52 protein-coding genes (1 of these 52 running past the window's edge) are annotated in these 57,671 nt (G+C 53.2%); 26 read left to right on the top strand and 26 right to left on the bottom strand.

The window, feature by feature from the left end; translation table 11 throughout:
• Window positions 1-280 carry the 5' portion of a ribonuclease PH gene (rph, locus tag GV764_RS07115; protein ID WP_125295010.1) on the bottom strand. 437 nt of this gene lie to the left of the window's left edge, so only the first 280 of its 717 coding nucleotides appear in the window; the start codon lies at window positions 278-280; the stop codon falls past the left edge of the window.
• A 123-nt stretch (window positions 281-403) separates the two neighbouring features.
• Between rph and GV764_RS07110 the strand changes: the two genes are divergently transcribed.
• Entirely contained in the window at window positions 404-1,267 is an 864-nt protein-coding gene (locus GV764_RS07110; protein ID WP_144133018.1) for a YicC/YloC family endoribonuclease, read from the top strand.
• A gap of 43 nt (window positions 1,268-1,310) precedes the next feature.
• Here GV764_RS07110 and GV764_RS07105 read toward each other — a convergent pair whose 3' ends face one another.
• The gene (locus GV764_RS07105; protein ID WP_161659542.1) at window positions 1,311-2,753 is read right to left on the bottom strand and encodes a UDP-N-acetylmuramoyl-tripeptide--D-alanyl-D-alanine ligase; all 1,443 of its coding nucleotides are present in this window, start codon (window positions 2,751-2,753) and stop codon (window positions 1,311-1,313) included.
• Window positions 2,754-3,071: 318 nt separating this feature from the next.
• Between GV764_RS07105 and GV764_RS07100 the strand changes: the two genes are divergently transcribed.
• Together GV764_RS07100 and GV764_RS07095 are read left to right on the top strand one after the other, a co-directional pair.
• Window positions 3,072-3,689: a trimeric intracellular cation channel family protein gene (locus GV764_RS07100; RefSeq protein WP_161659541.1), complete on the top strand. Its 618-nt coding sequence runs from the start codon at window positions 3,072-3,074 to the stop codon at window positions 3,687-3,689.
• Between the two features lie 308 nt (window positions 3,690-3,997).
• On the top strand, window positions 3,998-5,926 hold the full coding sequence (locus GV764_RS07095) for an acyltransferase family protein (RefSeq protein ID WP_161659540.1): 1,929 nt from the start codon (window positions 3,998-4,000) through the stop codon (window positions 5,924-5,926).
• Here the strand turns inward: GV764_RS07095 and ligB are convergent, their stop codons facing one another.
• Entirely contained in the window at window positions 5,927-7,612 is a 1,686-nt protein-coding gene (gene ligB / locus GV764_RS07090) for an NAD-dependent DNA ligase LigB (protein ID WP_161659539.1), read from the bottom strand.
• 252 nt (window positions 7,613-7,864) lie between these two features.
• Here ligB and gmk point away from each other — a divergent pair, with 252 nt between their 5' ends.
• The 7 genes from gmk to GV764_RS07055 all read left to right on the top strand — a co-directional run bounded on the left by gmk (window position 7,865) and on the right by GV764_RS07055 (window position 17,181).
• Complete coding sequence (gene gmk, locus GV764_RS07085; protein ID WP_125295016.1) at window positions 7,865-8,488, top strand: guanylate kinase; 624 nt, start codon at window positions 7,865-7,867, stop codon at window positions 8,486-8,488.
• 54 nt (window positions 8,489-8,542) lie between these two features.
• Window positions 8,543-8,818 (top strand): DNA-directed RNA polymerase subunit omega, encoded by a 276-nt coding sequence (gene rpoZ / locus GV764_RS07080; protein ID WP_002436668.1) that lies wholly within the window; start codon window positions 8,543-8,545, stop codon window positions 8,816-8,818.
• Window positions 8,819-8,837: 19 nt separating this feature from the next.
• Complete coding sequence (gene spoT / locus GV764_RS07075) at window positions 8,838-10,952, top strand: bifunctional GTP diphosphokinase/guanosine-3',5'-bis pyrophosphate 3'-pyrophosphohydrolase (protein ID WP_161659538.1); 2,115 nt, start codon at window positions 8,838-8,840, stop codon at window positions 10,950-10,952.
• A gap of 4 nt (window positions 10,953-10,956) precedes the next feature.
• Entirely contained in the window at window positions 10,957-11,679 is a 723-nt protein-coding gene (gene trmH, locus GV764_RS07070; RefSeq protein ID WP_161659537.1) for a tRNA (guanosine(18)-2'-O)-methyltransferase TrmH, read from the top strand.
• Entirely contained in the window at window positions 11,680-13,761 is a 2,082-nt protein-coding gene (gene recG / locus GV764_RS07065; protein ID WP_161659536.1) for an ATP-dependent DNA helicase RecG, read from the top strand.
• A 160-nt stretch (window positions 13,762-13,921) separates the two neighbouring features.
• Window positions 13,922-15,313 (top strand): nucleobase:cation symporter-2 family protein, encoded by a 1,392-nt coding sequence (locus GV764_RS07060; protein ID WP_161659535.1) that lies wholly within the window; start codon window positions 13,922-13,924, stop codon window positions 15,311-15,313.
• Window positions 15,314-15,432: 119 nt separating this feature from the next.
• A complete protein-coding gene (locus GV764_RS07055; RefSeq protein ID WP_161659534.1) occupies window positions 15,433-17,181 on the top strand; it encodes an AsmA family protein in 1,749 nt (582 codons plus the stop codon).
• 35 nt (window positions 17,182-17,216) lie between these two features.
• Here the strand turns inward: GV764_RS07055 and fabY are convergent, their stop codons facing one another.
• The 12 genes from fabY to GV764_RS06995 form a co-directional block, all read right to left on the bottom strand.
• Window positions 17,217-18,158: a fatty acid biosynthesis protein FabY gene (gene fabY / locus GV764_RS07050; RefSeq protein WP_161659533.1), complete on the bottom strand. Its 942-nt coding sequence runs from the start codon at window positions 18,156-18,158 to the stop codon at window positions 17,217-17,219.
• A gap of 44 nt (window positions 18,159-18,202) precedes the next feature.
• Window positions 18,203-18,640: a D-aminoacyl-tRNA deacylase gene (gene dtd / locus GV764_RS07045; protein ID WP_161659532.1), complete on the bottom strand. Its 438-nt coding sequence runs from the start codon at window positions 18,638-18,640 to the stop codon at window positions 18,203-18,205.
• Window positions 18,637-19,509, bottom strand: a complete 873-nt coding sequence (locus GV764_RS07040) for a virulence factor BrkB family protein (protein ID WP_161659531.1) — start codon at window positions 19,507-19,509, stop codon at window positions 18,637-18,639. Before GV764_RS07040 ends, dtd begins: the two co-directional genes overlap by 4 nt.
• Entirely contained in the window at window positions 19,503-20,102 is a 600-nt protein-coding gene (yihX, locus tag GV764_RS07035; protein WP_161659530.1) for a glucose-1-phosphatase, read from the bottom strand. The genes GV764_RS07040 and yihX overlap by 7 nt, the downstream gene beginning before the upstream one ends.
• Before the next feature lie 130 nt (window positions 20,103-20,232).
• On the bottom strand, window positions 20,233-21,030 hold the full coding sequence (locus tag GV764_RS22270; protein ID WP_161659529.1) for an IclR family transcriptional regulator: 798 nt from the start codon (window positions 21,028-21,030) through the stop codon (window positions 20,233-20,235).
• Between the two features lie 124 nt (window positions 21,031-21,154).
• The gene (locus GV764_RS07025; protein ID WP_161659528.1) at window positions 21,155-21,802 is read right to left on the bottom strand and encodes a bifunctional 4-hydroxy-2-oxoglutarate aldolase/2-dehydro-3-deoxy-phosphogluconate aldolase; all 648 of its coding nucleotides are present in this window, start codon (window positions 21,800-21,802) and stop codon (window positions 21,155-21,157) included.
• Window positions 21,803-21,848: 46 nt separating this feature from the next.
• Window positions 21,849-23,156 carry an MFS transporter gene (locus GV764_RS07020; RefSeq protein WP_161659527.1) on the bottom strand — a complete coding sequence of 436 codons (1,308 nt, stop codon included), beginning with the start codon at window positions 23,154-23,156 and terminating at the stop codon, window positions 21,849-21,851.
• Window positions 23,157-23,193: 37 nt separating this feature from the next.
• The gene (locus GV764_RS07015) at window positions 23,194-24,183 is read right to left on the bottom strand and encodes a 2-dehydro-3-deoxygalactonokinase (RefSeq protein ID WP_161659526.1); all 990 of its coding nucleotides are present in this window, start codon (window positions 24,181-24,183) and stop codon (window positions 23,194-23,196) included.
• Between the two features lie 19 nt (window positions 24,184-24,202).
• Window positions 24,203-25,219 (bottom strand): 2-dehydro-3-deoxygalactonokinase, encoded by a 1,017-nt coding sequence (locus GV764_RS07010; RefSeq protein WP_161659525.1) that lies wholly within the window; start codon window positions 25,217-25,219, stop codon window positions 24,203-24,205.
• A gap of 43 nt (window positions 25,220-25,262) precedes the next feature.
• Complete coding sequence (locus tag GV764_RS07005; protein WP_161659524.1) at window positions 25,263-26,417, bottom strand: iron-containing alcohol dehydrogenase; 1,155 nt, start codon at window positions 26,415-26,417, stop codon at window positions 25,263-25,265.
• 228 nt (window positions 26,418-26,645) lie between these two features.
• A complete protein-coding gene (locus tag GV764_RS07000; RefSeq protein WP_161659523.1) occupies window positions 26,646-27,452 on the bottom strand; it encodes a DeoR/GlpR family DNA-binding transcription regulator in 807 nt (268 codons plus the stop codon).
• A 34-nt stretch (window positions 27,453-27,486) separates the two neighbouring features.
• A complete protein-coding gene (locus GV764_RS06995; protein ID WP_161659522.1) occupies window positions 27,487-28,383 on the bottom strand; it encodes a sugar kinase in 897 nt (298 codons plus the stop codon).
• A 153-nt stretch (window positions 28,384-28,536) separates the two neighbouring features.
• Between GV764_RS06995 and yihU the strand changes: the two genes are divergently transcribed.
• The 8 genes from yihU to ompL all read left to right on the top strand — a co-directional run bounded on the left by yihU (window position 28,537) and on the right by ompL (window position 38,153).
• Window positions 28,537-29,421, top strand: a complete 885-nt coding sequence (gene yihU, locus GV764_RS06990) for a sulfolactaldehyde 3-reductase (RefSeq protein ID WP_161659521.1) — start codon at window positions 28,537-28,539, stop codon at window positions 29,419-29,421.
• Between the two features lie 26 nt (window positions 29,422-29,447).
• Complete coding sequence (yihT, locus tag GV764_RS06985; RefSeq protein ID WP_161659520.1) at window positions 29,448-30,323, top strand: sulfofructosephosphate aldolase; 876 nt, start codon at window positions 29,448-29,450, stop codon at window positions 30,321-30,323.
• Window positions 30,324-30,338: 15 nt separating this feature from the next.
• Window positions 30,339-31,580, top strand: a complete 1,242-nt coding sequence (gene yihS / locus GV764_RS06980; RefSeq protein WP_161659519.1) for a sulfoquinovose isomerase — start codon at window positions 30,339-30,341, stop codon at window positions 31,578-31,580.
• A 28-nt stretch (window positions 31,581-31,608) separates the two neighbouring features.
• Window positions 31,609-32,445 (top strand): aldose-1-epimerase, encoded by an 837-nt coding sequence (locus tag GV764_RS06975; protein ID WP_161659518.1) that lies wholly within the window; start codon window positions 31,609-31,611, stop codon window positions 32,443-32,445.
• Window positions 32,446-32,472: 27 nt separating this feature from the next.
• Window positions 32,473-34,509: an alpha-glucosidase gene (locus GV764_RS06970; RefSeq protein ID WP_161659517.1), complete on the top strand. Its 2,037-nt coding sequence runs from the start codon at window positions 32,473-32,475 to the stop codon at window positions 34,507-34,509.
• 47 nt (window positions 34,510-34,556) lie between these two features.
• Window positions 34,557-35,939: an MFS transporter gene (locus GV764_RS06965; RefSeq protein WP_161659516.1), complete on the top strand. Its 1,383-nt coding sequence runs from the start codon at window positions 34,557-34,559 to the stop codon at window positions 35,937-35,939.
• A gap of 23 nt (window positions 35,940-35,962) precedes the next feature.
• A complete protein-coding gene (locus GV764_RS06960) occupies window positions 35,963-37,387 on the top strand; it encodes an MFS transporter (protein WP_161659515.1) in 1,425 nt (474 codons plus the stop codon).
• A gap of 79 nt (window positions 37,388-37,466) precedes the next feature.
• Window positions 37,467-38,153 carry a porin OmpL gene (ompL, locus tag GV764_RS06955; RefSeq protein ID WP_161659514.1) on the top strand — a complete coding sequence of 229 codons (687 nt, stop codon included), beginning with the start codon at window positions 37,467-37,469 and terminating at the stop codon, window positions 38,151-38,153.
• Between the two features lie 211 nt (window positions 38,154-38,364).
• On the opposite strand, the gene GV764_RS06950 is transcribed toward ompL, so the two are convergent.
• The 4 genes from GV764_RS06950 to typA form a co-directional block, all read right to left on the bottom strand.
• On the bottom strand, window positions 38,365-38,751 hold the full coding sequence (locus GV764_RS06950; RefSeq protein ID WP_161659513.1) for a hypothetical protein: 387 nt from the start codon (window positions 38,749-38,751) through the stop codon (window positions 38,365-38,367).
• Window positions 38,752-38,773: 22 nt separating this feature from the next.
• Window positions 38,774-39,181 (bottom strand): hypothetical protein, encoded by a 408-nt coding sequence (locus GV764_RS06945; protein ID WP_161659512.1) that lies wholly within the window; start codon window positions 39,179-39,181, stop codon window positions 38,774-38,776.
• 15 nt (window positions 39,182-39,196) lie between these two features.
• Window positions 39,197-39,964: a hypothetical protein gene (locus GV764_RS06940; RefSeq protein WP_161659511.1), complete on the bottom strand. Its 768-nt coding sequence runs from the start codon at window positions 39,962-39,964 to the stop codon at window positions 39,197-39,199.
• Between the two features lie 191 nt (window positions 39,965-40,155).
• Window positions 40,156-41,979, bottom strand: a complete 1,824-nt coding sequence (typA, locus tag GV764_RS06935) for a ribosome-dependent GTPase TypA (protein WP_161659510.1) — start codon at window positions 41,977-41,979, stop codon at window positions 40,156-40,158.
• A 368-nt stretch (window positions 41,980-42,347) separates the two neighbouring features.
• Here typA and glnA point away from each other — a divergent pair, with 368 nt between their 5' ends.
• The 4 genes from glnA (at window position 42,348) to GV764_RS06915 (ending at window position 46,651) form a co-directional block, all read left to right on the top strand.
• Window positions 42,348-43,757, top strand: coding sequence for a glutamate--ammonia ligase (glnA, locus tag GV764_RS06930; protein WP_144133062.1), 1,410 nt, complete (start codon window positions 42,348-42,350; stop codon window positions 43,755-43,757).
• 143 nt (window positions 43,758-43,900) lie between these two features.
• Window positions 43,901-44,950 carry a nitrogen regulation protein NR(II) gene (gene glnL / locus GV764_RS06925; RefSeq protein WP_125295045.1) on the top strand — a complete coding sequence of 350 codons (1,050 nt, stop codon included), beginning with the start codon at window positions 43,901-43,903 and terminating at the stop codon, window positions 44,948-44,950.
• 57 nt (window positions 44,951-45,007) lie between these two features.
• Window positions 45,008-46,417: a nitrogen regulation protein NR(I) gene (gene glnG, locus GV764_RS06920; protein ID WP_161659610.1), complete on the top strand. Its 1,410-nt coding sequence runs from the start codon at window positions 45,008-45,010 to the stop codon at window positions 46,415-46,417.
• A gap of 111 nt (window positions 46,418-46,528) precedes the next feature.
• On the top strand, window positions 46,529-46,651 hold the full coding sequence (locus GV764_RS06915; protein ID WP_161659509.1) for a YshB family small membrane protein: 123 nt from the start codon (window positions 46,529-46,531) through the stop codon (window positions 46,649-46,651).
• A gap of 36 nt (window positions 46,652-46,687) precedes the next feature.
• Here the strand turns inward: GV764_RS06915 and hemN are convergent, their stop codons facing one another.
• Window positions 46,688-48,061 carry an oxygen-independent coproporphyrinogen III oxidase gene (gene hemN, locus GV764_RS06910; protein ID WP_161659508.1) on the bottom strand — a complete coding sequence of 458 codons (1,374 nt, stop codon included), beginning with the start codon at window positions 48,059-48,061 and terminating at the stop codon, window positions 46,688-46,690.
• 186 nt (window positions 48,062-48,247) lie between these two features.
• Window positions 48,248-48,754: a Der GTPase-activating protein YihI gene (gene yihI, locus GV764_RS06905; protein ID WP_161659507.1), complete on the bottom strand. Its 507-nt coding sequence runs from the start codon at window positions 48,752-48,754 to the stop codon at window positions 48,248-48,250.
• A gap of 622 nt (window positions 48,755-49,376) precedes the next feature.
• Between yihI and yihA the strand changes: the two genes are divergently transcribed.
• Window positions 49,377-50,012: a ribosome biogenesis GTP-binding protein YihA/YsxC gene (yihA, locus tag GV764_RS06900; protein WP_161659506.1), complete on the top strand. Its 636-nt coding sequence runs from the start codon at window positions 49,377-49,379 to the stop codon at window positions 50,010-50,012.
• Window positions 50,013-50,102: 90 nt separating this feature from the next.
• On the opposite strand, the gene spfP is transcribed toward yihA, so the two are convergent.
• Together spfP and polA are read right to left on the bottom strand one after the other, a co-directional pair.
• The gene (spfP, locus tag GV764_RS22390) at window positions 50,103-50,150 is read right to left on the bottom strand and encodes a small protein SpfP (protein ID WP_071892919.1); all 48 of its coding nucleotides are present in this window, start codon (window positions 50,148-50,150) and stop codon (window positions 50,103-50,105) included.
• A gap of 164 nt (window positions 50,151-50,314) precedes the next feature.
• Entirely contained in the window at window positions 50,315-53,101 is a 2,787-nt protein-coding gene (gene polA, locus GV764_RS06895; protein ID WP_161659505.1) for a DNA polymerase I, read from the bottom strand.
• Window positions 53,102-53,540: 439 nt separating this feature from the next.
• On the opposite strand from polA, the gene GV764_RS06890 reads away from it, so the two are divergent.
• On the top strand, window positions 53,541-54,449 hold the full coding sequence (locus tag GV764_RS06890; RefSeq protein WP_161659504.1) for an acyltransferase: 909 nt from the start codon (window positions 53,541-53,543) through the stop codon (window positions 54,447-54,449).
• Window positions 54,450-54,469: 20 nt separating this feature from the next.
• Here GV764_RS06890 and dsbA read toward each other — a convergent pair whose 3' ends face one another.
• From dsbA to GV764_RS06875, 3 genes are all read right to left on the bottom strand, one after another.
• Complete coding sequence (gene dsbA / locus GV764_RS06885; RefSeq protein WP_161659503.1) at window positions 54,470-55,093, bottom strand: thiol:disulfide interchange protein DsbA; 624 nt, start codon at window positions 55,091-55,093, stop codon at window positions 54,470-54,472.
• 26 nt (window positions 55,094-55,119) lie between these two features.
• The gene (locus GV764_RS06880; RefSeq protein WP_161659502.1) at window positions 55,120-56,106 is read right to left on the bottom strand and encodes a serine/threonine protein kinase; all 987 of its coding nucleotides are present in this window, start codon (window positions 56,104-56,106) and stop codon (window positions 55,120-55,122) included.
• 75 nt (window positions 56,107-56,181) lie between these two features.
• Window positions 56,182-56,451, bottom strand: a complete 270-nt coding sequence (locus GV764_RS06875; RefSeq protein ID WP_125295054.1) for a YihD family protein — start codon at window positions 56,449-56,451, stop codon at window positions 56,182-56,184.
• A gap of 62 nt (window positions 56,452-56,513) precedes the next feature.
• On the opposite strand from GV764_RS06875, the gene mobA reads away from it, so the two are divergent.
• Window positions 56,514-57,092: a molybdenum cofactor guanylyltransferase MobA gene (gene mobA, locus GV764_RS06870; RefSeq protein ID WP_328515159.1), complete on the top strand. Its 579-nt coding sequence runs from the start codon at window positions 56,514-56,516 to the stop codon at window positions 57,090-57,092.
• The gene (mobB, locus tag GV764_RS06865) at window positions 57,089-57,598 is read left to right on the top strand and encodes a molybdopterin-guanine dinucleotide biosynthesis protein MobB (protein WP_161659500.1); all 510 of its coding nucleotides are present in this window, start codon (window positions 57,089-57,091) and stop codon (window positions 57,596-57,598) included. Before mobA ends, mobB begins: the two co-directional genes overlap by 4 nt.
• Window positions 57,599-57,671 lie beyond the last annotated feature (73 nt).

The raw sequence follows: 57,671 nt of genomic DNA, 5'->3' as shown, positions 1-57,671 counted from the left end.
TCAGCCGCTGGATTTCCAGCGTTCTTCCGCCCTGCTTGCCTTTAGCCGCTTCGCGCGCGTTACGGGTATGGGTAGAGCGAGGCAACATGCCGTATTCCGCCGTGATCCATCCCTGACCCTGGCCTTTCAGAAAGCGCGGCACGCCTTCGTCAATGGAAGCGGTGCACAGGACTTTGGTATCGCCAAACTCGACCAGCACGGAACCTTCAGCGTGTTTAGTATAATGACGTGTCAGAGTGACAGGGCGCACCTGATTGGCGCTACGACCAGCTGGACGCATGGGTTTTCTCCGGCTTAGAACGAATGTGGCTGCGCATTATACGGACTTCGGGCGCTTATTCCTATCCTGCCAGGCCATCGGTGGCTATAATCCCCTCATCATTCTCATCAAACGGGAACATCTATGATCCGCAGTATGACCGCCTACGCCCGGCGTGAAACCAAGGGTGAATGGGGCAGCGCCGCCTGGGAATTGCGCTCCGTGAATCAGCGCTACCTGGAAACCTATATTCGTCTGCCGGAGCAATTTCGTAGCCTTGAGCCCGTCGTTCGCGAGCGTATTCGCAACCGTCTGACCCGCGGTAAAATCGAATGCAATCTGCGTTATGAGCCTGACTCCAGCGCCCAGGGCGAGTTGATCCTCAACGAAAAGCTGGCAAAACAGCTGGTCGCTGCGGCGAACTGGGTGAAAATGCAAAGCGATGAAGGCGAAATCAACCCGGTTGATATCCTGCGCTGGCCTGGCGTGATGGCGGCTCAGGAGCAGGATCTGGATGCGATTGCGGCGGAAATCCTCGCCACGCTGGATGCCACGCTGGATGACTTTATCGTCGCCCGCGAAACGGAAGGCCAGGCGCTGAAAGCCCTGATTGAACAGCGGCTTGAAGGCGTAAGCACTGAAGTGAAAAACGTTCGTGCCCATATGCCGGAAATCATGCAGTGGCAGCGCGACAAACTGGTCGCCAAACTCGAAGACGCCCAGGTGCAGCTGGAAAATAATCGCCTCGAGCAGGAACTGGTATTGCTGGCGCAGCGCGTTGATGTGGCGGAAGAGCTCGATCGCCTGGAAGCGCATGTCAAAGAGACCTACAACATCCTCAAGAAAAAAGAGGCTGTAGGCCGCCGTCTTGATTTTATGATGCAGGAGTTCAACCGCGAATCGAACACGCTGGCATCAAAATCAATTAATGCCGATGTCACGAACTCTGCGATTGAATTAAAAGTGCTGATCGAGCAAATGCGCGAACAGATCCAGAATATCGAGTAATTTCAAAACAATAAGAGGCCTACTCTCTGCTGGCCTCTTATCTTCACTGCGCTGATTGCGCTTCCAGCCAGCGGACCAGTTCGTGAATACGCGTACTGTGCGACCCTTTAAACAATATTACGTCCCCCTCCTGAAGCGCCTCCAGCAGCAGCGGTTTCAGCGCCAGATGCGTTGTAACATGCCCTCCTTGACGGCCCTGCTCCAGTAACTGCCAGCAGGCGTTATAGGTCTCTCCTGACAAATATACTTGTTCGATTTTCGAATGGTTAATCAGCGCGGCAAGGTCCGTATGATAGCGTTCCGCATTGCTGCCCAACTCAGCCATCTCGCCAAGCACGGCAATACGGCGTCCTGACGTTTGCGTTTCGCTAAGTTTTTCCAGCGCTGCCGCCATTGAGCCGGGATTAGCGTTGTAGGCATCGTCGATCATCATTATTTTCCGCCCCTGAAGATGAAGCGATTTTTCAGCACCTCTCCCCGCCAGCGCCTGGAATTTAGCGAGTTGTTTAATCGCTGGCGCAAGGGGAAGATGTAACGCCGAGACTGTCGCCAGCACAGCCAGACTGTTGATAGCCATATGTTTACCGCCGGCACCGAGCTGATAAGTCAGTTTTTGCCCCTGCGCATTCACCGTTACGCGATGGCCTGCCGCTTCATAGCTAAGGAGGCGAAAATCACAGTCGCTGTGGGTACCATAGGTCAGGATAGTGAGTTGACGCTTTTCGGCAGCTTCGCGCACCGTTTCCCATTCCAGCATATCCCGGTTAAGAATGGCGATACTCCCCGGCGACATCCCTAAAAAAATGGCGCTTTTGGTAATCGCAATATCGCGAAGCGTGTCTTTTTCACCTAAATGCGCAGGCTGAACATTGGTAAAAACGGCGATATGCGGGCGCGCCATACGGGAGCTAACAGCCATACGTCCAATAGCCATTTCCAGCACGGTATAAGGCGTATTCCACGGTACAGAAGCCAGATTCCATGCCACGCCGCGAGGAAGATTCGCATTAAACGCACTTTTGCAAACCGGCCCCCAGGGCGAAAGCGCGTCAGCCAGCATCGCGACACAGGTGGTTTTGCCTGCGCTACCGGTTACGCCGATAACCTTCCCCATCATCTGATTACGCGCGTAACGTCCTAACGCCAGTACGGCTTCGGTAGCATCGGTGATTTTTAATAGCGGAAGCTGTGGATCAGTCAGTTCTTCCGGAGCGGTTGTGATAAGACACGCCGGCGGCGGTGACATGGCGTGAATCGCCGTTTCTGGCATACCACATTTATCTACTTCCGTGCGAATAACCGCCATATTGCCTGGCTGCATGGCCGGAGCATAAATAGATAACCCCGTCGCGGTCCATTCTTGATGAGGCTGGCGGAGCCATTCGCCGCCAGTCGCCAGGGTAACATGGTGCGCTGTCCAGAAACCGTTCTCACCAGCATCGTCGGCGCAGGCCAGACTCGTTACGTTGTGATGAATTTCTTCCATAGAGTTGTATCAGCCTGTGCCTGGATGGGGTGGAAAGAACTGCGAGGGCCTTATCGTATTAATAAACCCATCGCGCGCCAAGGAGAAGCGTTAAAAACGATCGGCGCGCAACGTAGCGCTGGAGATTTCGCCCTCGCCGTTACAGATTAGATTTTTTATAACACAAAAATGTATTTAACTCGCATATACCTTAATTAAAACGATAAAAAAATAATATATAAATTATTTTTTCTAATTCGAATGGTTATTGTTAGAAAATCTCAATCGTGACATAACGCACAAAACGCTACCCTTTCGTGCTTATCCTGGAGGGTCACAATGCTGCTTCATATTCTTTATCTGGTTGGTATCACCGCAGAAGCGATGACAGGCGCGCTGGCGGCAGGCCGCCGTCGCATGGATACGTTTGGCGTTATCATCATTGCAACGGCCACGGCGCTTGGCGGCGGATCGGTACGCGATATTCTGCTCGGACATTATCCACTGGGCTGGGTAAAACACCCTGAATACGTCATTATTGTGGCTACCGCCGCCGTGTTAACAACGCTCGTTGCGCCGGTGATGCCCTATCTGCGCCGTCTTTTCCTTGTGCTTGACGCACTGGGTTTGATTGTCTTTTCAATTATCGGCGCGCAGGTGGCGCTGGAAATGGGAGAGGGGCCGGTAATTGCCTCCATCGCCGCCGTCGTCACTGGCGTATTTGGTGGCGTACTGCGCGATATGTTCTGCAAGCGCATTCCACTGGTGTTTCAGAAAGAGTTATATGCGGGAATTTCTTTTGCTGCGGCAATACTTTATCTGGCTCTGCAACATTACGTGTCTAATCAGGACATGGTAATTATCAGCACGCTATTGTTTGGTTTTACCGCTCGTTTGCTGGCGTTGAGATATAAGCTTGGCCTGCCCGTTTTTGCCTATTCGCATGGTGGGCATTGAATGGTTTCTATTAAACGCTGGCTTTACGAAGGGCGTATCGCAATTGTTAAATAGCCATAACTATTTACCCCCCTATAAACACCTTAAACAATGTGGTTATGCGCCTGTTAAGCCATAACCGCTCGCCAGACCGCATACTATGCGTGACAACTATATTACATAGCCATGCTATAAGGCACTTTTATTAATTAAAGTAATCTTATTACTTTTCCTTAAAAAATCATACAATAATATTTGCAATACAACACATAAACATTCATGCGGTTTATGATAAAATCCGCCGGGTAACCTTCCCTGCAGGAAATTTCATGGCGCACATTAGCTTACCTCTGGATAATGCCGAACGTTTAACCCTTACCGAGGGTTTTCGGCATGATATCAATCTTCTCCGTGGAATAGCGATTGCTGCTGTTGTTGCCTACCACTTTGCGCCGTCGTGGGTTCCAGGCGGATTTGCAGGGGTTGATATTTTCTTTGTTGTCTCAGGTTTTTTGATGACAAAAATTATATGCGGCGGGCAAGAAGCCGGGAATTTTAATTTATTCACTTTTTATATTGCTCGCTGTAAAAGAATCATACCAGCATTATATTTTATGTGCGCTGTGCTGTTCTTATTCTCCTGGTTATGGTTCCCCTCACTGGAGTTTAAGGCCGTCGGCCAATATATCAGTTATGTCGTTTTATTTATTTCTAATATCAAGCTTAATAAAGACACGGCGGGGTATTTTACTGCAGACAGCCACGAAAACTGGTTTTTGCATACCTGGTCATTATCTGTTGAATGGCAGTTTTACCTGGTTTTGCCGCTTGTTCTTATTGCTGCCTATCGCTTTCGGGATAAAATCCATCCCAGCGTAACGATGGTCTTACTGACGCTTGCATCTTTTACTGCCCTCTTCTGTGTTAATGACAAATACACTGCGTCTACCTTTTATCTTATGCCGTTTCGCGCATGGGAAATGCTCTGCGGCGGACTGGTATGGCACCTTGCCAAAAATAAATGGCCTTCGCAGATAAAGTTTGCCCTTACTGCGTTCGGCTATCTTGTCATTTTTGGGAGTATCGCTTTTATAAAACCCGCCATGCAATGGCCATCTTTTTATACATGGCTACCGGTACTCGGCACAATGTTCGTTATTTTGGGTAACGAGCAATATTACTCTACACGGGTTGGCCGGAGCGTTCAGTGGCTGGGATTAAGTTCTTATTCAATCTATTTATGGCACTGGCCTGTAGTTGTAATGTTGAGCTATGCAGACAGGCAGCATAACGTTAAATGGATTGTAGCGGGTATCTGCGCTTCCGTGGTCGCGGGTTACCTTTCATGGTTATTAATTGAAAATCCGGCAAAAAAATCGTTAAGCCGGTTTTCAAAACCCCAATTCTGGGCTCTCATTTTTAGCGCTGTTTTGACGATTTATGGCGTCAGCACACTGGCGAAAAAAGAAATTATTACTAACCATCCCAATCAACTGATGGATAGCATCGCAAGGGAAGCGGTTAATAAAAACTATGCAGCGGATACTACCTCTGGAGTAAGTTATTATGGTCAGGGACCGCTAAAAGCTATCATGGTCGGGGACAGCCACGCCGAAGCTACCGTAACCGCTTTGGCTCAGGCGGCAACCCCTTACGGTTCAGTAATGGGATTAACTTATTCAGGTTGCCCGACGCTGTTTAACGCGCATCGCGTAAAACATAAAGGCTGCGATAAATTCAATCAGTCTTTATTGAATAAACTCAGCGAATACCCGGAAAATGTCCCGGTGATTATTGTTAACCGCATTACGCATTACGTGGGAAATAAGCTGGTTACATTCGATAACCCAGTTAATGATATTTACTCTCAACAATTCGCACAAAGCCTGATTAATACAGCATGCGAATTAAGCCAGCAGCGTCAGGTTTATCTGGTCAAGCCAATACCAGAAATGCCTCATAATGTCCCCAGGGTTTTATCGCACGCGCTTATGTTTGGGAAAAAACCCGAAGACGTGACCGCAGAGCTGTCTGTTTATAATCAGCGCAATAAAACGATTATTGATGCTCAGGATCAGGCGGCAAAACAGTGTGGGGTAAAAATTCTCGATCCCACTCGTCAGTTATGTCGCTCCGGAGTTTGCTATGGCAGTCAGTCATTACGACCTCTTTATTTTGATGATAACCACCTCAGCGAATCCGGTAATAAAAGCTTAGTTCCGATGTTTGCCGAAATATTCGCCACGTCTTCGCCTTGATTAGCGGGAACCAAACCCCTCAACGCCCTGACTCGCTAACCAGGATGCGAGCGAAGCAATGTGCGGATACCGCGTAAACTGCACCAGCTTTCGTGCCCGCTCCGCTCCGATGCCCGGTAGCTTTTGCCAACTGGGTTCGTCGCGATGAGCGAGAGTGGGCCAGTCGCTATCCGCAAGCGTATTCATTGCCGATGCCGGTATAGGCATACCCAGCGATTTCAGCCACAGCCGGAAAGGCTGCTGGCGAACCAGGTTAAACCGATGCCGCATCTCAAGGGCACGCTTGGCTGAAAAGCCGGGCACGCCCTGTAATTGCTGTTGGGTCAACGCCAACCACGAGTAAATGTGCTCAAAGTGAAAAGTATCAACCAACTGTTGCCAACCCGCCCGATTCAACCCAGATATTACCAATACTGATGACGAACTTATCCAGACAAGCCGCGATAAAAACTGCTCACGGCAATCTGTCGTGTAATAAAAACAGCTTAACGAATGATAAGGGCTCTGTTCGGGCGGCTGCGGTTTGTGCCGTTCAACGCCACGCCAAATCACGTTTTTAATTTGCGGGATCCCCCGCCCTGCCAGGCTGACGAGCACCCGATCGCCCGGTGCGATATCCCATTTCTGCCAGCGGCGAACAGAGCCAATATTGACCCGTTTGATTTGTTTATCATCTACTTTTACTGGCTCAAGCAGCGCCACCACGGAAATTTTCCCGCTACGCCCGACGGAAAAATGCACATCACGAACCTGAGTGGCCTGGGCTTCAGGATCGTATTTCCAGGCGATAAGCCACTCTCCCTGGCCCGGTTGCCAGTTTTGCGCCTCCGGCTCCCGGCTCTGCCGGACGACAACACCATCGGTCACAAACGGCAGCGGGCTGGTAAACCAGCGTTTGCGCCAGTTCTCGACGTCGTTAGAATCTGCCACAGGCCAGGACCATTGCAGAGCTAACGGGAATCCGCCCTCCGCCAGACGCTGTAGCCGTTCAGGCATTGCTTTCGGTCCGCCGGGCCATCCCCAGATAAAAATGCCCAGTTCGCTCAGCAGCGGCGAAGCGCCATGTCGGAGCATCGCCCCAGCGACTTTGGCTCGTGCGTTAAGGCCGCCTGAACGTAGCTGAATATGGTCAGGCTGACGAAGAAAAATCTCGCCTTGCAAAACGCTATTCGCCAGCGGACCGGTGGTTGCTTTTGGAATGCCGGGGATCGCGTTGGCTTTTTCAAGCCATGATTGCCCTTTTAGCCCATCGCCCCGGCTAATGGCTTGTACCAGTTCGCCATTACGATAGACCAACGTTACCGCCACGCCATCGACTTTCGGCTGAACCCATAGCGCCTCGCGGTTCTGCATCCATTCAGCAAGCGCATTTTTATCTGCCGCTTTACGTACCCCGGTATGCGCCACAGGATGGGCGACGTTTCCGCCTTTTGCCGTTATCGCTTTTTCGTGGCTGAGCAATTGCGGGAAACACCCCTCCCATTGCAGCAACTGGGTACGCAAATCGTCATAGGTTTCATCGCTTACCTTGCTCTCGCCCTGCTGCCAGTATGCGTTATCCCATTCTTTTAATTGCTGTTTCAGCGCCGTCATTTCCTGGGTTGCTCGTCCCTCCGTCCATACAGGGCAATCGCAATAACCCCTCGTGGAAAACAGCATCAGCATAATTAATGTATATCCCTTCATAGCGCCTCCCTGAGTCATGCCATCGATATATATCAGCGAGGGCGCCAGGTCATGCGTCAGAATGACGCTATGCGAGAAAGCGTCCAGCGTATTTCAGGTCGAGGACAAATCGATGCAGGAAAGCGCGAGATTTCGCGCAAAAAGCAACGAAACCGTGGGAAAAGTGTGACGGGGGCTACGTCGTTGCGTATCGGCGTGTATAATAAGCCGGTATACACTCTTCCTTTTGCATACCGAATCGTTAAGACACCCATGGCTCAAGGCACGCTTTATATTGTTTCCGCTCCCAGCGGCGCGGGAAAATCCAGCCTTATTCAGGCTTTATTAAAAACGCAACCGCTGTACGACACGCAAGTTTCTGTTTCACACACCACCCGTAATCCACGTCCGGGTGAAGTGCATGGTGAGCATTACTTTTTTGTAAACCATGAAGAGTTCAGAGCAATGATTGCCCGGGAAGCCTTTCTGGAGCATGCCGAAGTTTTCGGAAATTACTACGGCACCTCTCGTGAGACCATCGAGCAGGTATTATCGACAGGCGTAAACGTGTTCCTGGATATCGACTGGCAGGGCGCGCAGCAAATTCGCCAGAAGATGCCCCAGGCGCGCAGCATTTTTATTCTGCCGCCGTCGAAGGATGAGCTGGACAGACGCCTGCGTGGCCGCGGTCAGGACAGCGAAGAGGTTATCGCAAAACGTATGGCTCAGGCCGTTGCTGAGATGAGCCATTACGCAGAGTATGATTATTTAATCATCAATGATGATTTCGATACGGCGCTGGCGGATTTAAAAACGATTCTGCGCGCCGAACGTCTGCGTATGAGCCGCCAGAAGCAGCGACATGACGCTTTAATCACCAAACTATTGGCAGACTGAAGATAGTTTCAGTATCATGCCCAGTCATTTCTTCATCTGTGGAGCTTTTTATATATGGCACGCGTAACTGTTCAGGACGCTGTAGAGAAAATTGGTAACCGTTTTGACCTGGTACTTGTCGCTGCGCGTCGCGCTCGTCAGATGCAGGTTGGCGGTAAAGATCCGCTGGTACCGGAAGAAAACGATAAGACGACCGTGATTGCACTGCGCGAAATCGAAGAAGGCCTGATCACCAATCAGATCCTTGATGTTCGCGATCGTCAGGAGCAGCAAGAGCAGGAAGCCGCCGAACTGCAGGCTGTGACCGCTATCGCTGAAGGCCGTCGTTAATTAACCTGTCGGGTCGCCCTTGTATCTGTTTGAAAGCCTGAATCAACTGATTCAACACTACCTGCCGCCAGACCAGATTAAACGTCTGCAGCAGGCATACCTTGTTGCGCGTGATGCCCACGAGGGTCAAACACGCTCAAGCGGTGAACCCTATATCACCCATCCCGTCGCTGTCGCCTGCATTCTGGCCGAGATGAAACTCGACTACGAAACGCTCATGGCCGCGCTTCTGCATGATGTGATCGAAGATACCCCTGCGACTTACCAGGATATGGAGCAACTGTTTGGTAAAAGCGTTGCTGAACTGGTCGAAGGGGTATCCAAGCTTGATAAGCTGAAGTTCCGCGATAAGAAAGAGGCGCAGGCCGAAAACTTTCGCAAGATGATTATGGCGATGGTGCAGGATATCCGCGTCATTCTCATCAAACTCGCTGACCGTACCCACAATATGCGCACGCTGGGCTCATTACGCCCGGATAAACGTCGCCGCATCGCCCGTGAAACCCTGGAAATCTATAGCCCGCTGGCCCACCGTCTTGGTATTCATCATTTGAAAACCGAGCTGGAAGAACTGGGTTTCGAGGCGCTCTATCCGAACCGTTATCGCGTGATTAAAGAAGTGGTGAAAGCCGCGCGCGGCAACCGTAAGGAGATGATCCAGAAAATCCTCGCGGAGATAGACGGGCGGTTGCAGGAAGCGGGGATTCCCTGCCGCGTGAGCGGTCGCGAAAAACACCTCTATTCCATTTACTGCAAAATGGTGCTGAAAGAGCAGCGGTTCCACTCCATCATGGATATCTACGCCTTCCGCGTGATCGTCCAGGATATGGACACCTGCTATCGCGTATTGGGCCAGATGCACAGCCTGTATAAACCGCGCCCGGGCCGCGTGAAAGATTACATCGCTATTCCCAAAGCAAACGGCTATCAGTCGCTCCATACCTCGATGATTGGCCCGCACGGCGTGCCGGTTGAAGTGCAAATTCGCACCGAAGATATGGATCAGATGGCGGAAATGGGGGTGGCGGCGCACTGGGCTTATAAAGAGCACGGTGAAAGCAGCACTACCGCGCAAATCCGCGCCCAGCGCTGGATGCAAAGCCTGCTGGAACTTCAGCAGAGTGCGGGCAGCTCGTTTGAATTTATCGAGAGCGTAAAATCCGATCTGTTCCCGGATGAGATTTACGTTTTCACCCCGGAAGGACGCATTGTCGAACTGCCGGCTGGCGCGACGCCCGTGGATTTCGCCTATGCGGTGCATACCGATATCGGCCACGCCTGCGTCGGCGCGCGCGTTGACCGTCAGCCCTATCCGCTGTCGCAGTCGCTTTCCAGCGGTCAGACCGTCGAAATCATTACCGCGCCGGGCGCCCGTCCCAACGCCGCCTGGTTGAACTTTGTGGTGAGTTCGAAAGCACGCGCGAAAATCCGCCAGATGCTGAAAAACCTCAAGCGCGACGATTCCGTCAGCCTGGGCCGCCGTCTGCTAAACCACGCATTGGGCGGCAGTAAGAAACTGGCGGAAATCCCGCCGGAAAATATTCAACGCGAACTGGAGCGCATGAAGCTGGCGACGCTGGACGATCTGCTGGCAGAAATCGGTCTTGGCAATGCCATGAGCGTGGTTGTGGCTAAAAACCTGTTCCAGGGCGAGGCGTCATCCGCGCCGCATTCTGTCGCATCCGGTCACAGTACGCTGCCCATCAGAGGCGCAGACGGCGTTCTGATTACCTTCGCCAAGTGCTGCCGACCTATTCCAGGCGACCCGATTGTCGCTCACGTCAGCCCGGGTAAAGGTCTGGTGATCCACCATGAATCCTGCCGTAATATCCGTGGCTATCAGAAAGAGCCTGAGAAGTTTATGGCGGTGGAGTGGGATAAAGAGATTGAGCAGGAATTTATCACCGAAATTAAGGTTGATATGTTCAATCATCAGGGCGCGCTGGCGAATCTGACCGCAGCCATTAACACTGCCGGTTCAAATATTCAGAGCCTGAACACCGAAGAGAAAGACGGGCGCGTCTATAGCGCGTTTATCCGTCTGACGGCGCGCGACCGCATCCAGCTGGCGAATATCATGCGTAAAATTCGCGTCATGCCTGATGTGATTAAAGTCACCCGTAACCGAAACTAACCTTATGAATCCACAGCGTTATGCGCGTATCCGCGAGATGCTCGCCAGGCGCCAGCCTGACCTGACGGTCTGCATGGAGCAGGTCCATAAGCCCCATAACGTTTCAGCGATTATTCGGACCGCCGACGCCGTCGGCGTGCATGAAGTGCATGCCGTATGGCCAGGCAGCCGTATGAGCACCATGGCCTCCTCCGCTGCGGGCAGCAATAGCTGGGTCGAGGTGAAAACCCATCGCACCATTCAGGACGCCGTCGGCCAGTTAAAAGGCCGCGGGATGCAAATCCTCGCCACGCACCTTTCTGATAAAGCTGTCGATTTCCGCGAAATCGACTATACCCGGCCAACCTGCATTCTGATGGGTCAGGAAAAAACCGGCATCACGCAACAGGCCCTTGAGCTGGCGGATCGGGACATCATTATTCCGATGATCGGGATGGTGCAATCCCTGAACGTATCGGTCGCCAGCGCGTTGATCCTGTATGAAGCACAGCGCCAGCGGCAGAACGCCGGGATGTACCAGCGAGAAAACAGCACGCTTGCCGATGAAGAACAGCAGCGGCTACTGTTCGAAGGCGGTTATCCGGTGCTGGCAAAAGTCGCCAAACGTAAGGGGTTACCCTATCCGCGCGTGAATGAGTTTGGCGAGATTGAAGCTGATGAGACATGGTGGGCTACCATGCAAGCCGGGAATGAACCCGCTCGTCGCGCTATCAAGGACCCTGCCTGAATGAAAGGCCGCTTGCTCGACGCCGTGCCGCTTAGCGCTCTGACGGGCGTTGGGGCAAGCCAGAGCAGCAAGCTGGCGAAGATCGGTTTGCATACCGTTCAGGACCTGTTGCTTCACCTCCCCCTGCGTTACGAAGATCGCACCCAGCTTTACCCTATTGGCGAACTACTACCGGGTATTTACGCCACGGTGGAAGGCGAAGTCCTGAACAGTAATATCACTTTTGGCGGGCGTCGCATGATGACCTGCCAGATTAGCGACGGCACCGGCATCCTGACGATGCGTTTTTTCAACTTTAATGCCGCAATGAAAAACAGCCTGACGACGGGCCGTCGCGTACTGGCCTATGGGGAGGCGAAACGCGGGAAATACGGCGCGGAAATGATCCATCCTGAGTATCGCATCCAGGGCGATCAGAGCGCGCCGGCATTACAGGAAACGCTTACCCCGGTTTACCCCACTACTGAAGGCATTAAGCAGGCGACGCTGCGCAAGCTCACCGATCAGGCGCTGGAACTGCTGGATACCTGCGCTATCGCCGAGCTTCTGCCCCCCGAACTCGCTCAGGGCATGATGAGCCTGCCGGACGCGCTGCGCACGCTCCACCGCCCACCGCCCACGATGGAATTGGCCGAACTGGAAAGCGGTAAACATCCTGCCCAGCATCGTCTGATCCTGGAAGAATTACTGGCCCATAACCTGAGTATGCTGGCATTGCGGGCTGGCGCGCAGCGCTATCATGCGCAACCGCTTGCCGCCAATGACGCGCTCAAGCAGCAATTACTGGCTGCGCTGCCCTTTAGCCCGACCGGCGCGCAGCAGCGCGTGGTCTCGGAAATCGAGCACGATATGGCGCTGGATTTCCCGATGATGCGTCTGGTGCAGGGCGATGTCGGTTCAGGTAAAACCCTGGTGGCGGCGCTAGCCGCGTTACGCGCCATCGCTAATGGCAAACAGGTCGCGCTGATGGCTCCCACGGAGCTGCTTGCCGAGCAGCATGCCAGCAATTTTTCCGCCTGGTTTGAACCGCTGGGCATCCAGGTTGGCTGGCTGGCGGGTAAACAAAAAGGCAAAGCGCGGATTGCGCAACAGGACGCGATCGCCAGCGGCCAGGTGCAGATGGTGGTGGGCACTCATGCCATTTTCCAGGAGCACGTACAGTTTAACGGCCTGGCACTGGTGATTATCGATGAGCAACACCGCTTTGGCGTTCATCAACGGTTAGCGTTGTGGGAGAAGGGCCAACAGCAGGGCTTCCATCCTCACCAGTTGATTATGACCGCTACGCCTATCCCACGAACCCTGGCAATGACGGCTTACGCGGATCTGGATACCTCGGTTATTGATGAGTTACCCCCCGGACGCACCCCGGTCACGACGGTCGCCATCGCCGATACGCGGCGCGCCGACATTATTGAGCGCGTGCGTAATGCCTGTATTAACGAAGGCCGCCAGGCTTACTGGGTCTGTACGTTAATTGAGGAGTCCGATCTTCTCGAAGCGCAAGCCGCAGAAGCCACCTGGGAAGAGCTTAAAATCGCTCTGCCGGAATTGCAGGTTGGCCTGGTGCATGGCCGGATGAAACCTCAGGAAAAACAGAGCGTCATGAAGGCGTTCAAACAGGGAGAGCTGCATCTGCTGGTCGCCACTACGGTGATTGAGGTTGGGGTTGATGTGCCCAATGCCAGCCTGATGATTATTGAAAACCCGGAGCGTCTCGGCCTTGCGCAACTTCATCAGCTCAGGGGCCGGGTCGGACGCGGTGCGGTAGCCTCCCATTGTGTACTGCTCTATAAATCTCCGCTTTCCAAAACAGCGCAGTTGCGTCTTCAGGTATTGCGCGACAGCAATGATGGCTTTGTCATTGCGCAAAAAGACCTGGAAATACGCGGTCCTGGCGAATTACTGGGCACCCGCCAGACCGGCAATGCGGAATTCAAAGTCGCCGATTTATTACGGGATCAGGCGCTGATCCCTGAAGTCCAGCGCATTGCACGCCATATTCACGACCGTTACCCACAGCAGGCAGCCGCATTAATTGAACGCTGGATGCCCGAAACAGAACGCTATTCCAACGCCTGAATTTCACCCCTTGTTAAACCCCGGCAAATGCGGTTAACGCCTGATTTGCTCCTGTTCCCGGGCAATTTAGAAACTTATCTAAGCAAACGTTTGCTTTTACCCGGCAGTCCGATAAAATTAGCGCCTTTCCACCCCACCCACCGTAATGGAATGATCGCTGATGTCCGTTGATGCCGTAGAGTCGCAAGATGCGCAACCGATTGCGCAGACTCAGAACAGTGAATTGATTTATCGTCTTGAAGATCGCCCGCCGCTACCGCAAACCCTGTTCGCCGCTGGTCAGCACCTGCTGGCGATGTTTGTGGCGGTGATTACGCCCGCGCTGTTGATTTGCCAGGCGCTCGGCTTACCCGCACAGGACACGCAGCACATCATCAGCATGTCGTTGTTCGCCTCCGGCGTGGCGTCGCTTATCCAGATTAAAGCCTGGGGGCCTGTAGGCTCGGGCCTGCTGTCGATTCAGGGCACCAGCTTTAACTTCGTTTCACCGCTGATCATGGGCGGCCTGGCGCTGAAAAACGGCGGTGCGGACATCCCGACCATGATGGCGGCGCTGTTCGGCACCCTGATGCTGGCCAGCTGCACCGAAATGCTGCTCTCACGCGTCCTGCATCTGGCGCGACGCATTATTACCCCGCTGGTCTCCGGCGTGGTGGTCATGATTATCGGCCTGTCGCTGATTCAGGTTGGCTTAACCTCTATCGGCGGCGGCTATGCCGCGATGAGCGATAAAACTTTCGGCGCACCGATGAATCTTTTCCTGGCAGGCGTGGTGCTGGCAGTGATTATTCTGCTTAACCGCCAGCGTAACCCCTATCTGCGCGTGGCCTCACTGGTGATCGCCATGGCCGTGGGCTACGTCGTGGCGTGGGCGTTAGACATGCTGCCGCAAAATACCGCGCCGACCAACGATGCGCTGATTATGGTCCCGACGCCGCTCTATTACGGCCTGAGCATTGACTGGAACCTGCTGATCCCGCTGATGCTGATCTTTATGGTGACCTCCCTGGAAACCATCGGCGACATTACCGCCACCTCTGACGTTTCCGAGCAGCCCGTTTCTGGCCCACTGTACATGAAACGCCTGAAAGGCGGCGTACTGGCGAATGGCCTGAACTCGTTTGTGTCCGCCGTATTTAATACCTTCCCGAACTCCTGCTTCGGCCAGAACAACGGCGTCATTCAACTGACCGGCGTCGCCAGCCGCTATGTAGGCTTCGTGGTCGCGATGATGCTGATTGCGCTGGGCCTGTTCCCGGCTGTGAGCGGTTTCGTGCAGCATATCCCGGAGCCGGTACTGGGCGGCGCAACCATCGTGATGTTCGGTACTATTGCGGCGTCCGGCGTGCGTATCGTTTCCCGCGAGCCGCTTAACCGCCGTGCGATCATGATTATCGCGCTGTCGTTAGCGGTAGGCATGGGCGTGTCCCAGCAGCCGCTGATCCTGCAATTTGCCCCGGACTGGCTGAAGAACCTGCTCTCCTCTGGCATTGCCGCTGGCGGTATCACGGCGATTATCCTGAATCTGATTTTCCCACCGGAAAAAGCGTAATCCCCCACGGCGATAACATCGGATTGCTATCGCCGCCTCACCTTTCGCTCTCCCTGCCTTGAGCAATCGCCATAAATCGTGCATAACTCCTTCATTGGCTATTCATCGGATGGAAGACAATGAAATTTCTTGGAAAGCTCATCGTTGCGCTGTTTGTCGCCGTTCTGGTCGCGATCCTGGGGCTGTATATTTTGCTACAGACCCGCTGGGGCGCGGGCTGGATAACCGACTGGGTAAATGCGCACAGCGATTACCACATCACGTTTGATGAAATGGACCACCGCTTTTCCTCACCCTCGCACATTCTGCTGAAGAACGTCACTTTTGGGCGCAACGGACAGCCCGCCACGCTGGTGGCGCAAAGCGTGGATATCGGCCTGAGCAGCCGCCAAATCACCGATCCTTTCCATGTTGACGCCATTATCCTGCGCGAAGGCACGTTAAATATTTCACCGGATACCGCCTCGATCCCCTTCCAGGCCGACCGCCTGCAGCTGAGCGATATGGCCTTCAACAGCCCAAACAGCGCATGGAACCTGAGCGCCCAGCGGGTCAACGGCGGCCTGACGCCGTGGCTGCCGGAGGCGGGACGGATCCTTGGCAGCAAAGCCAGAATCGAACTCAGCGCCGGTTCGCTGACCCTTAACGGCATCCCGGCCAGTAATGTGCTGATTCAGGGCGACATCGATAACAATCAGGTGAATTTCACCACCCTCGGTGCGGATGTGGCGCGCGGCTCGCTTACCGGCAACGCGCGCCGTAACGCCGACGGCGGCTGGCAGGTGGATAACCTGCGCCTGAGCGATATCCGCCTGCAAAGCGATAAGAGTCTTGTCGATCTCCTGCGCCCCGTCACCAGCCTGCCGTCGCTGAAGCTGGGCCGCGTAGATATCACTGACGCACGGCTACAGGGCCCGAACTGGGCGGTGACCGATCTGGATATGACGCTACGGGACATCACTTTCAGCAATAATGACTGGCAGAGCGAAGAGGGCAAACTCTCCCTCAATGCCAGCGAGTTTATTTATGGCTCGCTGCATTTCTTCGACCCTATCGCTAACGCGAATTTATCCGGCAAAGGCGTGGAAATCAGCCAACTGACGTCCCGCTGGGAAGGCGGCATGATCCGCACTCGTGGCGAATGGACGCGCAGTGATAAAGGGCTAACCCTGGCCGATGTGGCAATTGCCGGGCTGGAATATACCCTGCCGGATGACTGGAAAAAACAGTGGATGACGCCGCTGCCGGAATGGCTGAACCGCGTGACAGTGACCAAATTCACTGCCAGCCGCAACCTGATTATTGATATCGACCCGACCTTCCCGTTCCAGTTAACGGCGCTGGATGGCTACGGTAATTTACTGGAGCTGGCGCGCAACCGCCAGTGGGGCATCTGGAGCGGCAACGCCACGCTGAACGCGGCTGCCGCCACCTTTAACCGCGTGGATGTACGCAGGCCGTCCATCGCGCTGAGCGCCAACAGCAATAACATCACCATCAGCGAACTGAGCGCCTTTGCCGGAAAAGGGATGCTGGAAGCCACCGCCGCGATCACGCAACAACCGGAGCGGCAAATCGCCTTAAGTCTGAATGGCCGGGCAGTGCCGGCGAACGTGCTGGAAAACTGGGGGTGGCCGCAGGTGCCGGTGCAGGGGGACGCCAATATGCGCCTCAGCGCCCGGGGCCAGCTTAGCGCGGATCGACCATTAAAACCCACGGTGAACGCGACACTGACTGTCACCGGTGCTAACGGTCAGCAGCTACAACAGACTATGCAGGCGGGCGTCGTAAGCGGTACGCCTGCGCCGTCCCCAACACCTGAAGCGCCTGCCGCCACGCAGCCGCCGCAAGAAAACCCCTTTCAGTAGCGCAGCGCCTTCACCGTCCAACAGCGGTGAAGGGCTTACTCTTCTTCGTTACCGCCCTCTTCCAGCGGCCCGAACGGTTTAGCGGGCAACACGATATAAGTGCCCTCAAACACCGCGCCCAGCGTATCGTCGCCAATCAGTTCAACCTGCAACTGCACCCGCGCTTTACGCCCGCGCGCCAGCCGGTCCAGATCGCCGCTGAGCGAGCCCAGATCGGCAATCGCGCCGGGGCGGCCGGTGATCGGCGCGCTGTAGCGAATATGCGCATCGGCCAGAATAATGGTGCCGCCGAGATGGCGCTCGCGCAGCATCAGCCAAATCAATCCCCAGCCGGTCAGCGTGGCGAGAGAAAACAGGCTGCCGGCAAACAGCGTATGGTGCGGATTCTGGTTACCCGCCTCCGGCATGGTGGTAACAAACTTCTGCCCGGTATATTGCAGAATGCGCACGCCCATCTTCTCACTGAGCGGAATATGCTGATACCAGGCCTGCTGGAGCTGCCCGCACCAGTCGGCGCGATGCAAAATATCATCCAGCGGCACGATGGGTTTGATCATTAAAAAGTGGCGTAGCGGGGTGGTTTGCGGCGTGGTGATCTCGCCCTGATTGACAAAACCCAGCTTGGCGAAAAACTCGACGGCGTCCTCGCGGGCGCTACAGGTCACGCGCTTCACGCCTTCCTGACGGGCCACGGACTCCAGCGTCATCGCCACCAGCGTGCCCAGGCCTTTGTCCTGTACGTTCGGATCCACCGCCATAAAGCGGATGGAGGCTTCGTTATCGGCATTGATATACAGCCTGCCCACGGCCACCGGTTTACCGCTTTCATCCACCACCATTTGGTGATGCGCCAGCGCATCCCAGGCGTCACGCTCGGAGCCTTTCGGTTGATGCAGGGGTTTACGCAACATTTCCCAGCGAAATTGATAGTAGCTTTCCAGCTCTTCTTCCGTTTGGGGTACGCGAAGATGATACATAGATGGACTCTCTCTTGTTGCCAGGGACCGCGCCGTTAACGGGCTCATACTTGCAGCCAGAAGGTAACGGGGCCGTCATTCACCAGGGACACCTGCATGTCTGCCGCAAAGCGCCCGGTTTGTGTTTCAGTGCCAAGCGTTCGGCAACGCTCAACGAAATAGTCATACAGCTCTTCCGCCAGTGCAGGCGCTGCGCCGTTGGAAAAGCTCGGGCGCATACCGCTGTTGGTATCCGCCGCCAGAGTAAACTGCGACACCACCAGTACGCTGCCGCCCGCCTGCTGAACGTTCAGGTTCATCTTGCCGTTTTCATCGCTGAAGATGCGGTAGCCGAGTACCCGTTCACACAGGCGGTTCGCTTTCTGGGGGGTGTCTTCCTTTTCGACACCTAATAACACCAAAAGTCCCGGGCCGATTTCGCCCGTCACGTCACCGTGAACGGCGACGCTGGCACGCGTGACGCGTTGAATTAATGCAATCATGGTTCTTCTTCGGATTCTTGTTCTGCGGCTAATTTTAGCGCTCGGTAGTCTCCGAGAGTGACAGTAATTTCCGCGCCAAGCAAGACGATACACCACGTCCAGTACACCCAAACGAACAAAATGGGGATCACCGCCAGTACGCCGTAGATAAGCTGATAAGAGGGGAACATGGTGATATACAGCGCGAAACCTTTCTTACCCAGCTCAAAAAGCAGCGCCGCCACCAGCGAACCCACCAGCGCATCCCGGGCGGGCACGCGAGTAGTGGGCACGATGCTGTACAGCAGCCAGAACGACAGCCAGGAGAGCAGCAGCGGGAAGATGCGCAACACGTTGTCGATCAGTGAATCAAACCCGCTGACCCAGCGCAGCGACAGCAGATACGAGCTGATCGCCAGGCTGGCCCCCGCCAGTAACGGCCCGAGGGTTAAAATCATCCAGTAAACCGCAAACGAGTAAATTTTGGGCCGTACCCGCTTGCTGCGCCAGATGGTATTCAGGGCGCTGTCCACGGCATACATCAGCAGCAGCGCGGTGACGATCAGCCCGCAAGCGCCGACTGCGGTCATCTTGCTGGAGTTGGCGACGAACTGCTCGATATAGCGCTGAATAATATCGCCCGTGGCGGGCATGAAATTGGCGAAGATAAAGTGACGCAGCTGAATGCTGACATCGGAAAACATCGGAAACGCGGCGAACAGCGCAAAGACTACCGCGACGAACGGCACCAGGGAGAGCAACGACACATAGGCCAGGTTGCCTGCCAGCGTAGTCATATTGTCCTGGTCGATTCGCTCCCACAGCAACTTACACCAGGCCCAGAGCGGCGCGGTGTGTTTGGTTGCATGATGATGAACGCGTCTTAACATGGCTGCTTCGCAAAATAGTCCGGTAACGTGGATTTATCGGTCACGTGAATGCTGGCGATCCCCACGGCCTGCGCCCCTTTAATATTATCGGCGTTATCGTCGAAAAATACCGCCTCACTGGCCGGGTATCCTTCCGCTTCGAGGACTTTTTGATAAATCGCCGGTTCGGGTTTGCGGGCGCCTAACTCCTGTGACAGATAGACATGGTCGGCCGCAGCCTGCACTTCCGGGTAACTGGTCGGCCAGAAAGTGGTGTGCAGACGATTGGTGTTGGATAACACCACCACGCGATGCCCCTGCTCGCGCAGCTTATGCATGATGTCGATGACTTCCGGGCGTAGCCCGACAAATACCGCCTGCCAGCCTGCCGCGAATTGCTCATAGCTCAACGATAATTCCATCGATTCGCACAGTAGTTTTGCGAACTCCTCATCGCTGATTTCGCCGCGTTCATGCTTTTCGAACGGTTCACCCATGGTGAAACTTTGCTGAAGCGTCGCCAGCGGCACGCGGCTGTAATCACTCCATACGCCCAGCACGCGGTTAAAGTCGATATCGACGATGACGTTACCTAAATCAAAGATATAAAGCATGACACTCTCCTTTTTGGGCCATGGAGAGTTAACTGTAGCGGGGATCCGGAGGGTTGAATAGTAACGGCATCAAAACGAAAACAAAGAAAGCTCGCCACGGTTACGCAAGATAACCGTGGCGACAATGACCTTAAAAATCAGCGTACAGACGCGAGCCGCGGTAGCCAATGCGTTGCGACAGATCCAGCGCCGCATCGGCAATCATTTTGCCCAGCGCGGCGATTTTCTCCGGCTCGTGCTTAATTTTGGTATACAGGCTGGCGACGCTGATCGCCGCATAAACCTTGCCCTGAAGGTTATACACCGGGGCCGCCAGGCAGAACACTTCCGCGTTATGCTCGCGATCGTCAATGGCGTACCCCTGCTGGCGCGCCTGGTTAAGGATGGCGAAAAACTTTGTCTCATCGGTACAGGTATATGGCGTGATCGGTTTTAATCCGCCGGTACGCGCCAGAATCGTTTTAACGTCCTCATCCGGCAGGGTGGCGAGGATCGCTTTGCCAAGCCCGGTGCAATACAACGGGTTATTGGAGCCGATACGCGCCGAGGTGCGCACCGAGTTCGGGCTTTCGACTTTATCGAAGTAAACCAGCTCGTCATTGTTGAGCAGCGCAAGAAAAGCGGTTTCCCCGGCCACCTCGGCAAGTTTTTCCAGCACCGAGTGCGCCACGTTCTGAAAGGGAGTCTGTTCGAGGTAACACGCGCCGGTCTGAAACAGCTTCACGCCCAGCTTGAACGATTTCTGTTTTTCGTTGGCCTGCTCCAGATAGCCTTTATCAAGCAGGGTGTAGAGGATATCAAAGGTGGTGCTCTTCGGGATGCCAAGCTGCTTGCTGATTTCAGTGATTGTGAGTTCATCTTTACTTGCCGCAACCAATTCCAGCATCTCTAACGCCCGGGCCACCGAGCGATTAATCTTTTCTGACACGGGCTTACCTCACTGTCATTGTTATAGCGGGCAGTATAGCGAGGTAACGGAGGCGAAAACAGACGCAGAACCTGGGCAACAGGCAATAAAAAAGCCACAAATTTGTGGCTTTTTTACAGCGGAGTCAGGCTTTTTTGCCTTCATGGAAGGTCCGGATGAACGCCCTGGCCTGCCGGGTGATGGCTTCCCAGTCGCCGCGCGCGATCCACTCTTTATTGGTCAGCGCACTGCCCACGCCCACCGCGAACGCCCCCGCTTTGGCGAACTCGCGGGTATTTTCCAGCGTGATGCCGCCCACCGGGATCAGAGACAGGTTATCCAGCGGTCCCTGCACTTCTTTCATATAGTTGACGCCCAGGCTGTTGGCCGGAAACAGCTTCAGCAAATCCACGCCCAGACGACAGGCCTGTAAGATTTCCGATGGCGTCATTACCGCCGGGATCATCAGGCGCTGCTTCTCATGCACCATGGTGACCACGTCCGGGTTAAAGTCAGGCGACAGGACAAAATCCGCGCCCGCGTCCAGCACCAGCTGCGCCATCACCGGGTTGATTACCGTACCCGCGCCGACAAACATTTTGTCGCTCATTTCCTGTTTCAGGGCGCTGATGCTCTCCAGATGACGGGTGGAGTTACAGGTCACTTCAATAACCCGGATACCGCCGTCATACAGCGCACGGGCCAGCGGCAAAATCCCTTCGGGCGCGACGCCGCGTACAATGGCAATCATGCCGGTTTCTTCAATAGCGCGAATCACGCGATGTTTAATCATGGATAACCTCTTGGGGAAATATCAGGGAGTCGCCTCCCTGATTACATCAATCCTTTACGGTCACCGGCTCTCTGACGATGAACCAGTAACACAGCGCCGCACAGGCCGCGATAATCCCGCCGCTGGTGAATGCCAGGGCGTATGAACCCGTCACGTCGGCGATAAGCCCGGTGACCAGCGGCGATAACGAACCGGCAAAGTAGCCGCCGAAGTTCTGGATACTGCCTACCGAGGCCACCATCGAGGCAGGCGCCACATCGCCCGGCAGTGCCCAACCGGTGGCGGACAGCGCGGACAGCAGCGCCATCGCGATAACCAGCAGCGTCAGGGTTGCGGCCAGGCTATCCACCATCGGAATGGCGATAACGGCGACGCCGGCTAACAGCGCAGAAATACTGATGGTGACGCGCTTGGCTTTTAACGACTCTCTGATAATGCTTCTGTCCACCAGCCATTTCGATACGTAGCCGCCGACAATCGCGCCGACAATACCGCCGAAATAAGGAATACTGGCGTAGATACCTAATTCTTTAAACTGAATATTCTGGGTCTTCATTAAATAGAGCGGCAGGAAGGTGGTGAAAATATTCATCATCCACACATAACAGAACCAGCCTAAAATCATTCCCCAGATGCAGCGATATTTAAATAAACCACCCCAACTAATTTTTTCCGCTTCGCCGGTTAATTTCTCCGCCGTACCGCCGCCGCCTTCTTTAATATAGTCCAGCTCTTCTTTGGTAATGGTCGGGTGTTTTTCTGGTTGGTGATAAGCAAAGATAAAGAACACCACGAACACTAAACCAATCGCCCCGGCGATATAGAACAGCGAACGCCAGCCGAAGGGCACGATAATCGCCACCAGGATCGGCGGAGCAATCGCCGGGCCCCATTTAGACGCCGCATCCCAGAAACCGGTCGCCAGCGCGCGCTCGCTTTTCGGGAACCAGGAGGCGGTGATCTTCGCCGCACCCGGCCAGCAAGGGGCTTCAGTAACACCGAGAATGCCGCGGGCAAAAATCAGCGTCACCATATTGCTGCACGCGCCGGTCAGCATGGTCGCGCCGCTCCACAGCGCCACCGCCCAACCGTAGACCTTCTTCGGGCCAAAGCGGTCAACCAGGAAGCCCGCAGGCAACTGACACAGGGCGTAAATCAGCGCAAATACCGATCCTAATAAACCGATATCGGTATTCGATAAATTAAGATCTTTCATCATGTCCGGCGCAGCGATGGATAAGCTGGCGCGGTCGAGGTAGTTAATAATACCGCCAATCAATAACAGGAAAACAACGAACCAGCGTTTATTTCCCCGTTTTTTCGTTACTGCTCTTTCATTAACGATAGTGTTCATAAAGCAGACCTTTTAATTATGTGTAGGGTACAAAAAATCAAATAATCTGTCGGCGACGCGCCATGGCAAATAATCCAGCACTGGAGAGGGAACGGCTGGACGGCGCGACGGTAATTTTCCCGGTAAACCACGGATCGTTATCAATTAGGGTGGCGAAGGCGAACTTCAGGGTATCTTTACCGCATACCACGACGTGCGTATCGGGCGTGACGGTAAAGGCTTCGCTGTTTTTAACCGCCTGCAAATCATCCTGTAATACCGCGCCAAGCAGCACGTTGGCTTTCTGGTTCAGCGTTAAGTCGCTGAACATATCCAGTACGCGAACCGAGAAACAGGTGCGCGACAAGCCGGTTTGCAGACACTGATTCGCGCCCTGCAACAGCGCCGGCGCTTCAATGTCCTGGGCGAATTGCAGATTGAGCGAACTGGCGAGAATAGTGTGGCGGGTAATCACATCCAGCAGTTCCCCGCCGATGGTGGTCACGCAGCCTTCGATACGGTTATCGGCATCGATTTTGACGAACTTGGAGTGCGAACCCGGCAGGATAATCAGCGCCGGGCCGCTAATGCCCAGGCTCGCCAGTACGCCGATCGCCTCGGTTTCTTCGCCGCGCATCATGTCCATTTGCTCGGCGTTTTCCAGAGTGACGGCGGATTTGTGGTTGCGAATGCCCGGCACGAACCAGATCGGTTCATCGGTGATCGCCGGTAAATTTGCACAGACCATGCCTTTCGCCAGTTCATTCAGCCCGGCGGGGGCCAGCAGGTGCGGGATTTCGCACAGGCCGACGTTGGAGGTGATCATCCCCGCAGAGAGATAAACCACGTTTTCCCCTGCCGGAATGTTCGCCTGGGTACGCGCGTCGTTAACGGCGTCGCTGACCCCTTTCATTAATATGTCGGTGCTGCCGGAAATCGCGGTATCGCGCACGCCCACCGGGCGGGCGGCTTCAGCGAGCAGGCGCTCGTCCTGCCAGGCGCACACGCGGGTATTGGTGGTGCCGGTATCGATGGTAATGATGTACATATCTTTCTCGCTCTTCTTATCACTGTAGGGTGCGAAGAATATTGGCAATGGCGCTGGCGCCGGTAATGGCCAGCATATCTATTTGCTCTTCGTCGGAAATAATGCGTAACGGGTTATCAATATTTAATTGCTGCTGGATCACGTGCTGATAAATTTCACAGCGCTTCGCGTTGCCGATTAAGAAAATATCGCCGTCGAAATTAAACCCTTGCCCCCTGGCGTCGGCGAATAATTTGATATCGTCTCCCGCCATGGCGCTATCAAGAAATAATTTGCGCTGGGCGGCGGTGGTCGGGAAAGAGAATTGCAAAAAGCGCGTCATAAGTATGGTGCGCAGTAATCCGCTTTCGGCGACTGAACGGCAGGCCGCATTAATGATGGCCGGATCGATTTGCTCATCCGCGTCTTCCGGCGTTGTTGCCACGCTGGAAGAGACAAAAGTGTGTTTCAGGATCGCGGCATAGACCTGGCCGCTGAGTGAAGTAATACTGCCCGCGATCTGCCCCTGCTCATTAATTGAAATCAGCTTGGTGGTAGAGCCTAATTCAATCAGCGTGCAGGGCAAACGCGGCTGATAACCGAGCAGCACGCCCGCCGCCTGGGTTTCTTCACCACGCATTAAATCGATACCGCGCAGGTTTTCCCAGGATGGCGTGGTCTGGTTTTTAATGCCGGGGATCAGCATCACCGGGATATCCAGCGCCAGCAGTTCGTTTTCCGCGAACGGCACCGTGTGCCGCGCCAGCTCTTCAATACTGGCCGGGGCAATGCGGTGAGGAATTTCGTGCAGGCCCAGGTTTGAGGTGATCATTCCTGAGGCGATAATAAATTGAATATCCTGTTGAGACTTGCCGTTTCTCGCCAGTAATTGTTTTACGCCTTGTGCCATGGCCTGACGTAAAATTTCATTACTACCGTGGGTAATCGTGGAGTTTACCCCTTCGGTAATCATTTCTTTATCGACAATGCCGGTGCCTGCAAATTCCAGCAAATAAATACGCGTTGCTGACGATCCTGAATCAATAACAACAAACATATTCACTCCTTTTTAAAATTCCGTTCGCGGTTTGCCGGATTAATTACAGGCTGCGCTGCAAAATATCGCGTAAGGTCTGGGCATCCGGCACGCGCGGGTTATTTTCCATCACCACTTTCATGGTGGTTTGCACGTTATTGATGATCCAGTCGAAGTGCTCTTCCTTCACGCCCAGTTCGGTGAGTGAGGGCAGCATATTTACGGATTTCAGGAAGTCGGTCACTGCTTTAACACTGCTGTAGGCGGCTTCTTCGGTGTTCATATCACGGGTATCCACGCCCATTGCCGCCGCGATGGCAGCGAATTTCTCCGGCGCGGCCGACCAGGTATATTCCATAAAGGCCGGATACACGGCGGCGATCCCTTCAGCATGTACCACATCCAGCAGGCCGCCCATCGGGTGCTGTAACGCGTGCGGCAGCGTGGTGCCCGCGCAGTCGATAGCCATACCGGCCAGAGTGCTGGCAAAGGTTACCTGTTCCCAGGCCGCCAGATCGGTCACATCGGCATAAACGCGCGGCAGGTTTTTCGCCAGCAGCGTGATGGCGCGCAGTGACAGCATTTCGCTGAACGGATGCGCATTGCGGGAGATATAGGATTCCAGCGCGTGGAACAGCACGTCCGCGCCCGGTCCGGCAATTACGCGCTTTGGCAGGGTGAGCATTAATTCAGGATCGACGATGGACGCCACCGGATAAATCAGCGGGTTGACCAGGCCTTTTTTGTCGTGGGTTTCCGGGTTGGTGAACACCGCGGTGCGGTTAGCTTCGCTGCCCGTGCCTGCGGTAGTCGGTACCAGGATAATCGGCAGCGCATGCTGCGCCTGTTTTTTACCGAACACGTAATCCCAGATGCTGCCTTCGTTCAGCGCGCAAAATGCGATGCCTTTCGCCATATCCATGGCGCTGCCGCCGCCAATGCCAATCACCAGATCGCAGTTTTCCTTCTGCGCCAGGTTCGCACCCGCTTCAACCAGGGTGGACAGCGGGTTCTGCATAAATTCGTCATACACCGCGTAAGTCATGCCTGCGGCAGTTAATGCTTCCTGAGCGCGCGCCAGTTGCCCGGTAGGCCTGGTGCTGTCAGAAACCACCAGCAGCGCTTTTTTACCGTACTGCCGGGCAACGTTACCGAGCTGGCCAAATTTGCCAGGACCAACGTGCAGCTTAACCGGGTTATTGAAGATAAATTCGGCCATTATTTATTCCTTTTGTTCGTATATGCGGACCATGTTCGGATATGTGATTATTATGGGACGCTTTTTGTTCGCGACACAACCTGTTTTGTCTGAACAATGAGCGGAATCACATTTTTTTCTGTAAAGGGAACGGCCTGTGGTGTTTCAGGAACAGGCCATAAATTTAGCGGCGTGAGAGAAGAAGGCAGGCGTTATAACGGCTTAACGCCTGTTTATTAACAAGGAAGTTTAAAGAGTGGTGTTATCGGCCAGCGAAGCGGGCGTGACCTCAATAATTTCCACCTGATGAGTATGAGCCAGTTGGTTCATCGCCGCAGGCGGCGTCTCATTGGTAAACAGCGCAGACGCCTGGCTGATATTACCAATGCTGACGGCAGCTGACGCATGGTATTTGGTGTGATCGGCTGCCAGAAGGATATGTCGCGCATGGGCCATCATCCCTTTCGCCACACTGGCTTCGTTAACATCAAACTCCAGCAGCGTGCCATCGGCATCAATGGCCCCGACGCTGGTTATGAGATAATCCGCGCGGAATTCAGACACAAACGCCACCGCATGCGGGCCAATAATCCCGCCATTGTGAGCGCGGATTGAGCCGCCCGGCATCATCACCTCAAATCGCGGATTTTTATACAAAATATGCGCTACGCGCAGGCTGTTGGTGATAATACGCAGGTGATTATGGTTCAACAGCGCGCGCGCCACATGCTCCACCGTAGTGCCAATGGTAATAAAAATAGTAGAGCCGTCGGGAATGTAGTCGGCAATGGCTTCCGCGATCGCCCGCTTTTCATCTGTCAGAGAGACCTCGCGCTGCTCAAACGCCGTATTGACCACGCTGGATGCCCGCCCTGCGCCGCCGTGATGACGCGTGATTAATCCCTGATCGCTCAGTTTACGGATATCGCGACGCACCGTTTGCGTTGATACATCCAGCAGTTGCGCCAGTTCATCAATGTTCATATAACCGCGATCGGCAATCAGCGTTAATAACTGATCGTGCCGCGGGTTTCCGGTTAGCTCAGTCAGGCTCATAGGTTGTCCCTGGAAAAACATCTCGCCCCGCATTTTATACATAAAGTGACAGAAAAGAGCGGGTTTGATCACAGTCAGGGATCCCGGCGCGGCCACCAGGGCGGGTACATTTCAGTGCCGCTACCGCGCTGGCGAAGCGGATTGCCTCTTCGATGTCGGTTTTTTGCGCCAGGCTTACCGCCAGCGCGCCGTGAAATACATCGCCTGCGCCAGTGGTATCGACAACATCGACATGGAAAGCAGGTAAGTGGTGCAACTGCGAATTTTCCATCCACAAACAGCCCTGTGCTCCTTGCGTAACATAAACATGACCATTTGTGAGCGTTTGTGCTTGTTTTAGTGCAGCAGGCGCGTCCGTAACCCCAGTGAGACGCACTAAGCCTGGTGCAGAAAACGCGGCATGATCGCTCAGCGCGACCAGTTCAGCAATATCCTGTGGAGTGACATCGGCATCCAGTACCGTCGGCACGCCGTTGGCGCGCGCCACGGTAAACGCCTGTTTTGCACCGTGATGCCAGCGGACATCCGCCAGTACCGCGCCCCACTGGCTGAAATCGATATCAGCCATCCAGTCTGCGCAGTGGGGTAAATCGGGACTGGGATAGTTAGCTATGATGCGTTCCCCCGCCGCATCCACCAGCACGGCGGACTGCGACGAACGCGCGCCTTTCACGATCCGTGTGTAACGCGTATTGACACCATGCGCCTGTAATTCTGCCAGTAGTCGGTTGCCCGTATCGTCATCCCCGACCCGGCCAATAAAGTCAACTTCAGCACCCAGTTTCGCCGCCGCAACGGCAGCGGTTGCAGCGGGCCCACCGCCAACTTCTTTATAGTCTCCCGCCACATATTTCCCACCTTCCTTGGGTAAATCATTGAGATACCAGATACGGTCCAGCACGGCGATCCCCACACAAGCAATACGAATCATGTTCATTCCTTTCGCGTTTTTTGATGACGCTATTTTAATTTCGCAAATTGTTTAAAAAGTGACGCCTGTCAATTTTTTGACCATAAATTACAAATACGATCAAAATACAGACACAAACGATCAGTAAGTGACAAAATAAGACAGGAGAGACCAATGTCAGCCATAGGATTTATTGGGCTGGGGCAAATGGGCGCGCCAATGGCGAGCAATTTGTTACGTCAGGGCCATCAGCTCAGGGTATTCGATGTTAATCCGGTCGCCGTGCAAACGCTGGCGGCTAAGGGAGCGCAATCCGCAACCACGCCAGCACAGGCAGCTGAGGGCGCCGAATTCGTGATTACCATGCTGCCCAATGGCGATCTGGTACGCGAGGTACTGTTCGGCGAGCGCGGCGTTTGCGCAGGATTAGCTAAGGACGCGCTATTGATCGACATGTCCACTATCCATCCGCTGCAAACCGACAGGTTGATTAGCGATATGGCAGAACGTGGTTTCAGCATGATGGATGTTCCCGTTGGCCGCACCTCCGATCATGCCGTCGCCGGGACGCTGCTGCTGCTGGCAGGCGGTACGGCACAGCAGGTTGAACGCGCCAGGCCGGTACTGATGGCTATGGGTAACGAGCTGGTTAACGCTGGCGGCCCTGGTATGGGCATCCGCGTCAAACTGATCAACAACTATATGAGCATCGCGCTCAATGCACTCTCCGCCGAAGCTGCCGTGCTGTGCGAAGCGCTGGGTCTTTCTTTCGATATCGCCCTGCAGGTAATGAGCGGTACGCCAGCCGGTAAAGGCCATTTCACTACCTCCTGGCCAAACAAAGTGCTGAAAGGGGATCTTTCTCCGGCATTCATGATCGACCTCGCCCATAAGGATCTGGGTATTGCGCTGGATGTGGCCAATCAACTGCATGTTCCGATGCCGCTCGGCGCGGCGTCGCGTGAGGTTTACAACCAGGCGCGCGCCGCCGGGCGTGGGCGCGAAGACTGGACCGCCATTTTAGAGCAGGTGCGCGCCAGCGCCGGCCTGTCTCACTGACGTTAACGTTTCAATAAGGAATCACCATGAGTCACTACACCCTTAAGGATATCGCCCGACCTTCCGGCGGATTCGCCATGCTGGCGGTCGATCAGCGCGAAGCAATGCGCTTAATGTTCGCCGCTGCGGGTGCCTCACTTCCTGTGGCCGACAGCGTATTAACAGATTTTAAAGTTAATGCAGCCAGGATCCTGTCGCCCTGGGCATCGGCGATCCTGGTCGATCAGCAGTTTTGCTATCGCCAGATTGTGGAGCAAAAGGCAGTTGCCAAAAACTGCGCGACGATCGTCGCGGCAGATGCGTTTATCCCGGGCAACGGTATTCCGGTTGATAGCGTAATTATCGATCAGCATGTCGATCCGCAAGCGGTGAAACGTGACGGTGCAAAAGCGCTGAAACTGCTGGTGCTGTGGCGCAGCGATGAAGATCCGCAGCAACGTCTGGAGATGGTGAAAACCTTTAATCAGCGCTGCCATGCCGAGGGGTTGCTGAGCATTATCGAACCGGTAGTGCGCCCTCCCCGCCGCGGCGACAGCTTCAACCGCGAGCAAGCGATTATCGATGCTGCAAAAGAGCTGGGGGACTGCGGCGCCGATCTCTACAAAGTGGAAATGCCGCTATTTGGCAAAGGTTCGCAGCAGGCCCTGCTTAGTGCATCTCAACGACTTCATGACTGCATCAATATGCCCTGGGTCATTCTCTCTTCCGGGGTGGATGAAAAACTGTTCCCGCGTGCGGTCAGAACAGCCATGGAGGCTGGTGCATCCGGTTTTCTGGCAGGCCGTGCCGTCTGGTCGTCCGTGGTCGGCTTGCCGGACAGTGAGTTGATGTTCCGGGATGTCTGCGCGCCCAAACTGCAACGCCTGGGTGAAATTGTTGACGAAATGATGGCGAAACGCTGAGAAAAGGACAACGCAATGAAGTGGTTTAACACCCTGAGCCATAACCGCTGGCTGGAACAAGAAACTGACCGCATTTTCGATTTTGGGAAGAATGCCGCCGTGCCGACCGGATTCGGCTGGCTGGGCAATAACGGCCAGGTGAAACCTGATATGGGCACCCATCTGTGGATCACCGCCCGTATGCTGCACGTCTATTCCGTTGCCGCCTCAATGGGCCGACCTGGCGCGTATCCGCTGGTTGAGCATGGCATCAACGCGCTCAATGGCGCGCTGCGCGACAAGCAGCACGGCGGCTGGTACGCCTGCGTTAATGACAACGGCGTGGTCGATGCGTCCAAACAGGGCTACCAGCATTTCTTCGTGCTGCTGGGCGCTGCAAGCGCGGTGACGACCGGCCATCCTGCGGCTCGCCCATTGTTGGATGACGCTATCGAGGTGATCGAGAAGTACTTCTGGAGCGAAAAGGAGCAAATGTGCCTTGAGTCCTGGGATGAGGCTTTCACCGAGACGGAAAATTACCGTGGTGGCAACGCCAATATGCACGCCGTAGAGGCGTTTCTTATCGTCTATGACGTGACCCACGATCGCAAATGGCTTGACCGCGCGTTAAGGGTGGCCTCGGTGATTATTCATGACGTGGCGCGCAAAGGTGACTATCGCGTTAATGAACACTTTGACGCTAACTGGAACCCGATCCGTGATTACAACAAAGAAAACCCGGCCCACCGCTTTCGCGCCTACGGCGGCACGCCTGGTCACTGGATCGAGTGGGGCCGTTTAATGCTGCATCTGCGCGCCGCGCTGGAAGCCCGCTTCGAAACCCCGCCGGAGTGGCTGCTGGAAGATGCGAAAGGACTGTTCCACGCCACTATCCGTGACGCCTGGGCGCCCGATGGTGCGGATGGCATCGTGTACACCGTCGACTGGGACGGCAAGCCTATTGTTCGTGAACGGGTTCGCTGGCCGATTGTGGAAGCGATGGGCACCGCTTATGCGCTGTACACCGTGACCGGTGATGCGCAGTACGAAACCTGGTATCAGACATGGTGGGACTACTGCATCAAATACCTGATGGACTACGAAAACGGGTCATGGTGGCAGGAACTGGATACCAATAACCAGGTGACCACCAAAGTCTGGGACGGCAAGCAGGATATTTACCATTTGCTGCACTGCCTGGTGATCCCTCGTCTGCCGCTTGCACCAGGGATGGCTCCCGCCGTCGCCGCGGGTTTGCTGGATGTGAATGCCAAATAACGCCGCGTAATGAAGGAGGGAAGCCATTATGCAAAAAAGCGGGAAAACGCGGGTACTGACCGCCGGCGAGTATCAGGCGAAGATCGTAACCGTCGGCGCGGGGATTGCTGAACTGACGCACCGGGGGCGTCACCTGGTGATCCCCCATCATCCGGACGAAATGCCGTTAGCGCATTCAGGGAAAGTGCTGGTTCCCTGGCCTAACCGCATCGCCAACGGCTGTTACCGGTACGATGGCGTAGATTACCAGCTGGCGATTAACGATCGTGCATCACAATCCGCCATCCACGGCCTGCTGGCCTGGCGAGACTGGCAAATTAATGACAGCTCGGAAACCGCCGTCACGCTGAGCGTATTTTTACCGCCGCATTATGGCTATCCCTTTATGCTGATAACGGAGATCCGCTACCAGCTGGACGCAGAGACCGGACTATCCGCCTGCATTACGACCACCAATCCTGGCGATGCCGCTGCGCCTTACGGCGTAGGGGTACATCCCTACTTAACCTGCAACATGGCAAGCACCGATAGCTGTGAGTTAACGCTTCCGCTCACTGCTGACGTACCGCCAGCACTGGATTACCGGAAATCTCGAAAAATCGGCGCTGCGCAAATCGATCACACCTTCAAAACCACGGGTGCCGAATGGGAAGTCCGGCTGGTCAGCCAGCAACAACAGATGGCCGTCTGGCTACGTTCCGCTCAACCGTGGCTGCAAATCTATACCGCCGACAAGTTAAACCGTAAAGGGCTGGCTGTTGAACCCATGAGCTGCCCGCCGGATGCGTTTAATTCCGGCCTGGACGTGGTTTCGCTGGCCCCGGGAGAGTCACACCGGTTCAGCTTCACTCTTGGCGGCGAATAACCGACTTACCCTACATCAGAGGCAATAATGAAATCACAACGCACCGATCTTAATGGTATTGAGCTTATTACGTCTGACGACGGCTTTACGCTTGCGTACCACTCACGGCTTATTCTACGTCACACCTCGCAATCCCCATGTTTATGGGTCGGCGCGGGCGAAGCGGATATCGAGATGTTCCGCGGCAACTTCAGCATAAAAGACAAGCTGAACGAAAAAGTGACGCTGAGCCAGGCAACAGTGATTGCGCAGCCGCAAGGCTGGACAATCCGCTTTACGCGCGGTGACGCTGTCAGCGCAACGCTGAATATCGGTATCGACAGCCACCAGCGTTTGTTGCTCGAACTGAAAAACGACGCGGCCAGCCATAACCGTATCTGGCTCCAGCTGGCCGCGCAGCCCGAGGATCATATCTACGGCTGTGGCGAACAGTTCTCTTATTTCGATCTGCGTGGCAAACCCTTCCCGCTATGGACCAGCGAACAGGGCGTGGGACGCAATAAACAGACATATGTTACCTGGCTTGCCGACTGCAAAGAAAATGCGGGCGGAGATTATTACTGGACCTTCTTCCCGCAGCCAACGTTTGTCAGCACCCAAAAGTATTACTGCCACGTCGACAACAGCTGCTATATGAATTTCGACTTCAGCGCGCCGGAGTTTCACGAGTTGGCGTTTTGGGAAGATAACGCCACGCTGCGTTTCGAATGCGCGCCTACTTACGTTGAGCTGCTTGAAAAACTCACCGGTCTGCTTGGCCGCCAGCCAGAACTTCCGGACTGGGTTTACGATGGCGTGACGCTCGGTATCCAGGGCGGGACCGAAATTTGCCAGAGAAAGCTCGATGCAATGCGCAACGGCGGCGTGAAAGTTAACGGCATTTGGGCGCAGGACTGGTCCGGCATCCGCATGACCTCGTTTGGCAAGCGCGTGATGTGGAACTGGAAGTGGAGCAGCGAACTGTATCCGCAGCTTGATCAACGCATCCCGCAGTGGAAAAAAGAAGGCGTACAGTTCCTCACCTATATCAATCCCTATGCCGCCAGCGATCGTGATTTGTGCGAAGAGGCGGCAAAACGCGGATATCTCACCAAAGACGTCGATGGCAAGGATTATCACGTTGAGTTCGGCGAATTCTACGCGGGGGTTATCGATTTGACCAACCCCGAAGCCTATGACTGGTACAAAGGCGTGATCAAACAAAATCTGATTGCGCTCGGCTGCGGCGGCTGGATGGCGGATTTTGGCGAATATCTTCCCACCGACACCGTGCTGCACAACGGCGTTAGCGCGGAAATCATGCATAACGCCTGGCCTGCCCTGTGGGCAAAGTGCAATTACGAAGCACTAGAGGAAACCGGCAAACTCGGCGAAATCCTGTTTTTTATGCGCGCCGGTTATTCTGGCAGCCAGAAATACGCCTTAATGATGTGGGCAGGCGATCAGAACGTCGACTGGAGCCTGGATGACGGTCCGGCGTCGGTGATCCCGGCGGCGCTGTCGCTGGGGATGAGCGGCCACGGTTTGCATCACAGCGATATCGGCGGCTACACCACCCTGTTTGAGATGAAGCGCAGTAAAGAGCTGCTGCTGCGCTGGTGCGATTTCAGTGCTTTCACCCCAATGATGCGCACCCATGAGGGCAACCGTCCGGGAGATAACTGGCAATTCGACAGCGATGCGGAAACTATCGCCCACTTCGCCCGAATGACTACCGTTTTTACCACCCTGAAGCCGTATATCAAAGACGCGGTGGCGCAGAATGCAAAATCGGGCCTGCCGGTGATGCGCCCGCTGTTCCTGCACTATGAAGACGATGCGCACACCTACACCCTGAAATACCAGTATTTGTTCGGTCGCGATCTGCTGGTGGCCCCCGTGTATGAAGAAGGACGCAGCGACTGGACGCTCTACCTGCCGGAAGATAACTGGATAAACGTCTGGACAGGCAAGCAGCATCGCGGCGGTGAAGTGACCGTTGATGCTCCGCTTGGCAAGCCGCAGGTGTTTTATCGCCAGGATAGCGAATGGGCACCGCTGTTTAACGCTTTACGTCATATCTGATAACGCTCGCCCGCAGGCTTCCCTGCGGGCAATCGGAGAATAATAAAATGAGTCAATTATCATCTGATGCGGCAACCCTACGTCTGCCGTTTAAAGAAAAACTTGCTTATGGGATGGGCGATCTGGGTTCCAATATTCTGTTGGATATCGGCACGTTATATCTGTTGAAGTTTTACACCGATGTACTGGGTCTACCCGGCACCTATGGCGGCATTATCTTTTTGATTGCCAAATTCTTTACCGCGTTCACCGATATGGGAACAGGGATCCTGCTTGATTCGCGCCGAAAAATCGGCCCGAAAGGAAAGTTCCGCCCCTTCGTACTGTATGCCGCTTTTCCAGTAACGTTACTGGCAATTGCTAACTTCGTCGGCACCCCCTTTGACATTACCGGGAAAACCGTGATGGCAACGGTGCTTTTTATGCTGTATGGACTGTTTTTCAGCATGATGAACTGTTCTTATGGCGCGATGGTTCCGGCAATGACGAAAAATCCAAATGAACGGGCATCGTTGGCTGCCTGGCGTCAGGGCGGCGCAACGCTGGGTTTGCTGTTGTGTACCGTCGGTTTTGTCCCTGTCATGAATCTGATTGAAGGGAGCTCCCAACTCGGCTACATCTTTGCCGCCACGCTATTTTCTCTCTTTGGATTGCTCTTTATGTGGTGCTGCTATCGTGGGGTTAAAGAACGCTACGTTGAAACGCAGCCTGCCAGTTCGGTACAAAAACCGGGGTTATTACAATCGTTTCGCGCCATTGCTGGTAACCGCCCGCTATTTATTCTGTGTATCGCCAATCTGTGCACTTTAGGCGCTTTCAACGTCAAACTCGCCATCCAGGTTTATTACACCCAGTACGTGCTGAACGATCCCATTCTCCTCTCCTGGATGGTTTTTTTCAGCATGGGTTGCATTTTTATCGGCGTATTTATGATGCCTGCCGCCGTGCGCCGCTTCGGTAAGAAAAAGGTTTATATCGGCGGTCTGCTCATTTGGGTGGCTGGCGATCTGCTCAACTACACCCTGGGCGGTGGTTCAGTCAGCTTTGTCGCGTTTTCCTGTCTGGCGTTCTTTGGCTCCGCCTTCGTTAATAGCCTCAACTGGGCGCTGGTTTCCGACACGGTCGAATACGGTGAGTGGCGCACCGGTGTACGTTCTGAAGGCACGGTCTATACCGGTTTTACCTTCTTCAGAAAAGTCTCCCAGGCGCTGGCGGGTTTCTTTCCCGGCTGGATGCTGACGCAGATCGGCTATGTACCTAACGTGGTGCAATCTGCCGGTACGGTTGAGGGCTTGCGGGAACTGATTTTTATCTATCCCGCCGCGCTTGCCGTGGTCACGATTGTAGCGATGGGAGGCTTCTACAACCTCAATGAGAAGCTGTATATCCGCATTGTGGAAGAGATCGAGATGCGTAAGCATCCGGCGTGATAATCACTATAACGAGGATCGACATGAACACGAATTCTGATCCGTTAACCCTGAAGCTGAGCCTGCGGGAGAAATGCGCCTATGGAATGGGCGATGTCGGCTCGAATCTTATGCTATGCATCGGTACGCTGTATCTTTTGAAGTTTTATACCGATGAGTTGGGTCTGCCCGCGTTTTATGGCGGCGTGATATTTCTGGTGGCGAAGTTCTTTACCGCGCTCACCGATATGCTAACTGGCGTGCTGCTGGACTCGCGCCGCACTATCGGCCCGAAGGGAAAATTCAGACCCTTTATTCTGTATGCTTCAATCCCGGTTGCGCTGGTGGCCACAGCACAGTTTATGACTAACGATTTTGAGCTACCGGTAAAAACTGCCGTGGCAACAGTGCTTTTTATGCTGTTCGGCCTGTTCTACAGTCTGATGAATTGTTCCTACGGTGCAATGGTGCCCGCCATTACCAAAAACCCTCATGAACGCGCCCAGCTCGCTGCCTGGCGCCAGGGGGGAGCAACGGTCGGTTTGCTGATTTGCACCGTTGGGTTTATGCCGATTCAGGCGATGTTTAACGCCAGTTCATCATTAGGTTATCTGGTGGCGGCCATGCTGTTTGTTACTGGTGGGCTTTGCTGCATCTGGTTGTGCTACAGCGGCGTTAAAGAGCGTTATGTGGAGGTCGTGCCAGCTCACCATAAGCCGAGCATCTTAAAATCGTTTTGCGCGATCTTCCGTAACCCACCGCTGTTAGTGCTGTGCATCGCGAATCTGTGCACGCTGGCGGCCTTTAATATTAAGCTGGCGATTCAGGTTTATTACACTCAATACGTACTTAACGATATCCACCTGCTGTCATGGATGGGATTTTTCAGTATGGGCTGCATCCTGGTGGGGGTGCTGTTAGTTCCCACTGCGGTTAAACGCTTCGGCAAGAAGCAGGTCTACCTGGGTGGGTTAATCCTCTGGGCAGCAGGCGATGTGTTGAACTTTTTCTGGGGTAGCAGCTCGCTGATGTTTGTGTTGTTTTCCTGTATGGCCTTCTTCGGCACCGCCTTTGTAAATAGCCTTAACTGGGCGCTGGTACCGGACACGGTAGAATATGGCGAATGGAAAACCGGTATTCGCGCCGAAGGTTCGGTTTATACCGGTTACACTTTTTCGCGAAAGATTTCCGCCGCGCTGGCTGGATTCTTGCCGGGCATTATGTTGACCCAGATCGGCTATATCCCGCATATCGCCCAGAGCGAGGCAACGCTATTAGGTTTGCGTCAGCTTATTTTTCTTTGGCCCTGTAGTCTGGCGATTATTGCCGCAGTAACCATGGGTCTTTTTTATAAACTCAGTGAACAACGTTTTGCTTTTATTATTGAGGAAATTGGAAAACGCAAAAAACAACTCTCTCCTGAAACCGAAATGAATAAAGAAAATAAAGCGTCAGCCGTCACTTTATAATTAAAAATCTGGCCGTAATACATAGCCTTCGTGCCTCGCACAAGGGCGGCCTTTCTGTACTTAATACATGGAAAACATAATGAAAAGACTTCTCACAGCAGCGCTGGTGTTGTCCGTTTCCAGCCCGGCTTTTGCCGGAGCCTATGTAGAAACCCGTGAAGCTTATAACACCGCTTCCGATCTGCACGAGGTCATTCTCAGAGCAGGTTATAACTTTGATATGGGTGCAGGCATTATGGCAACTAATGCCTATAATGTCGGTAGATGGGATGAAATGAAGCATAGTTATAATGAAATCGAAGGCTGGTATCCCCTCTTCAGTCCTACTGATAAATTAACCTTTCAACCTGGCGGATTAATTAATGACAACCGCGATGGATCCGGAGGCGCCGTTTATTTAGATACTAAATATAAGTTTACATCCTGGTTTAATTTGACCTTTCGCTATCGTTACAACCACAATAATTATGATACGCCCGATATCAACGGCAACATGGACAAAAACGATACCCACGAGTTTGCCAACTACTGGAATTTTAAAGTCACTGACCAGTTCACCTGGATCTTTGAACCCCATTTTTTTCAGCGCGTAAACGACTACCACAGCAAAAACGGCAAGGATCATCACTGGGAAATTACCAATGGATTTCGATACAAGGTCGACCAACATTGGTTGCCGTATCTGGAATTGCAGTGGCTGGACCGGTGGAATGCATATAACCGGGAACAGTACCGTATTAGATTGGGATTACGGTATTCTTTCTAAATTAATGCCCGTCGACATTTTATGTCGGCGGGTATTATGTATACTTATTTAGCTCCATAAATTAAATACACGCCTTCATCAAAGGAGGATTTGATTTCTATCCAGAGTGGGGACTAAAAAGACGGATCTCCCTGTTCTGTTAGCTGATAATAAGTCAGAACCCAAACCTGTTGCTGACCATTATCCAAAAAGCAACGACTTTTTTCTGGAATTATCTTCCGCAGTAATGCGAATATTCGAAATAATTATTATTTTCCAGCTTTATTTTTTCATCCGTAATCTCTAATAGATTCCAGTTGCTTAGCTGCCTTTCATCGTTAACATGTAGAGTTAAATCTCTGGTATAGCAAGGATAATTTAAAAACCATTGTAAAGACCCCTGATAAATTCTTAATGTTACATCAACATACCGATCATATACTGGATAAATTACCCCGGCCCTTTCTTCATCTATCTTATTACGCATAGAGATATCAATCGCATAACCATTTAGCCATCTGAAATAAGTAATATCAAAATAACGGCTTGTCGTCGCCATAAAAAACAAAGAAAGACAACAGCAAAAAACAATGATGAGAACTTTACGTTTTTCTCTCATTTTTTATTATTCTCTCATCGCGTTAATGAATTAAATATTGAGCATCACCTACAAGCGCTTCACCGTTACCAAGGCATGTCACCTTACTCCATTTCTCCCTTGCCTTTTGCGCATTCTTTTCCTTCGCAATTATGTCTGTAAAATAAAGTCTATAAGAATTCCAAATACTATAGTTCCTGCCATTAAAGAGTTGTCCTTTAATATTTACGCCGCCATCATCAGCATCTTCCATATAAATATAAACCCCACGGTACTGATTCTCCCAAAGAGCGTGCTGATGAAATACATCGCACCATTGCACAGCAATCAACTCACTGTTTCTTTTTATATTTGCAAAAAAAGTTAATATAATGTATATCGTAAAAATCACTAAAGAAAAGGAAAGTATATTTATAAGGAGTATATATAATCCAACAAAAAATTTTTGCATTTATATTACCTTCCCTTAAAAACTTTCAGCCCAGACAAGGTTTTTCTGCAACTCACCCCAGATATTATACTCCCTTGCCGCACCCATTTGATGAAACCGCCCCATAGCACTATCATCTACTGGAATTAAACCTCCTAATAAAACACCTCTTGATTTACTGCTTGTTATATTCCAGTTATATCTGTCAAAGAATACGAAAGTAAACAGAAGGTTATATTCATATTTTCCTCTTTCCATCATTTTACCGGCGATGGACAAATGGCGTGTGTGCGCTATTTCTTTGATAGTAAGCTCACCTTTCCCCCAACATTGATATCCACCAATGGCATAGAAAAGATCGGCGCTATCCTCTCTGAAGTCACCATGTGAAACAGCTGATGATGTTATTTTATAAATACCTGGAGATAGAGAAGAGGCTATCTCTTCACAAAATGCTTGTGCTTCTTTTAACTCTTTCTCAAAGATGTTTCTTAATCCCCGGGATTTACTCATAAAATAATTCATCATTTCAAAATCATAATGAATATCTTCTCTTCCTTGCAAAGGATTTTCGAAATAATGTTTAAGATGATCCACCGCTGTGGGATAGCGATACTTTATAAATTTTAATACATACGCATAGTCTTCAATCCCTTTATCATTCAAAACCTGAATGATACTTTGCGCTACGGTTGATAGCCCATCCGAATTAGATGGGCTTGATAAACACAGGTTACACCATGCACCAGACCCATAGTCCTGCTGATAGTCTGGATCTTTTTCACCTAAAATATACCCAGCCATTATATAAATATCTCTCTATATATAAGTCAAATTATCATTAATAACATAATCAAGCAATTAATATACTATTATGAAGATTTAAAATATTGTTATGAAGAAAGGTTAATACTAAAAACTATAAATATGATAAAAATCAAAAAAAAGCCCGGGTAGAAATAAATCTATCCGGGCTTTTATATCTTATAAATTAATTAGTCTTCTTTCGAACCACGGCTGGCGCGACGACGATCGTTTTCAGTCAGATGACGTTTACGGATACGGATGGACGTCGGGGTCACTTCGACCAGTTCGTCATCATCGATAAACTCAAGCGCCTGTTCCAGAGACATTTTGATCGGCGGAACCAGAACCGTGGCTTCGTCCGTGCCGGACGCGCGCATGTTGGTCAGTTTCTTACCGGTCAGGCAGTTAACGGTCAGGTCGTTGGAACGGCTGTGAATACCGATAATCTGGCCTTCGTACACTTCCGCGCCGTGGCCCAGGAACAGCTTGCCGCGATCCTGCAAACCGAACAGCGCAAACGCAACCGCTTTGCCCTGGCCGTTAGAGATCAGCACGCCGTTGTTACGCTGGCCGATTTCGCCCGGACGCACGTCGTCGTAGTGGCTGAAGGTGGAGTACAGCAGACCGGTACCGGAAGTCATGGTCATGAACTCGGTACGGAAACCGATCAGGCCACGCGCCGGAATCAGGTAATCCAGACGAATACGGCCTTTGCCGTCAGGGATCATGTCCTTAACATCGCCTTTACGCTCGCCCATGGCTTGCATTACCGCGCCCTGGTGCTGCTCTTCGATATCCAGGGTCACGTTTTCGAACGGTTCCTGCATGCGGCCGTCAATCATGCGGTTAATAACTTTCGGACGGGACACAGCCAGTTCGAAGCCTTCACGACGCATGTTTTCGATCAGTACCGACAGGTGCAGTTCGCCACGACCGGATACGCGGAACGCATCGGAGTCTTCGGTTTCTTCAACGCGCAGCGCCACGTTGTGCACCAGCTCTTTGTTCAGACGCTCAAGGATCTGACGAGAGGTCACGAACTTACCTTCTTTACCGCAGAACGGCGAAGTGTTGACGTTGAAGAACATGGTCACGGTCGGCTCGTCAACAGACAGGGCCGGCAGCGCTTCCACGTTTTGCGGATCGCACAGCGTGTCGGAGATATTCAGCTCGCCCAGACCGGTGATCGCGATGATATCGCCTGCTTCCGCTTCGGTGGATTCAATACGCTCCAGGCCGAGGTGGGTCAGAACTTTACCGACTTTACCGTTACGGGTTTTGCCTTCGCTGTCGATCAGGGTGATCTGCTGGTTAGGTTTCACTTTACCGCGCTTGATGCGACCGATGCCGATAACGCCAACATAGTTGTTGTAATCGAGCTGGGAGATCTGCATCTGGAACGGACCGTCGAGGTCAACGTTTGGCGCCGGTACGTGGTCAACAATCGCCTGATACAGCGGGGTCATATCTTCCGCCATATCGGTGTGATCGTTGCCTGCGATACCCATCAGCGCTGAAGCATAAATAATCGGGAAGTCCAGTTGCTCGTCAGTCGCGTCGAGGTTGACGAACAGGTCGAACACCTGATCCACAACCCAGTCAGGACGCGCGCCAGGACGGTCAACCTTGTTGATAACAACAATTGGCTTCAACCCGTGGGCAAACGCTTTTTTGGTTACAAAGCGGGTCTGCGGCATTGGGCCATCCATTGCATCCACAACCAGCAGTACTGAATCCACCATGGACATAACACGTTCAACTTCTCCACCGAAGTCGGCGTGCCCTGGGGTATCAACGATATTGATACGGTAGTCATTCCATTTGATAGCGGTGTTTTTAGCGAGGATGGTAATCCCACGCTCTTTCTCCAAATCGTTGGAGTCCATCACACGTTCTGTGGTCTCAGCACGTTCGCTGAACGTACCGGATTGCTGCAGCAGCTTGTCAACCAGGGTCGTTTTCCCATGGTCAACGTGCGCAATGATGGCGATGTTACGCAGATTTTCGATCACAACTTTGCCTCAGGCATTAGAAATAGCGCGTTATTGTACACGTATTAATCGAAGGACTAAACAGGATCACAAAGAACCTTTACAAACAATATGAACAGTAAGGGATTGTGATCGGTTTCACGAAGCAAAAAAGAGAGCGCCCAACGAAAATTGCACCAATACAGTGCTCATTATTCACCTGTGAGCACTGTATTGGTGCAAGATATCCATCCTGGTGCAGCCCTTTTGCACTATGGTGCGCATAATAGCGCCTTTTTAGGGTAATTTGAAAGTTGGCACAGATTTCGCTTTATCAAAAACAGGGTGAAAACACCAACTGTTGAGCAGTGCAATTCCACGACGACGATGACCAATCCGGGAGAGTAAGTATGTCCGCCGAACACATTCTGACGATGCTGAATGAACATGAAGTGAAGTTTGTTGATCTGCGCTTCACTGATACCAAAGGTAAAGAGCAGCACGTCACAATCCCTTCCCATCAGGTTAATGCTGACTTCTTCGAAGAAGGCAAAATGTTTGATGGCTCCTCGATTGGTGGCTGGAAAGGCATCAACGAATCTGACATGGTGCTGATGCCTGACGCCTCCACCGCTGTGCTGGACCCGTTCTACGAAGAACCGACCCTGATCATCCGTTGCGATATCCTTGAGCCGGGCACCATGCAGGGTTACGACCGCGACCCGCGTTCTATCGCTAAGCGCGCTGAAGAGTACCTGCGCTCCACCGGTATCGCGGATACCGTGCTGTTCGGGCCAGAGCCGGAATTCTTCCTGTTCGATGACATCCGTTTCGGCAGCTCCATTTCCGGTTCTCACGTGGCTATCGACGATATCGAAGGCGCATGGAACTCCTCCACCAAATACGAAGGCGGCAACAAAGGCCACCGTCCGGGTGTGAAAGGCGGTTATTTCCCGGTTCCGCCAGTCGACTCAGCGCAGGACATCCGTTCTGTTATGTGTCTGACCATGGAAGAAATGGGTCTGGTTGTTGAAGCTCACCACCACGAAGTGGCGACTGCCGGCCAGAACGAAGTGGCTACCCGCTTCAACACCATGACCAAAAAAGCAGACGAAATTCAGATCTACAAATATGTGGTGCACAACGTGGCGCACCGCTTCGGCAAAACCGCGACCTTTATGCCAAAACCGATGTTCGGCGATAACGGCTCCGGTATGCACTGCCACATGTCCCTGTCCAAGAACGGCACCAACCTGTTCTCTGGCGACAAATATGCGGGTCTGTCTGAGCAGGCGCTGTACTACATCGGCGGCGTAATCAAACACGCTAAAGCGATCAACGCCCTGTCTAACCCGACCACCAACTCCTACAAGCGTCTGGTCCCGGGTTACGAAGCGCCGGTTATGCTGGCTTACTCTGCCCGTAACCGTTCCGCCTCCATCCGTATTCCGGTGGTCGCGTCTCCGAAAGCGCGTCGTATCGAAGTGCGTTTTCCGGACCCGGCGGCTAACCCGTACCTGTGCTTCGCCGCGCTGCTGATGGCTGGCCTTGACGGTATCAAGAACAAAATCCATCCGGGCGAAGCCATGGATAAAAACCTGTATGACCTGCCGCCGGAAGAAGCGAAAGAAATCCCGCAGGTTGCAGGCTCTCTGGAAGAAGCACTGAACGAGCTGGATCTGGACCGCGAGTTCCTGACTGCTGGCGGCGTATTCACTGACGAAGCTATCGATGCCTACATCGCTCTGCGTCGTGAAGAAGATGACCGCGTGCGCATGACCCCGCACCCGGTAGAATTTGAGCTGTACTACAGCGTTTAATTTTGTAGTCGTTAATGTTGCCGTGGAATTTTAGCCCATCTTCGGATGGGCTTTTTTCTCCACCAATAAGCTGATTTTAGAGGCTTTTTGCCCGCCTAACGCTATACTGCACTAAATTGGTGCAACTTTTCGGAGACGGCTAAATGGCAACAGGCATGCTGCCCGATGCTGGGCAGATCCTCAATTCTTTGATTAACAGCATTTTGCTGGTGGATGACGAGCTGGCTGTCCATTACGCCAACCCTGCCGCCCAGCAGTTGCTCGCCCAAAGCTCGCGCAAACTGTACGGCACGCCGCTGCCGGAACTGCTGAGCTATTTTTCGCTCAATATCGCGCTGATGCAGGAGAGCCTCAACGCGGGCCAGGGGTTTACCGATAACGAAGTGACGCTGGTGATCGACGGGCGTTCGCACATTCTTTCCCTGACCGCCCAGCGCTTGCCGGATACGCTGATCCTGCTGGAAATGGCGCCGATGGATAACCAGCGCCGCCTGAGCCAGGAGCAGTTGCAGCACGCGCAACAGATCGCCGCGCGCGATTTAGTGCGCGGCCTGGCGCATGAAATTAAAAATCCGCTCGGCGGTTTGCGCGGCGCTGCGCAATTGTTGAGTAAAGCGCTACCCGATCCGTCGCTGACGGAGTACACCAAAGTCATTATCGAGCAGGCCGACCGGCTGCGTAATCTGGTCGACAGGCTGCTTGGCCCGCAACAGCCGGGGATGCACGTGACGGAAAGCATCCATAAGGTGGCGGAGCGCGTGGTGAAACTGGTGTCGATGGAGCTGCCCGAGAACGTCACGCTGATCCGTGATTACGACCCCAGCCTGCCGGAACTGGCGCACGATCCCGATCAAATTGAACAGGTGCTGCTGAATATTGTGCGCAACGCGCTGCAGGCGCTGGGGAGCGACGGTGGCGAAATCACGTTGCGCACCCGCACGGCATTCCAGCTAACGCTGCACGGCGTGCGCTACCGACTGGCGGCGCGTATTGATGTGGAAGACAACGGCCCGGGTATTCCGGCCCATTTGCAGGACACGCTGTTTTACCCGATGGTCAGCGGCCGCGAAGGCGGCACCGGGTTGGGGCTGTCTATTGCCCGCAATCTTATCGACCAGCATTCGGGAAAAATCGAATTTACCAGTTGGCCGGGTCATACCGAATTCTCGGTATACCTTCCCATTAGAAAATAGCCGCCGAGTCGTTCAGGTTTGGCTGGACTGAACGATAACGCGTATATCGAGGTGTTTATGCAACGAGGGATTGTCTGGATCGTTGATGACGATAGCTCCATCCGCTGGGTGCTGGAGCGAGCGCTCACCGGCGCCGGATTGCACTGCACGACATTTGAAAGCGGGAACGAGGTGCTCGATGCGTTAACCACCAAAACCCCGGACGTGCTGTTATCGGATATCCGTATGCCGGGCATGGATGGGCTGGCGTTGCTTAAGCAGATCAAACAGCGCCATCCGATGCTCCCGGTCATCATAATGACCGCGCATTCCGATCTGGATGCCGCGGTGAGCGCCTATCAGCAGGGCGCGTTCGATTATCTTCCTAAACCGTTCGATATCGACGAAGCGGTGGCGCTGGTTGAACGCGCCATCAGCCACTATCAGGAACAGCAGCAGCCGCGCAATGCGCCGGTCAGCGGCCCCACTACCGATATTATTGGCGAAGCCCCGGCGATGCAGGACGTATTCCGCATTATTGGCCGCTTGTCGCGTTCGTCGATCAGCGTGCTGATTAACGGCGAATCGGGCACCGGGAAAGAGTTGGTGGCCCACGCGCTGCATCGCCATAGCCCGCGCGCGAAATCACCGTTTATCGCGCTGAATATGGCCGCAATCCCCAAAGATCTGATTGAATCAGAGCTGTTCGGCCATGAGAAAGGCGCGTTTACCGGCGCGAATCAAATTCGCCAGGGGCGGTTTGAGCAGGCCGACGGCGGCACGCTGTTTCTTGATGAAATCGGCGATATGCCGCTGGACGTTCAGACCCGTTTATTGCGCGTGCTGGCGGACGGGCAGTTTTACCGCGTCGGCGGCTATGCGCCGGTGAAGGTGGACGTACGAATTATCGCCGCCACCCACCAGAACCTGGAGCTACGGGTTCAGGAAGGCAAATTTCGTGAAGATTTGTTCCATCGCCTGAACGTAATCCGCGTGCATTTACCGCCGCTGCGCGAGCGCCGGGAAGATATTCCGCGCCTGGCGCGCCACTTTTTGCAGGTCGCCGCGCGGGAACTGGGCGTAGAAGCCAAGCTGCTGCATCCGGAAACCGAAGCGGCGCTGACGCGTCTCGCCTGGCCGGGCAATGTGCGTCAGCTTGAAAACACCTGCCGTTGGCTGACGGTCATGGCGGCTGGCCAGGAAGTGTTGATTCAGGATCTGCCGGGGGAACTGTTTGAAGCCACGGTGCCTGACAGCCCGAGCCAGACGCTGCCGGACAGCTGGGCGACGCTGCTGGCGCAGTGGGCGGATCGCGCGCTGCGTTCCGGCCATCAAAACCTGCTTTCTGAAGCGCAACCCGAAATGGAACGCACGCTGTTAACCACGGCGTTGCGTCACACGCAGGGCCATAAACAGGAAGCGGCGAGGCTATTAGGCTGGGGCCGCAACACCCTGACGCGTAAGCTGAAAGAGTTGGGTATGGAGTAGCGCCGCGCCGCTGTGTAAAGAGGGGCCATTGAGCGCAAATTGCTGCAATTTTGTACTTTACTGTATTAACAACTTCAGTATGATCACGCGCGTTCACGCGAGGGAAAAATCATGCTGGAATCATTAATTCATTTTGTGTCAAGCAGCGCAGAAGTAGGCGCAGCGGCAAGCCAGACGCCGCACACCGCCGTCGCGGCTATACTCTGTGCGGCACTGCTTGGGCTGTTTAGCTGAGACCATCCCCTCAACCGGACCGGTGAGGGGATTGTTTTAGATAACGCGTGAGAACTGCTGCATCCGCGCCTTCTGACGCAGATAAACGTCAAAGCACATGCAGATGTTGCGGATTAACAACCGGCCTTTCGGCGTCACCTGGATGCCTTTCTCGTCAATGTCCACCAGCCCATCTTTCGCCAGCGGCGCTAACAGATTCACATCCTCAGCGAAGTAGTCGCCGAAATTCAGCTGCCACTGCTGCTCAACCGCGGAAAAATCGAGACGGAAGTTACAGATCAGCGCTTTGATAACGTCACGGCGGATGCAGTCGTCGCGGGTGAGCGCCAGACCACGCCACAGAGCGTCGCCGCGCTCATCGACATACTGGTAATACTGCTTCAGCTCTTTGTAGTTCTGCGCGTAGCTGTCGCCAATCATGCTGATCGCCGACACGCCAAGGCCGAGCAAATCGGTGTCGCCCTGGGTGGTGTAGCCCTGGAAATTGCGGTGCAGCACACCTTCGCGCTGGGCGATCGCCAGCTCGTCATCCGGACGGGCAAAATGGTCCATGCCGATAAACTGATAGCCGGCCTGCATCAGCGATCCGATGGTTTGCTGCAAAATATCCAGCTTCTGCTGGGCCGTGGGTAAATCGGCCTCTTTAATTTTACGCTGGGCGGCAAACAGCGTCGGCAGATGCGCATAGTTAAATACGCTCAGGCGATCCGGGTTGAGTTCCGCCACGCGTTGCAGCGTATAAGCGAAGCTTTCCGGCGTCTGCTTCGGCAGGCCATAAATCAGATCGATATTGGTCGAAGTAAAGCCAATTTCCCGCGCGTGGTTCAACAGCGCGAAGATAAACGCTTCGTCCTGCTCGCGGTTCACCAGACGCTGTACTTCTTTGTTGAAATCCTGCACGCCCATGCTGAGACGGTTAAAGCCTTCGGCGCGCAGGTGATCGAGCACATCCAGCTCAATTTCACGCGGGTCAACTTCAATGGAAATTTCCATCTCGTTGCTGAAGTTGAATGCGCCGCGCAGCAGATTCATCAGACGGCTGATTTGCGCTTTGTTCAGGTAGGTGGGCGTGCCGCCGCCCCAGTGCAGTTGCTTAACGGTGCGGCCCGCAAACAGCGGCGCGCGGTGAATAATCTCCTGCTCCAGCGCATCCAGATACTGATCGGCTTTATGTTGCTGGCGGGTAACGATTTTATTGCAGCCGCAGAAATAGCAGAGCTTATGGCAGAACGGGATATGCACATACAGCGACAGCGGGCGATCGGGATAGCGCGCCACCGCCTGGTGGAACTGGCTTTCGCCGTACTGGTCGGAAAATTCAAGCGCGGTAGGATAAGAGGTATATCGCGGCCCGGAATAGTTATATTTCTGGATAAGGGCCAGATCCCAGTCGATCAACTGCACAGACATGCTCACTCCTTCCGATGATGTCTTTGGCGGGTACGCTGAACGGTCCCACCAGCACCACGGGCGATGAGCCGGTTGCGCAACCGCGTTTGACGGCGCGACAACCGCTGTAGTTTAACGAATAACCACACCAGATAACATACTATTGGCAGGACAACGATCAGAACGGGCAGGCCCATAGCGTGCCGATCAGTTGCCGCCCTTGAGCAGACGCATCAAATCGTCGCCGCGGTTTTCGTCTTCTTCCTCGTCCTCATCATCCCAGGAGAGACCAAGCTGCTGCATCAGCTCATCAATACGATCCAGTTTCGCGTCGACCCATTCCTGATCGGCTTTGCTCAGGGTTTCCCCTTCTTCAAGACGCTCCAGTAATCCATCCAGACGCTCGTCATTTTCCAGCATATCCAGTTCGGCCTGCGGTGAAAGCATAGGTTTCTTCTCACTCTTCGGTTTCTGCTGCTTAGATACAGGCGCTTCTGTCACGCCCAACGGAATGGGGGTTTTGCTACCGATGCGCGGATCTTTTTTCTGGCCGCTGCGAACGTTTTTCGCGTCTGCTGCAACGCCGGATGCGCGGCTGCCTGGCGCGTGGCCGCTGTGTTTTTTCTGGCGCTTACGTTCGCGCCCTTCCTGGTTCAGCTCTTCGCGTGTTTTACGACGCGCTTTCGCAGGGCGTCTGGAGGTTGGTTGCTTCATATCGGGGTCGTCTTAAGCCATTTACGAGAATAATGACATCATACTTCAAGCCGCTTCTTACATTATGGGTAATTAATCGATATGTGAGAGACGGTTTATTTATGATGATGAGAATTGCGGCGGAATCTATCAGAAACGCAGAAAAGAGAAAAGGCGACAGTTTTGCTGTCGCCTTTTCTCTTAACTTTGCGCTCGTCCTGGCTTGCTACCAACCACCCTGTCTTTCCGTTAGCAAACAACGCTCCGTGTGTGTCCTTTTCCTTGTGACGTCTTATGACGCTGGCTCTCCAGCCGTATCCTGTTCTTCGTCGCCCTGACGTTCCTGAACTTTATTCCGGGGTCATCCTTGCCCGCGCTGACTACTTTACCTTTTTAGAATAATGAGACAAGTCGCAGGCACAGCAATCTACCATTTTTAAGAGTGGTCTTATTAAAATATCCCCATGATTTATAAACATTTATTTTAAATGCATGTAAAGATTAGCCCTGCTTTTCTCAGGGTTTAAATCCGCAATCTCTTACAACGCATCGGGAATATCGTGTAAGCCTGGATTTAAGAACCCCGCCTTTCGCAGGGGTTCAGGTATAATCCCTTCATCGCTTGTCCTGATGGAGACGACCTTTGACTAACTGGAACTATCAACAGACGCATTTTGTGACCAGTGCGCCTGATATTCGCCACTTGCCTTCCGATACCGGCATTGAAGTGGCTTTCGCAGGCCGCTCGAACGCAGGGAAATCAAGTGCGCTTAATACCTTAACCAATCAAAAAAGCCTGGCCAGAACCAGTAAAACCCCTGGCCGTACGCAGCTAATCAACCTGTTCCAGGTAGCGGAAGGCAAACGCCTGGTCGACCTGCCCGGCTACGGTTATGCCGAAGTCCCGGAAGAGATGAAGCTCAAATGGCAGCGCGCGCTGGGTGAATATTTGCAGGCGCGTCAGTGTTTGCAGGGTCTGGTGGTGCTGATGGATATCCGCCATCCGCTGAAGGATCTCGATCAGCAGATGATTCACTGGGCTGTAGAAAGCCAAATCCCGGTGCTGGTGCTGCTGACCAAAGCTGACAAGCTGGCCAGCGGCGCGCGTAAAGCGCAGCTCAATATGGTGCGGGAAGCGGTTATCGCCTTTAACGGCGATGTGCAGGTTGAAGCGTTTTCGTCACTGAAGAAACTGGGCGTTGATAAGCTGCGTCAGAAACTGGACAGCTGGTTTAGCGACCTGACGCCGGTAACGGAAGACGCGCAGGCCGAAGAATAAGCAGGCGTACGGGGCAACCCGTACCCTCGAAACTTTTTTTCAGGCAATAAAAAACGCCCCAGTCATGAGATGACTGGGGCGGCTAAATATTCAGCCAAATCCGATTACGTGAAGTAAAAGGTCTGAAAGATAGAACATCTTACCTCTGTACCCTACGCGTTTAACTCTACTACCTTTTTTCCACGCCACAAAGTATTTTTGTAATTTTTTTTCAATCTTTACATTCTGAATTCAAAGCGTCATCACAAAAAGCGATAAGTTATGTTGCTAAGTTACAGAAAAATGACTTTGCGGCGCATTTATCAGTGAGCCTGATCCCAGTTTTCACCGCTGCCCACTTCCACCAGCAACGGCACATCCAGTTTCATACTGTTTTCCATTAGCTCATGGATCTTCTCAGACACGGTTTGCACATCCTCTTTGTGCACTTCAAACACCAGTTCATCGTGTACCTGCATGATCAGTTTGACGCGCGGCTGCTCTTTCTCAAGCCAGGCGTCTACGGCAATCATGGCGCGTTTGATGATGTCTGCGGCGGTGCCCTGCATTGGCGCGTTGATCGCCGCACGCTCTGCACCGGCACGGCGGGCTGCGTTACTGGATTTGATGTCCGGAAGATACAGACGGCGGCCATCCAGCGTTTCAACATAGCCCTGTTCTTTCGCCTGCTGGCGGGTACGCTCCATATATTCACGCACGCCAGGGTAGCGCTCGAAGTAGAGGTCCATATACTTTTGCGATTCTTTGCGCGGAATATTGAGCTGGCGCGACAGGCCAAATGCGCTCATGCCATAGATCAGCCCGAAGTTGATCGCTTTGGCGCTGCGGCGCTGTTCGCCGGAGACGCTTTCCAGCGGCAAGCCAAACACTTCCGCTGCCGTGGCGCGGTGAATATCCTTGCCTTCCGCAAAGGCGCTCAGTAAGCCTTTATCGCGGGAAAGGTGCGCCATAATGCGCAGTTCGATTTGCGAGTAGTCCGCAGAAACGATCACGTAGTCTTCTGGCGCAATAAATGCCTGGCGAATTCGGCGTCCTTCTTCATTGCGCACCGGAATATTCTGCAGGTTTGGATCGGTAGACGAAAGCCGGCCGGTAGCCGCTACCGCCTGATGATAGGAGGTATGCACGCGCCCGGTCTTGGGGTTAATCATCAACGGAAGTTTATCGGTGTAGGTGGATTTGAGTTTAGCCAGCCCGCGATATTGCAGAATCACTTTCGGCAGCGGGTAATCCAGCGCCAGCTCTTCCAGCACCTCTTCCGACGTGGACGGCGCGCCGCCAGGCGTTTTCTTCAGCGGCTTGATACCCTGCTTTTCAAACAGAATGGTTTGCAGCTGTTTGGTGGACGAGAGATTGAACGGTTCGCCGGCGATGTCATGGGCTTTTTGCTCCAGCTCGGCCAGGCGTAGCGTTAATTCTTCCGAATGGCGGTGCAATACCGCTGGATCGATTTTCACACCGTTACGTTCAACGCGCGACAGGACCGGCACCAGCGGCATTTCGATGGTTTCAAAAACGTGGCGCGGCCCTTTTTCTTTCTCCAGCTTCGGCCACATTTTAAGGTGCAGCTGCAGCGTGACGTCTGCATCCTCGGCGGCATAGCGCCCTGCTTCTTCCAGCGCGATCTGGTTAAACGTCAGCTGGTTTTTGCCTTTTCCGGCAATCTGTTCAAACGTGATGGTTTTATGCTTCAGCCAGCGATCGGCCAGGCTATCCATATCATGACGGCCCGCTACGCTATCCAGAATATACGACTCCAGCATGGTGTCGAAGGCGATACCGCGCAGTTCAATGCCGTAATTCTGCAACACGCCGCGATCGTATTTGAGGTTTTGCCCGACTTTACGGGCGCTTTCACTTTCAAGCAGCGGCTTAAGTAATTCCAGTACGCGTTCACAGGTCAGCTGCTCCGGCGCATCAATATAATCGTGCGCCACCGGCACATAAGCCGCAATCCCCGGTTCGGTTGCGAACGAGAAGCCCACCAGGCGCGCAGAGTGGTTGTCCAGACTATCCGTTTCGGTATCAAAGGCAAAGACCGGGGCTTTCTCAAGACGGGCAATCCACTCGGTGAGCGTTTTCTCATCCAGAATGGTGACGTAGTTGTCATATGAGAGAGCCACAGCCGGTTCGTCAGGCTCTTCGTTGATAACGAGAGTTTCTGGCAGTTTCGCCGCAGGTCTCGCGCCTTTCGCCTGCAGCCATTTACCGGCTTCAACATCTGCGGTCCAGCGCTTGAATTCATATTTCTTGAACAGATCGACCAGCACATCCGCCGTTGGCTGTTTTACTTCAAGTTGATCGCACGTCAGTTCAAGCTCCACATCGGTTTTGATGGTGGCGAGCTGGTAAGAGAGGTATGCCACCTCTTTATGATCGGCAAGCTTAGCGGCCATGGTTTTGGCGCCCCGGAAGCTCAGGCCAGCGATTTTTTCCGGCTCGGCAAACAGCGTATCCAGCCCACCCAGGCCTTGCAGCAGCCCCTGCGCAGTTTTCTCACCCACGCCAGGCACGCCCGGAATGTTATCCGAGGAATCGCCCATCAGCGCCAGGAAATCGATAATCAATTCCGGCGGCACGCCGTATTTAGTGACCACTTCTTCTGGACCGAGAATGATATTGGTCATGGTGTTAATGAGCGTAATGCCCGGCGTAACCAGCTGCGCCATGTCTTTGTCGCCGGTGCTGATCAGCACCGGACGGCCCGCTTTTTCCGCTTCACGCGCCAGAGTGCCGATGACGTCGTCTGCCTCTACGCCGGAAACCGCCAACAGCGGTAGACCCATGGCCTTAACCATGGCGTGCAGCGGCTCGATCTGCGCACGGAGATCGTCAGGCATCGGCGGTCGATGCGATTTGTAATGCTCAAACAGCTCATCACGAAAGGTTTTGCCTTTGGCGTCAAAAACCACCGCCGCGTGAGTGGGTTGATACTGCATTAACAGGCTACGCAGCATATTAAGAACGCCGTACATTGCCCCGGTCGGCTCGCCTGCACTATTGGTCAGCGGTGGGAAGGCGTGATAGGCCCGATACAGGTAAGAAGAGCCATCAACGAGGATAAGAGGATTTTCTGGGATCTGAACCATAATGTCCGTGCCTGATGTTTACGTTATCCCTAAAGGATGCCATAGCTGGCGCAGAAATATGAATTTTTCAGACCAATATGCATGAAAGAATTAACGATCCTCGACCTCTCTCGCAGGATCAACCTGTGGATAACTGTGTGTACAAAAGTTTTTAGAATAAATGCATATATAAAAACAACGCTGGATTCAATTAAAAAAATCATTGATATCATGCAATTACAGCAAATCATTGATCCGGGATATTTCCTTCTCGATCGTTTGATTATTGTGGATATAAAATATCGCAAAGGTTGTTAAATCGCTGATAAATCCGACGCTTTCCGTAAATTCAAATACCGTAACGTTTCGGTTCGTCATCAAACCGGGATTTCTGATAAAATCCCCCGCTTGTGCGCATTTTCAGCGCACTGCTTCCTATAACTCCATGAATATAATCATTATGTCGAGATTGATTGCTGCGATAACGCTGTTTTTAAGTATCGCGCTGACTATTTTAGTCACGATTTTCTGCTCTGTGCCAATCATCCTTGCCGGGATCGTAAAGCTATTAATACCATTTCCTGCAGTCTGGCGAACAATCTCAGCTTTCTGCAATTTCATGATGTTTTGTTGGTGCGAAGGACTCGCCGCACTGTTAAAACTGAACCCGCATTTAAAATGGGATGTTGAGGGACTTGAAGGACTCAACAAAAAAAACTGGTATCTGCTCATTTGCAATCATCACAGCTGGGCCGATATTGTGGTGCTGTGTGTTTTGTTCCGCAAACACATCCCAATGAACAAATATTTCCTTAAACAGCAGCTTGCCTGGATCCCATTTATTGGTCTGGCTTGCTGGGCGCTGGATATGCCGTTTATGCGCCGTTATTCCCGCAGCTATTTGTTGCGTCACCCTGAACGGCGCGGCAAAGATGTAGAAACTACTCGGCGTTCCTGCGAAAAGTTTCGCCATCATCCGACGACTATCGTCAATTTCGTTGAAGGCTCGCGTTTCACTGAAGCAAAAAGCCAGCAATTACGCTCACCCTTTAAGCATTTGCTGCCACCAAAAGCAGCGGGTATCGCTATGGCGCTTAATGTTCTTGGCTCGCAATTCGACAAGATGCTTAACGTCACGCTGTGTTACCCGGAAAATAACGCAACGCCTTTTTTCGATATGCTGAGCGGTAAACTGACGCGTATTGTGGTGAGGATTGATTTATTACCGGTGGCGGAGGAATTGCACGGCGATTATGTCAACGATAAAAACTTCAAACGACAATTTCAGCTCTGGCTTAATGCAGTGTGGCGCGAGAAAGACAATCAGCTCGAGACAATAAAACAACAATACAAAAAAGCCGGTCAGTGACCGGCTTTTTCATGTGGATATTATTTCTTTTCGACCAGGAATTTCACGGTATCCGCATATTGCTGAACAAAGGCGTCCATGTTGCTGGTCTCCATACCCTGCGGGTTCAGCTGATATTTGCCGTTAACAAACATCGCCGGTACGCCACGCAGTTCAAGATCGGCTGCTGCTTTTTCCTGCTGAGCGACCAGAGATTTCACCACGAAGCTGTTCCACGCGGCATCGTACTCCTCGCCTTTCACACCGGCATCGATAAAGACTTTACGGATATCCGCTACGGTCTGTACGGTTTGGGTTTTCTGAACGGCATCAAACATCGGCGCAGTAATTTTGTCTTCCACGCCCAACGCCATTGCGACCGCCCAGGCCTGAGTCAGGTCTTTACCCAACGGCCCCAGGAATTCGACGTGGTACTTGGTCATTTTGGTGCCTTCCGGCAGTTTCTTTTTCACGTTATCGGAAACGTGGATCACTTCTTCAAACTGATAGCAGTGCGGGCAATAGAATGAGAAAAACTCAAGCACTTGCGGTTCGCCGGCGACGGGTTTTTCGAGCGTAATGTACTGTTTGCCGTCGGTGATTTGGGCAGCTGTAGCGCTAAAAGCCAGAATCATCCCCGCCAGCGCCAGTAATACTTTTTTCATCTTCAACTCTCTCCTGAATATACAGATTAATACATCGGCGTTAACTGCAATGGGGGTTCGTTGAGAACCCGTACCTGCTCGTGAAATGTTGCCGTTTGCCTGCGCCAGTAATCTTCCTCTTCAAGCCAGGGGAAGTTACGAGGGAACGCAGGATCTTCCCAGCGTCGAATTAACCACGCCAGGTAATAAACCATACGCATCGCGCGTAACGGTTCAATTAGAGTCAGCTCGCTCATATCAAAGGAAGTAAATTCTTCATACGCTTCAATGATAGTTTCGAGCTGCATGCGCTGTTCGGCTTTATCACCGTTTAACAGCATCCATAAATCCTGTACGGCCGGGCCGTTGCGCGCATCATCCAGATCGACAAACAGCGGCCCGTCGCGCCAGAGAATATTACCGGGATGGCAATCCCCATGTAATCTCAGCGTTTCTGTATTTTCTCCCCAGCGGACGCGGACCGCATCGATCAGGGCATCTGTCGCGCTTAAAAAGGCGTCTTTCAACGCAGCGGGAACCAGAGGGGAGGCGGCCAGCAGGGTACGTGGTTCAAGAAGATATTCATTGATGCCGATCGACGGGCGATGCTGGAACAGGGCGCGACGGCCAACCTGATGGATGCGGCCCAGATAGCGCCCTACCCATTCCATTTGATCGAGATTATCGGTTTCATACTGGCGACCGCCAAGGCTTTGGAAAACGGCGAAACGATAGCCCTGGTATTCAGGCAACGTCGTGCCGTTAAGCATCAACGGCGCAGCCAGCGGGATCTCATCGGCGGCTAATTCCCGTGCAAAAGCGTGTTCTTCGAGGATCTGCGCAGTCGTCCAGCGCTGCGGACGATAGAACTTCACAACATAGCGTTTGCGATCTTCATCCTGAAACTGGTAAACGCGGTTCTCATAGCTGTTCAACGGCGTTAGCCCGGAATCAACGCGGATGCCCTGTTCAAATAAGGCATCCATAATGATATCCGGGTGTAACGTCTGGAATGTAAAAGCGTTATCTGTCATTCCGTTATCCAAAAATACGGCTAATGCTTCAGAATATCATTCTGGCAGCGTATTGTTGGCTTCGCTTACATGCTTTTACTCTTTAATGACGCCGCGCGCGCGTAATAGTGCCGTTTTAAAATCCTCTTCGTAATCTTTTTTAAGCCCCGGAATGGCTTCGTCTTTCGCGGAATCGCGCATTTTCAGGTGATATATCAAGATATCATCGGTGAGATCGGCCAGATCGCCGGTAAAACCTGACTCCTTCGCCAGTTTCTGCAAAAATTGCAGCAGATTAAGGTCGGGCTCTTTTTGCCAGGCTGGCTGAAGCAATTCGATAACTTCATTAAGGCGTTTGCATTTCATAATGGCGCTCCTTTCTTTGAGAAAGACACGTTAACAGGGTCAAACCCACAATAAAAGAGGCGATACTTTTGGCGAAATTAACGGGTGCAGTGCTCGCCGGTGGCCGGGCGATGCGAATGGGCGGCCAGGACAAAGGTTTGGTGCTACTGAACGGCAAGCCGTTATGGCGGCATGTTGCGTCGCGTCTGCTACCGCAGGTTGATAGCCTGGTGATTAGCGCCAACCGCAATATCGAACAGTATCAGCAAAGCGGTTTTAGCGTGATTACCGATACGCTGGCGGATTTTCCGGGGCCGCTGGCGGGAATGTTATCTGTTATGCAGGCAGTAGAAAGCGAATGGTTTCTGTTTTGCCCCTGCGATACGCCAAATATTCCTGCCGATGTTGTTTCGCGTTTACAGGCTGCCATAAATGATGCGCCAGCCGCCTGGGTTAACGATGGGCAGCGCGATCATCCCACGCTGTGCCTGGTAAACAGACGCGTCGTACCGTTGCTGAAAGCGTACTTAGCCAGTGGTGAAAGACGCGTAATGGTATTCCTCACGCAGGCAGGTGGCCATGCCGTGTTGTTTAGTGACGGCGTGCACCGCTTTGCAAACGTAAACACACCGGACGATCTTGAACAGTGGCAGATGAAATGACGACGCCGATACTTGGCATTACTGGATGGAGTGGGACCGGAAAAACCACGCTGCTGAAAAAGCTAATCCCAGCGCTAAACCAGCGCGGCATTCGTACCGGGCTGATTAAGCATACCCATCACAAAATGGACGTCGATAAGCCGGGTAAAGACAGCTATGAGCTACGTAAGGCCGGTGCGTATCAAACGCTGGTCGCCAGCGCAGAGCGCTGGGCGCTGATGACCGAAACGCCGGATGAAGCGCAGCTCGATCTTCACTATCTGGCAAGCCGAATGGATCACCGCACCCTGGATATTATTCTGGTGGAAGGCTTTAAGCATGAAGCGATTCCTAAACTGCTTTTATACCGTGAAGGAACGAAGCATAGCGTTGCCGAGCTGGTATGCGATGAGTATGTCATTGCGCTGGTGACGGATATCGCTGTGCACCACGGCTTGCCGGTTATTGATATTAACGATGAGAATCAGGTAGTAAATTTTATTGAGGAATGGTTGAAAAAACAGTAACGATGGGTCAGGCGGGGAAATGTCCATTCCGTCTGGCTTTTTGCTGGATCGCAGACAGCAAAAAGCCCATCCG

Origin of the sequence: Atlantibacter hermannii, assembly GCF_009907385.1 — a bacterium.
Taxonomy (GTDB): domain Bacteria; phylum Pseudomonadota; class Gammaproteobacteria; order Enterobacterales; family Enterobacteriaceae; genus Atlantibacter; species Atlantibacter hermannii_A.
The sequence above is the reverse complement of the archived record's forward strand: the minus strand, read 5'-3'. Positions and strand labels throughout refer to the sequence as shown.

What these genes read in the sequence shown, in the direction of transcription:
- GV764_RS07110 (WP_144133018.1), top strand. Translation starts at nt 404, where the DNA reads ATGATCCGCAGTATGACCGCCTACGCCCGGCGTGAAACCAAGGGTGAA.
- GV764_RS07105 (WP_161659542.1), bottom strand. Translation starts at nt 2,753, where the DNA reads ATGGAAGAAATTCATCACAACGTAACGAGTCTGGCCTGCGCCGACGAT.
- GV764_RS07100 (WP_161659541.1), top strand. Translation starts at nt 3,072, where the DNA reads ATGCTGCTTCATATTCTTTATCTGGTTGGTATCACCGCAGAAGCGATG.
- GV764_RS07095 (WP_161659540.1), top strand. Translation starts at nt 3,998, where the DNA reads ATGGCGCACATTAGCTTACCTCTGGATAATGCCGAACGTTTAACCCTT.
- ligB (WP_161659539.1), bottom strand. Translation starts at nt 7,612, where the DNA reads ATGAAGGGATATACATTAATTATGCTGATGCTGTTTTCCACGAGGGGT.
- gmk (WP_125295016.1), top strand. Translation starts at nt 7,865, where the DNA reads ATGGCTCAAGGCACGCTTTATATTGTTTCCGCTCCCAGCGGCGCGGGA.
- rpoZ (WP_002436668.1), top strand. Translation starts at nt 8,543, where the DNA reads ATGGCACGCGTAACTGTTCAGGACGCTGTAGAGAAAATTGGTAACCGT.
- trmH (WP_161659537.1), top strand. Translation starts at nt 10,957, where the DNA reads ATGAATCCACAGCGTTATGCGCGTATCCGCGAGATGCTCGCCAGGCGC.
- recG (WP_161659536.1), top strand. Translation starts at nt 11,680, where the DNA reads ATGAAAGGCCGCTTGCTCGACGCCGTGCCGCTTAGCGCTCTGACGGGC.
- GV764_RS07060 (WP_161659535.1), top strand. Translation starts at nt 13,922, where the DNA reads ATGTCCGTTGATGCCGTAGAGTCGCAAGATGCGCAACCGATTGCGCAG.
- GV764_RS07055 (WP_161659534.1), top strand. Translation starts at nt 15,433, where the DNA reads ATGAAATTTCTTGGAAAGCTCATCGTTGCGCTGTTTGTCGCCGTTCTG.
- fabY (WP_161659533.1), bottom strand. Translation starts at nt 18,158, where the DNA reads ATGTATCATCTTCGCGTACCCCAAACGGAAGAAGAGCTGGAAAGCTAC.
- dtd (WP_161659532.1), bottom strand. Translation starts at nt 18,640, where the DNA reads ATGATTGCATTAATTCAACGCGTCACGCGTGCCAGCGTCGCCGTTCAC.
- GV764_RS07040 (WP_161659531.1), bottom strand. Translation starts at nt 19,509, where the DNA reads ATGTTAAGACGCGTTCATCATCATGCAACCAAACACACCGCGCCGCTC.
- yihX (WP_161659530.1), bottom strand. Translation starts at nt 20,102, where the DNA reads ATGCTTTATATCTTTGATTTAGGTAACGTCATCGTCGATATCGACTTT.
- GV764_RS07025 (WP_161659528.1), bottom strand. Translation starts at nt 21,802, where the DNA reads ATGATTAAACATCGCGTGATTCGCGCTATTGAAGAAACCGGCATGATT.
- GV764_RS07020 (WP_161659527.1), bottom strand. Translation starts at nt 23,156, where the DNA reads ATGAACACTATCGTTAATGAAAGAGCAGTAACGAAAAAACGGGGAAAT.
- GV764_RS07015 (WP_161659526.1), bottom strand. Translation starts at nt 24,183, where the DNA reads ATGTACATCATTACCATCGATACCGGCACCACCAATACCCGCGTGTGC.
- GV764_RS07010 (WP_161659525.1), bottom strand. Translation starts at nt 25,219, where the DNA reads ATGTTTGTTGTTATTGATTCAGGATCGTCAGCAACGCGTATTTATTTG.
- GV764_RS07005 (WP_161659524.1), bottom strand. Translation starts at nt 26,417, where the DNA reads ATGGCCGAATTTATCTTCAATAACCCGGTTAAGCTGCACGTTGGTCCT.
- GV764_RS07000 (WP_161659523.1), bottom strand. Translation starts at nt 27,452, where the DNA reads ATGAGCCTGACTGAGCTAACCGGAAACCCGCGGCACGATCAGTTATTA.
- GV764_RS06995 (WP_161659522.1), bottom strand. Translation starts at nt 28,383, where the DNA reads ATGATTCGTATTGCTTGTGTGGGGATCGCCGTGCTGGACCGTATCTGG.
- yihU (WP_161659521.1), top strand. Translation starts at nt 28,537, where the DNA reads ATGTCAGCCATAGGATTTATTGGGCTGGGGCAAATGGGCGCGCCAATG.
- yihT (WP_161659520.1), top strand. Translation starts at nt 29,448, where the DNA reads ATGAGTCACTACACCCTTAAGGATATCGCCCGACCTTCCGGCGGATTC.
- yihS (WP_161659519.1), top strand. Translation starts at nt 30,339, where the DNA reads ATGAAGTGGTTTAACACCCTGAGCCATAACCGCTGGCTGGAACAAGAA.
- GV764_RS06975 (WP_161659518.1), top strand. Translation starts at nt 31,609, where the DNA reads ATGCAAAAAAGCGGGAAAACGCGGGTACTGACCGCCGGCGAGTATCAG.
- GV764_RS06970 (WP_161659517.1), top strand. Translation starts at nt 32,473, where the DNA reads ATGAAATCACAACGCACCGATCTTAATGGTATTGAGCTTATTACGTCT.
- GV764_RS06965 (WP_161659516.1), top strand. Translation starts at nt 34,557, where the DNA reads ATGAGTCAATTATCATCTGATGCGGCAACCCTACGTCTGCCGTTTAAA.
- GV764_RS06960 (WP_161659515.1), top strand. Translation starts at nt 35,963, where the DNA reads ATGAACACGAATTCTGATCCGTTAACCCTGAAGCTGAGCCTGCGGGAG.
- ompL (WP_161659514.1), top strand. Translation starts at nt 37,467, where the DNA reads ATGAAAAGACTTCTCACAGCAGCGCTGGTGTTGTCCGTTTCCAGCCCG.
- GV764_RS06950 (WP_161659513.1), bottom strand. Translation starts at nt 38,751, where the DNA reads ATGAGAGAAAAACGTAAAGTTCTCATCATTGTTTTTTGCTGTTGTCTT.
- GV764_RS06945 (WP_161659512.1), bottom strand. Translation starts at nt 39,181, where the DNA reads ATGCAAAAATTTTTTGTTGGATTATATATACTCCTTATAAATATACTT.
- GV764_RS06940 (WP_161659511.1), bottom strand. Translation starts at nt 39,964, where the DNA reads ATGGCTGGGTATATTTTAGGTGAAAAAGATCCAGACTATCAGCAGGAC.
- glnA (WP_144133062.1), top strand. Translation starts at nt 42,348, where the DNA reads ATGTCCGCCGAACACATTCTGACGATGCTGAATGAACATGAAGTGAAG.
- glnL (WP_125295045.1), top strand. Translation starts at nt 43,901, where the DNA reads ATGGCAACAGGCATGCTGCCCGATGCTGGGCAGATCCTCAATTCTTTG.
- glnG (WP_161659610.1), top strand. Translation starts at nt 45,008, where the DNA reads ATGCAACGAGGGATTGTCTGGATCGTTGATGACGATAGCTCCATCCGC.
- GV764_RS06915 (WP_161659509.1), top strand. Translation starts at nt 46,529, where the DNA reads ATGCTGGAATCATTAATTCATTTTGTGTCAAGCAGCGCAGAAGTAGGC.
- hemN (WP_161659508.1), bottom strand. Translation starts at nt 48,061, where the DNA reads ATGTCTGTGCAGTTGATCGACTGGGATCTGGCCCTTATCCAGAAATAT.
- yihI (WP_161659507.1), bottom strand. Translation starts at nt 48,754, where the DNA reads ATGAAGCAACCAACCTCCAGACGCCCTGCGAAAGCGCGTCGTAAAACA.
- polA (WP_161659505.1), bottom strand. Translation starts at nt 53,101, where the DNA reads ATGGTTCAGATCCCAGAAAATCCTCTTATCCTCGTTGATGGCTCTTCT.
- GV764_RS06890 (WP_161659504.1), top strand. Translation starts at nt 53,541, where the DNA reads ATGTCGAGATTGATTGCTGCGATAACGCTGTTTTTAAGTATCGCGCTG.
- dsbA (WP_161659503.1), bottom strand. Translation starts at nt 55,093, where the DNA reads ATGAAAAAAGTATTACTGGCGCTGGCGGGGATGATTCTGGCTTTTAGC.
- GV764_RS06880 (WP_161659502.1), bottom strand. Translation starts at nt 56,106, where the DNA reads ATGACAGATAACGCTTTTACATTCCAGACGTTACACCCGGATATCATT.
- GV764_RS06875 (WP_125295054.1), bottom strand. Translation starts at nt 56,451, where the DNA reads ATGAAATGCAAACGCCTTAATGAAGTTATCGAATTGCTTCAGCCAGCC.
- mobB (WP_161659500.1), top strand. Translation starts at nt 57,089, where the DNA reads ATGACGACGCCGATACTTGGCATTACTGGATGGAGTGGGACCGGAAAA.